The sequence below is a fragment of the Micromonospora sp. RTGN7 genome (assembly GCF_033804645.1).
Lineage (GTDB): Bacteria > Actinomycetota > Actinomycetes > Mycobacteriales > Micromonosporaceae > Micromonospora.
This window is the reverse complement of the sequence record NZ_JAPZLF010000005.1, coordinates 284,725-340,176: the sequence shown is the minus strand read 5'-3', so window position 1 is coordinate 340,176 and position 55,452 is coordinate 284,725. Positions and strand designations below refer to the sequence as shown.

Here is a 55,452-nt window from a genome sequence, read left to right as displayed (position 1 = left end):
CGATCGGCTGGTGGCTACCGTGTCGTGGACGAGCATCGCTGCCTGCCTTTCCTGTGCCGGGCGCCCCGGGAGGGTGTCCCGGGCCCCGCTCGCGTGCGTGGGCGCGAGCGAGATCACCCGTGCCCTGTGAGCCGGGCGATTACCCCGCCTCCACACCCGCCAAACCGGCAACTTCTCCGACCCCGGGGCACGCGTCGAGGGCTAGCACGTCGGCGTGCCTTCGACCTGCGTGTCCGGTTCCGCGCGCCTCAGCCGGGCAGTGCCTGCTCCACCAGGGCGGGGTGACGCCGATCGTCGACGCGGACCACCACGTCGGCAAAACTGGCCGGGGCGACTTCCTCGACGTAGCGGGCGAAGGCCGGCAGGGTCCAACGCAGCGCGGGGTCGGTGCGCCGGGCGAGGGCAGCCGCGGAGAGCTCAAGGTGCACGGTGAGGTCGGCGGGCAGTCCGCCGCCGAGCAGCAGCGCCCCGCTGAGCAGGATGATCCCCTCGGGCGGCAGCGTGACGTACCCGGCCCGGCTGGCCCGGTCGGTGCGGGCGTCCCAGAGGGAGGGCAGCACCCGCCCGGAACCGCCCGGCCCGGCCGGGTCGAGGACCTCCCGGCGCAGCCCTGGCTCGTCGACCCAGCCCTCGTAGTACGCGTCGGGGTTGGTCCGGCCGTACTCCAGCCGCACCGACGCCGGTCGGAGGAAGTCCTCGGCCCGGATGTGCAGCGCAGGCCGACCGAGGGCGCGCAACGGGTCGACCAGGGCGACGGCCAACTCGTCGGGGGCCGCCGCCGGGGCACCGTCCACGACGACGCGGAGCCGGCCGGGCACCTCGGTGGCGAGGAGCCGTTCGGTCAGCTCGGTGACGAGTCGCTCCGGGGAGATGGGTCGCACGCGCATCCGACCATCGTGCCCCGTCGGAGGGCACCCGACCGGACCGGTCGGTCAGGCGCTGCGGTCGATGGTGACCCGGGCGTCGTCGGCGAGCCGGTAGCCGACGCCGTAGACGGTGGTGACCAGCGGGACGTCCACCCCGACCTTGCCGCGCAGCCGGCGCACGTGCACGTCCACGGTGCGTACCCCGGCGTGCTCGTAGCCCCAGACTGCGTTGAGCAGTTGCAACCTGGTGAAGACCCGGCGCGGGTGGGCGACCAGGTGCAGCAGGAGGTCGAACTCCAGCCGGGTCAGGGGCAACGACTCGCCGTCGCGCAGCACCGACCGGGACGACGCCAGGATGTGCAGCACCGGGATGGTCGCGGCCAGGGGGCGGGCCGGAGTCCGAGCGCCGGACGCCTGGTCGCCCCGGCGCTCGGGGGCGGGGCCGGTGGAGATGACCGCCTCGCCCCGTTCGAGCATCTCCCGGGCGGCATCGAGCAGGCGGCGGGCAGCCGGTGTCAGCGCCTCGTCGGCGGCCAGCGGGATGTTGAGGGTCACCGTGAGCACCGCCGTGGTGGTGCTGGCGGGGCGACGCTGACCACCGGGGGGACGGCCGGGGACCACAGGCTGGGACGTATGCCATCCGGCGCGCGACGAGGCGGGGCTGACCGACATGGTCCTCCTTGGCTGGTCCGGGTATCTCCCCCACGGCCCGGGACGCCGCTGCAACGTTGCTTCCCGGCACTCGGGTGAGGGTCAAGGGGCAACTACGTTGCGGGAATGTGACAGTTGACGAACACATCGGAGCCGGTCGCTCGCTCTGCGTACGAGGTCTGATGATTACAGCAGAGTCGCCGCGAAGACGGGAGCCGGGGGTGCCCGCCGGACTCGCGTTGGCGGGCCGGATGCCGGCCGCGTCCGGAACGCGGACGCGGCGTACCCGCGAGGGGTACGCCGCGGGTGGTCACCGCAGGGCGGCGCGCGGGGTCAGCGGTGCGGGTAGACGCTGACCCGGGCCTCGTCGGCGAGCCGATAGCCGACGCCGTAGACGGTGGTGACCAGCGGGCAGGTCGCGCCGAGCTTGGCCCGCAGCCGGCGCACGTGCACGTCCACGGTCCGGGCGACGGCGTGCTCGTAGCCCCACACGTTGCTGAGCAACTGGAGGCGGGTGAAGACCCGGCGGGGGTGCTCCGCCAGGAATTGCAGCAGGTCGAACTCGATGCGGGTCAGCGGGATCACCCGCGCGCCCTGCCGGACGACCCGGGACCCGGCCAGGATGTGCACCTCGTCCGGGTCGCCCGTTGACGGCCCGACGGTGAAGGGTCGCGCCCCGGTCGGCTCCACCGCCACCCGGCGGTGCTCCGGCGGGCCCGCCAGCAGCGTGCCCTCCCCCGACTCGGCCAACTCCCGCAGTAGCTCGACGAGCCGGGCGAGCCGGGGTGTCAGCTGCCCGGGGGCGAGCTCGACGGTGACGGTCAGCGTCGGCGCGGACCGGAGGTGGTGGGCCGGCGGGACCCGGTCGACCCGGCCCGTCGGGGCGCGGTCGGGGCGGCCCTGCGGGGCGCGGTCGGGGCGGCCAGCCGGGTGGGGGCGCGGGGAGATGGCGACGACGGACATGGTGCCTCCTGGGATGGCGATGCCGTCCGTGGCGCCCGGTGGGGCGCGGCGGTCAGCGGTGCGCTCGGCCGGCGGTCACCGGCGACGCGACGGATGGGGAACGGAGCGGGGGCGTGGGACCGAGGGTGGGCAGGCCGGCGATCCGCCAGGCGGCGAAGCCACCGACCACGTCGGTGGCACGGTGCAGCCCGATCTCCTGGAGCGCGGCGGCAGCGAGGGAGGAGGTGTAGCCCTCCTGACAGAGGACCACCACGGGCAGGTCGTAGCCGGCAGCCTGGGGCAGTCGTGCCGGACAGCGGGGGTCGAGGCGCCACTCCAGCACGTTGCGCTCGATCGCGAGGGAGCCGGGCACCGCGCCGTGCGCGGCGCGCTGCGCGGCCGGCCGGATGTCGACCAGCAGCGCGCCTTGGCGGTACGCCAGATGGGCCTGCTCCGGGTCGAGCCGGCGCAGTCGGGACCGGGCCTCGGCGAGGATCTCGTCGATGCCGCGGGAGCCGGGGGGTGGCACGGGGACGAAACAGCCCTCGGCGTGGGCGGGGTTGTGCGACATTCTCGGTCCTTCCACTTCACGGCGGGCGCTCGTTCGCCCGGACGCAGCGATCAGGGTCTCACCAGGCGATGCCGGCCTCGGCGACCTCGGCCACCCGCAGCCGACCGTCGACGAGGCGGTAGCGGGTCATCCGGGTCAGCGCGGGCCGGTAGACATGCACGCTGACGGCCGGCCGTTCGTCGCGGTTGGTCACCATGTGCACGTGGTGGGTGCCGAACCGCCGGCCGGAGCCGGCCGCGAGGCACTGCGGGCGCAGCCGCCCAGCACTGACGATCTCCTCGGTGAGGACGCCGTCGACGACCAGGAACGCCCCGGCGGAGCCGCCGTGGTCGTGCAGGTCGGTGCCCTGCCCGGGCAGCCAGCTCAGCGCCCACACCTCGTGGTCGACCGCGACCGCGAGGCGGGCGTACCACCGCTCGCACGGGTCGAAGCGGAGCGGAACCGGCCAGCCGGTTGGGTCGGCGGCGTACCGGGCGGCGACGGCGAGCAGGTCAGGCTCGGGGCTGCTGGTGACCAAGGTGGACCTCACGGTGATCGGCTGGCGTACCCCGACAGCATAGAGTGCAAACCCTATGGGTTTAGTAGGCATTACCGCATGCTGGGACGCGCGGTCCAGCCTCCCCCGACACGTGGACGCCTGCGCCGGCTGGGCCGGCTGTCCGGACCCGCGCCCACCCCGCCGACTAGCCTGAACGGATGAGCGACGACCTGGACGCCGAGACCCTCGCCTTCGCCCACCGCATGTTCGACCTGGCGCGCGGCGGGGTCACCGACGAGCTGAGCGCCAACGTCGACGCCGGGCTGCCGGTCAACATGACCAACGACAAGGGCGACACACTTCTCATCCTGGCCGCGTACCACAACCACCAGGACACGGTGGCCGCCCTGCTGGCGCGCGGCGCCGACCACGGACGGATCAACGACCGGGGCCAGACCGCCCTGGCCGCCGCGGTGTTCCGGCAGAACGCCGAAACCGTCCGGGCGCTGCTGGCCGCCGGCGCCGACCCCGCGCACGGCGGCCCGTCCGCCGAGGAAACCGCCCGCTTCTTCGACCTGCCGGAGATGCTCGCCCTACTCACCGCCCGCTGACCCCGAGGGGCCACCGGCGAGGCGTGGCAGGGTTGTACGGGAGCGGGGTCGCGCGGCGGCAGCGAGGGCGTTGGTGCGCTCACTCCCTGGCCGATGGGGCAACTGGCGGCAGGTCATCTCGCGGGGAGATGCCTGGCCATGCCTGCGGGGAGATGCCTGGCCACGTCGGCGGGGCGATGCCTGGCGGGTAGGCCGGGCGACGGTAACTTGGTCGCCTCGATCAGGAACCGGCGGGCGTGGGCGACGAACGGGCCCTCGGCCTCGATCCGGGCGTTCAGGCGGGCGAGCTGCGGCCGGTACCGCTGCACGGTGAAGCCCGGCACGGTCCAGACCACCTTGCGCAGGAAGTAGACCACTGCGGCGATGTCGTGGAACACGGTGCGCAGGGTCGCCTCACGCAGGTCGATCACCGTCAGTCCGGCCGCTCGCGCGGCGGCCACAGCCTGCTCGGGAAGTTGCCGCCTCGGCGGGGGCAGCGGGCCGAGCAGGGCTTCACTCAACTCCTGTACGGTGCCGCCGCGGATCTGCTGGGACAGGAACGTCCCGCCCGGACGCAGCACCCGGGCGACCTCCTCCCAGGGGGTGTGCACCGGGTGGCGGCTGACCACCAGTTCCAGCACGGCGTCACGCACCGGCAGGCCGCCGCCCTCGGCGACGTGCAGGACGGTCGCGCCGAGCGGGGCCAGCGTGCGCCGGGCCACCTCGACGTTGGGCGGCCACGCCTCGGTGGCCAGCAGCACCCGGGGCGGTCGGGGCACCTCGGCGAGCACCTCGCCGCCGCCGGTGTCGACGTCCAGCGCCGCGTCGGCGAGCGCCATTCGGGTGGCCACCAGTCGGGCGTAACCCCACGATGGACGTTCCTCGGTGGCCCGCCCGCGCAGCCAGGAGAAGTCCCAGCCCCGCACCGGCACGGCCGCGCCCTCGGCCAGCAACTCCTCGAAGCCCCGTTGCCCGCTCATTCGACCAGCCTGCGCACCGCCGACCGGCGGAGCAACCCGATTTCCACCGCCCTGCCCCGGACGCCGACACGTTGGCGTCCCACGACGGGCGGCTACTCAGGCGCGGGAGCTGCCCAACTCCACGGTGGAGCCCGGAACGCGGCCCAGGGTGTCGAGAGTGCCGGTGTCGGCGCGGCCGGCCTCGAACTCGCGCATCAGGCGGGCGCCGAGCCACACCCCGACCGCGCCGACCCCGAGCGCGACCAGTTCGGTGGCGAGGATGGCACCGGTCGCGCCGCGCTGCGGCGAGTGCGCCCGGATCAGGCAGGTCAGCAGGAACATCGCGGCCATCACGGTGTTGACCAGGTTGAACGTGATCTTGGTGTGGCGGGTCCGGCCGCCGGTGGCGTCCCAGAGGTCGACCATGCCGGCCATGGTGGACAGCCCGGCCGCCACCAGCGCGGCGACCGACGTCCAGTATCCCACCTCACCCAGGAACGCCGGGCCACCCGCCACGTCGGCCAGGTCGAAGACCGCGGCACTGACGAAGAGCCCGAACGGGAACGTCACCAACATCGGTTGAATGGGATGCCCGTGCACCCGCAGCCGGCTCTCCATTGCGTCCTCCCCTGGTCGTCTCCACTCACCAGTGAAAGGTGCTACCCGCGAACCCCAACGGGGAAACGACGGGCCGACCAGCGACGGGTCAGTTCTCGCGGGGGCGGGAGACGGTGACCACGAGACGCTCGGCCACCTCACGCACCGGGATGTGCAGCGACAGGGCGGCGCTGCGCAACACCTGGAGCGCCTCGGGGGCGGGGCAGCCCCGCTGGGTCATGATCACCCCGATCGCCTGCCCGACCACCCCGTCGGCGAGTTGCGCCACGTCCACCTCGTAGGCCTGGGCGGCCCGCCGTTCCCGGTCCCGCACCGCCGCGAGCAGCAGCCCCGCGTGCTCGGCGAGGAGCATCGCGGTGAGCTGGTGCCGGGTGGTCAGCGTCGCCGACGCCGACGCGTACAGGTTGATCGCGCCGATCACCTGCTCGTCGACGTCGACGGGCGCGGAGATCACCCCGCGCACCCCCAGGTCCCGGGCTCGCTGGGCCCAGGCCGGCCAGCGGGACTCCCGCTCGAGGTCCTCGGCGAGGATCAACTCGCGGCGGTGGATGGCGCTCATGGCCGGTGAGTCGGGGCCGTGGGTCAGATCATCGTCGAGGCCCGCCAGCGCCGGATCGGAGGCGGCAACCCCGGCCGGCTCCCCGGCGCGCAGTGCGGTGAAGCCACACCAGGTGACCCCGGCGACGGCACCGCAGGCAATCCTGACCAACCGGGTCAGTGCCTCGTCGAAATCGGTCACGGCGATCAGACCGGCAGTCAGTTCCCGCAGCAATGCCGCGGTCTCCAGGACGCTCAGGGTCTCGGTGCCGGGCGCCCGCGTCTCCAGGTTCACCGGGTCCTCGCCCCAGCCGTGGGGACGACCGGTGACCGGCCCCGGATACCCACCTTTGCCTGTCTCATCGTCTGCTCTCTCCCGATTCATCGGACCCGCCCTACTACCCCGGTGAACCCGGGTCGAAACGGCCGAAACGGGCCCGCTTCCCTGATCAAAGCCGGGACTCAGGCCATGCTCGACGGTCGGGGCGGCCCCCCGCGTGGGCGGGCAGCCGCCCCGACCGGTCAGCGCGGGGCGGAGCTGAGCCGCCGGCCCACCGAGGCGATGAGGCGGTCCAGTTCCGAGCCGAACGGGTTGTCGTGCACCAGGTACGTCCAGGTGGCGCTGGGGCGGACCAGCGTCGAGGCGTCCGGCTCCCAGTCGTCGTCGAACTCGGTCTCGGTGAAGGTGGCGATGGTGCGGGCCTCGATCTCCGGGACCAGCGCGTTGAACGCCGGCACGGCCGCCCGGTGGAACTCGTCGAGCGGGTCGAGCCGGCCCAGGGCGCGCAGGTGCACGCCCTCGCGCACCTCCGACAGCTCGGCCAGGTGCTCGGCCCAGAGCCGGTCGAGGTGGTGCAGGGCGATCCACCGGGCCGCCCGGGCGAGTAGGTCCTCGTCCATCTCCTCGGCCTTCTCCGGCACCCGCTCCAGCAGCATCAGCGCGGCCACGTCGCTGGTCAGCAGCCGCTCCCGCCGCTCGGCGAGGGCCTTGCGCTGCTGCTCGATCACCACGCTGTACCGCCAGGTGTTGCGGTGGATCTCGTGGTTGACGCCCTCGGCTACCCGCTGGGCGTGCTCCACCGCGTAGTCCACCTGCGGGTCGGTGACCAGGCCGTCGGCGTTCATCCGGGGCGAGGGCGGCACGGCGTCCACGGCGTGCCGGATGACCAGGTCGTCCTCCAGGCTGACGAAGAAGACCGAGCCGCCCGGGTCGCCCTGCCGGCCGGCCCGGCCGCGCAGCTGGTCGTCGACGCGGCGGCTGTCGTGCCGGCCGCTGCCGAGGACGTAGAGCCCGCCCAGCTCTGCGACCCGATCCTGGTCGGTCTGGTCGCTGCCGCCGAGTCGGATGTCGACGCCCCGCCCGGCCATCTGGGTGGAGACGGTGACCGCGCCGTACGCGCCGGCCTCGGCGATGATCGCCGCTTCCTCGTCGTCGTTCTTGGCGTTGAGCACCACGCAGGCCACCCCGGCGGCGTTCAGCCCCGCGGCGAGCTGCTCGGACTCCTTGACGTCGAGGGTGCCCACCAGCACCGGGCGGCCGGCGTCGTGGCAGCGCTTGATCTCGTCGACCAGCGCCTCCTCCTTCTCGGCCCGGGTGGCGTAGATCCGGTCCGGCTCGTCCTCGCGGACGCAGGGGGTGTTCGGCGGGATCACCGCCACCTCCAGGCCGAAGAACTCGCGCAGTTGGTCGCCGACCAGCACCGCGGTCGCGGTCATCCCGCAGACCTTCGGGTAGAGCGCGATGTACGCCTGCACGGCGATGGTGCCCAGCACCTCGCCCTCGGCGGTGGCGTCCAGGCCCTCCTTGGCCTCGACCGCCGCCTGGAGGCCGTCTGGCCAGCGGCGGCGCTGGGCCACCCGGCCGCGCATCTCGTCGATCAGCTCCACCGAGCCGTCCCGCACGATGTAGTCCACGTCGCGGTGCAGCAGGGCGTGCGCGTGCAGCGCCACGTTGACCGCGGAGAGCTGCCCGACGTGCTCGGTGTCGTACAGGTCGATGTCGCCGAGTTTGGCCTCGATGGCGGCCAGGCCGGCGGAGGTGAAGGCGACGCTGCGGCCGTCCTCGGCCACCGTGTAGTGCTTACCCTTGTGCAGGCCGCGCACCAACGTCGCGGCGGCGTGCACCGGGTCCTGCTCGCCGCCGATCGCGCCCGCGAGGACCATCGGCACCCGGGCCTCGTCGATGAGGATGGAGTCGGCCTCGTCGACGACCGCCGTGGCCAGCGGCGGCTGGACCCGGTCGTCGAGGTCGGTGACGAGCTGGTCGCGCAGGTAGTCGAAGCCGGCCTCGCTGACCGAGACGTAGGTCACATCGCAGGCGTACGCCTCGCGCCGCTCCTGCGGGGTCGACGCCTCGTTGACCGAGCCGACGGTCAGGCCGAGCAGGGTGTAGACCGGCTCCATCCACCGGGCGTCGCGGCGGGCCAGATAGTCGTTGACGGTGAGCACGTGCACCGGGCCGTTACCGAGCCGGACGTGGCCGTACGCGGCGATCGTGGCCGTGAGGGTCTTGCCCTCACCGGTGGCCATCTCGGCGACCTTGCCGGAGAGCAGCGCCATCGAGCCGAGCAACTGCACATCGTACGGCCGCTGGTCGAGCCCGCGCCGGGCCGCCTCGCGACCGATCGCGCAGATCTCCTTGTACTCGGTGGCGGAGCCGGCGGCCTCGGTGAGCTCGGCGTCGGTCAATGCCGACAGCTCCTCCTCGCGGGCCTCGATGGCCGGCAGCAGCTTCTCCAGCGGACCCAGGTCGACCGTGGTGCCGGGTCGCTGAAGAAACCGCTGAAACCTGCTCTTGAACCGTTGCGACACACCCATGAGCCGCAACGGTACGCGACCCGGGTCGGCTTTCGCGGCCCGACCGGGCCGTGGTGCGGGGGTAACCGCGCCACGGCCCGGACCTATCAACCGGCGAGTACGACCTGAAGCTCCTGGCGGCGGCGCTCGGCCAGGTCGGTGAGCAGCGCCGGGGCCTGATCGAACGGCACCACCGCCGACACCAGATGCTTACGGATCGCCTCCCCGTGCACCCGCAGCAAGTCGATCGTCTCGGCCGACAGCCGCTCCCGGTCCCAGGTCGGGGCGAGCCCGCGCGGCACTCGCCCGATCTGCGCGCAGCGCAGCGACAGCCCGTTGTGGTGGAACTCCTCGCCGAACCGGACCTGGTCCGCGCCGGCCTGGTAGAAGGCCAGGTCGATCACGGTGCCCTGGGGGCGCAGCAGGCGCAGCGCGAGCTGCAACGCCCACGCCTGCCCCCGGCACTGGAAGACCACGTCGGCGCCCCGGTCGCCCGCGGCATGGTTCCACCGGGTCTTGAGCACCACCGCCGGGTCGTCGGCGTCCGGGTCGAGGGTCTCCAGCCCGAGCGCCTCGGCGACCGCCCGGCGCTGCGGGGTGGGATCGAGCACCACCACCGACGCCGCGCCGTGCCGCTGGGCGAACAGGGCGGTGAGCAGGGCCACCACCCCACTGCCGACCACCGCCACCCGGCGACCGCGCACCCCGTCGCCGAGCGACCGTACGTCGGTGCCGCAGAGGTCGGCGGCGGCGTGCAGCACGCCGTTGGCGCAGATCGGGCCCATGTGCGCGACGTAGACGCCGAGCAGCGGGTCCAGGTCGTCCGGCAGCGCAACGAACCGCTCGGTGACCGGGTCGGCGACGTATCCGGTGCGGTGCCCGTACGTCATCGCGCCCACGGCGCCCACCTCGATCGCCGGGGTGCGGCTGGCCACCACCCGCCCCACCTGCATGTAGCCCAGCCGGTCGACCGGGTACGGGGTGCTCGCCTCCCCCGGCTGGAACAGCCCGAGCCCGGCGTTCCAGGCGACGTTCAGGTACGGGTTGGTGCCCTTGACGAAGCTCAGCTCGGTGCCGGCGGAGACCCCGCTGTAGAGCGTCTCCACCCGGAACATGCCGTCGCGCAGCTCGCCGGCGTCCTGCTCGACCAGCTCCACCTGCCCCGGACCGTTGACCACCACCACCCGGTCACGCATCGACGGCCACCCCCGCCGGAGTCGGCTGGGCGGGGGTCACGCGGGGCGTCACGGCCGGGCCGGTGGGCAGCGCCACCGACCGGCCGGTGGCCGCCGACTCGGCGATGGCGAGGGCCAGCCGCTGGGTGCCGAGCGCCTCGGCGTACGGGACCCGGACGTCGTCGCCGACGCCCCGCACCGCATCGATGAAGGCCCGGTCGACGGCGATCCGGGCGCCGTCGGGGTCGGCGGGCACGTGCCGCTCGCCGTCGGCGTCGCGGATCGTCAGCCCGTCCTCGGCCAGCGACAGGGCGAGGCCGTCGGCCAGGATCTCCAGCCCGGCCCGGTGCTTCCAGCCGAGCACGCAGGCGGCGGCGAGGGTGCCCACCGCCCCGTCGGCGAAGCGCAGAGCGGCGGTGGTCACCGAGTCGATGTCGGCCCCGTCGACCGGCGGTGGGGTGCCGTCGCCGTACGCGCTCACCTCGGTCACCTCGCCGACCAGCGCGCGCATCAGGTCCAGCACGTGCGCGGCCTGCTCGACCACCGGGCCGCCGGAGCGGTCCCGCCGGGCCCACCACGCCACCGGGGGCACCTTGTCCAGCCAGGCCCCGCTGACCATCCGCACCGGACGGTCGGCCAGCAACTCCCGGGCCTGCTCCACCACGTGCAGGTACCGCCAGTGGTGACCGACCCCGGTGAGCAGCCCTCGCCGGGCCACCAGGTCGGCGATCCGCTCGGCGGTGTCCAGGTCCACCGCGACCGGCTTCTCCACGAACATCGGCACCCCGGCGGCGATCACCGCCTCCTCCACCGGGCCGTGGGCGAACGGCGGCACGCAGACGTACACCACGTCCGGGCCGGCCGCGAGCAGCTCGTCCACGTCGGCGAACGTCCGGGCCCGGTACGCGCCGGCCAACTCCTCCGCCGCGCCCCGCGCGACGTCGGCCACGCCGAGAATCTCCACGTCCTCGAAGCCGTCCAACACCCGGGCGTGGCGCTGCGCCACCCCGCCGGCCCCGACAAGTCCCACCCGGCACACGCGCATCGACAAACCCTCTCGCCACGGTTTCACTTTTTGCCCTACTCCACTCCCCCACCGGCCGCGCAACCAAACGTTCACAAGTCGGAGACGGCCAGGTGCCCGGCCCGTGATCAAGCTGTTAGGGATGATTCGGTTAGCGAACGGACGACGTTGGGAAATCAGACTCTGCGTTTCCATCACGATCACGGGGGTGTCTCTGTGCCGGATACTGAATCGAGCGTCTCGCCGGTGGTGGAGGCGTGGGCGACTTATCGCACCACCTCGGCGGCCGAGTGGACGCCCCGGCGGCTCCTGCGCGCCAAGGGCGACAGCCGGGTCAGCGTGGTGCTGCCCGCACGCAACGAGGAGGCCACGGTCGGCGCGATCGTGGCAACCATCCGGGAACACCTGATGGACCGGGTGGCCCTGGTCGACGAATTGATCGTCGTCGACTCCCGGTCGACCGACCGGACCGCGCAGGTGGCCCGGGCCGCCGGTGCGGAGGTGGTCGGTCAGGACGAGATGACCCGGGGCCTGCCCCAACTGTCCGGCAAGGGCGACGCGCTCTGGGCCGGGTTGGCCGCCGCCGAGGGGGACGTGGTCGCGTTCATCGACGCCGACCTGCACGAGTTTCGGCCGCACTTCGTCACGGGCCTACTCGGCCCGCTGCTCACCGACCCGACGGTGGACTTCGTCAAGGGTTTCTACCACCGGCCGCTGGTCGGCACGGCCAGCGTGGAGGCCGACGGCGGCGGCCGGGTCACCGAGCTGATGGCCCGGCCGCTGCTGAACCTGTTCTGGCCGGAACTGGCCGGCTTCGTCCAGCCCCTCGCCGGCGAGTACGCCGGCCGGCGCGACGTGCTGGAACGGGTGCCGTTCGTCTCCGGGTACGGGGTCGAGACGGCGATGCTGATCGACCTGCTGGACATGGTCGGGCTGGACGCGCTGGCCCAGGTGGACCTGGGCCAGCGCAAGCACCGCCACCAGGACACGGCGGCGCTGGGCCGGATGTCGGCACAGATCATGCTGACCGCCTGGTCGCGGTTGCAGCAGCGCGGCTGGGCCAGCCCCGGCACCATGCCGGTGCCCCTGCTCACCCAGTTCCGGCGCGGTGGCTCCGACACGCTGCCGAACCTGGACCGGGAGATCGTGGTCAGCGACGTCTCGATCGAGGAGCGGCCCCCACTGGCGGAGTTGCGCCACCGGGTGCCGCGCCGACGGGTGGCGGCGTGAGGATGCGCCCATCGCCGGTCGACGAGGGCCCCGCCGAGAGAAGGAACCCCGCATGAGCCTCACCGTCCTGATGAACGCCGGCCCGTGGCTGTCGGTGCCGCCGCCGGGCTACGGCGGCATCGAGAACGTGATCGCCACCCTGGTGCCGGAGCTGCGCAGGCTCGGCGTGCGGGTGGTGCTCGCCTCCGTCGACAGCAGCACCCTGCCGGTGGACGAGCAGATCTCCGTCTTCCCCGACGGGCAGTTTCAGGCCCTGCAACGCCCGTACAACCAGGTCTGCGGCATTGCGCCGGCGCACCTGGCCGGGGTGGTGCGGCTGCTGCACCGCCGCGACGACATCGACCTGGTCCACGACCACGTGGAGGCGGTCGGCCTGGCCACCCTCGCCGCCATGGGCCCCGACGCCCCGCCGGTGCTGCACACCCTGCACTGGGACCTGGCCAAGCACCCCGCGCTCTACGGCAACCTCGACGGCGGCGACCGGGTTCGGGTCAACGGGGTCTCCGCCTCGCAGCTCGCCCGCGCCCCGCAGGCGCTGCGCGAGCACTCGGTCGGCCACGTGTACCTGTCCACCCCGCTCGCGGTTGACGCGGACCGGCGCCCCCGGCCGGACAAGGGCGACTACCTGATCATCCTGGGCCGGATCAACCCCGGCAAGGGCCAGGACGTCGGTGCCCGGCTCGCCCAGCGCGTCGGTGTGCCGCTGGTGCTCGCCGGGCCGGTCGGGCCGTACCACCGGCCGGAGGACCTGGCCGCAGCCGGCGACGAGGCCCGGCAGAACCCGGACGTGCGGTTCTTCTACGACGAGGTCGCCCCGCACGTCGACGGCGACCTGGTCCGCTGGGTCGGCACGGTCGCCGGACAGGAGCGCGACGATCTGCTGGCCGGGGCCCGCGCCTCGCTGTTCCCGCTGCGCTGGGAGGAGCCCGGCGGCACGGCCGTGGTCGAGTCGCTGGCCCTGGGCACCCCGGTGGTGGCGACCGCCCGCGGTTGCCTGCCGGAGCTGATCGAGCACGGCCGCACCGGCCTGCTCACCGGCGACGAGGAGGAGCTGGCCGAGCTGATCCTGGCCGCCGACGCGATCGACGCCGACGAGTGCCGGCGGGAGGCCGCGACGCGGTTCACCCCGGCGGTGATGGCGCAGCGGTACGTCGAGCTGTACGAGAAGGTGCGCGGGGGCACCACAGCCCGCCACCTGCAACCCGCCTGACGACGACGCGACGGTCCCCCTGCCGAACATCTCGGTAGGGGGACCGTCGCGCATCCCGTGCCCCTCGGCCTGGGACCCGATCCGTTTCGCCCCACACCGGGCCGGGTATCTCCGGGTCACCCCCAGAAGACGAAACGAGGACACGCATGTCGAGCCGGATCACCTGCGAGGTCTGCGACGAGTCGCCGGTGCTCGTCGTACGACTTCGCGGCGCCCTCGACCTGGGCACGATGCGGCCCGTGCACCACGTCCTGGACCGGTGTCTCACCGACCAGCCGGACGCGCTGGTGGTCGACCTCGGCTCTGTTACGGTCCGTGACCGGTTGGCGTTGGCGGTCTTCGCCGCCGCCGCCCGACGGGCGGCCGACTGGCCGGCCGTGCCGTTCATGCTCTGCGCTCCTCCGCCCGAGGTGGCGAGCTGGCTGGCGGAGTCCACGGCGGGTCGGGTGGTGCCGGTGCGGCGCGACTGCGCCGAGGCCACCCGGACGGCGGGGGCCGCCGCCGCGCCCCGGCTGCGCGCCCGGTTGGAGCCGGTCGCCGGAGCCTGTCGGCGAGCCCGGGAGCTGGTCACCGACGCCTGCGGGCGGTGGAACCTGCCCGAGCTGGTCGGCCCCGCCTCGGTGGTGCTCAGCGAGCTGGTCGGCAACGTCGTCCGACACGCCGGCACTCCGATGCAGGTGACGCTGACGTTGCGCCGGCCGTACCTTCAGGTCGCCGTGGCCGACGGCAGCCGGGGGGCGATCCGCCCGGCCACGGGCAACGACCCGTGCGCCGAGGGCGGTCGAGGGCTGCTGCTGGTCCGGGAACTGGCCCAGCGGTGGGGCAGCTCGCCGGTCGGGGACGGCAAGGTCGTCTGGGCGATGCTGCCCGCCACCTGAGCCACTCACCCCCAATTGACCGAAATTACCGCTCTCGCCTGGTTACATGGTGGGAGGGTCGGGCATGCACGCCCGTCCTTTCTGTCGTGACGACGGGGTGAGCAGACATGCCCAAGCGGGTAACCACGGAACCGGGACGAGACCGAGGCCCCGCGATTCTCGCGCCGGCCCGATTCGGCGGCTATCCCGGCCCGGTGCGCCCGGCGCTGCCGGGGGCCAAGCTGGTGAAGATGCTCGGCAGCACGGACGCCAAGTTGATCGGCCTGCTCTACCTTGCCACCTCGTTCGTGTACTTCATCATCGGCGGCGTGCTGGCGATGCTGATCCGGGCCGAACTGGCCCGGCCCAACATGCAGCTACTCTCCCCCGAGCAGTACAACCAGATGTTCACCATGCACGGCACGATCATGCTGCTGCTCTTCGCGACGCCGATGGTGTTCGGCTTCGGCAACTACCTCGTGCCGTTGCAGATCGGCGCGCCCGACGTGGCGTTCCCGCGCCTCAACGCCTTCGCCTACTGGCTCTACTTCTTCGGCGCGGCGTTGACGGTCGCCGGCTTCCTCACCCCGTCCGGCGCGGCCGACTTCGGGTGGACCGCGTACACCCCGCTGAGCCTGTCCGAGAACAGCCCGGGCGTCGGTGCGAACATGTGGGTGATCGGGCTGGCCGTCTCGGGGTTGGGCACCATTCTCGGCGCGGTCAACATGATCACCACGATCCTGACCCTGCGGGCTCCCGGCATGACCATGTTCCGGATGCCGATCTTCACCTGGAACCTGCTGCTCACCTCGGTCCTGGTGCTCCTGGTCTTCCCGTTGCTGGCCGCCGCGCTGCTGGCCCTGGCCGCAGACCGGTTGCTGCACTCCCACGTGTTCGACCCGGCCACCGGCGGCCCGATGCTGTGGCAGCACCTGTTCTGGTTCTTCGGCCACCCCGAGGTCTACATCATCGCGCTGCCGTTCTTCGGCATCATCTCCGAGATCATCCCGGTCTTCTCCCGTAAGCCGATCTTCGGGTACACCGGGCTGGTGCTCGCCACCATCGCGATCACCGTGCTGTCGATGACCGTCTGGGCGCACCACATGTTCGCCACCGGCCAGGTGCTGCTGCCGTTCTTCAGCATCCTGAGCTACTTCATCGCCGTACCAACCGGGGTGAAGTTCTTCAACTGGATCGGCACCCTGTGGAAGGGGCAGCTCACCTTCGAGACCCCGATGCTGTTCGCCATCGGCTTCCTGGTCACGTTCCTGCTCGGCGGCCTGACCGGTGTGCTGCTGGCCAGCCCGCCGGCGGACTTCCAGGTGACCGACACCTACTTCGTGGTGGCGCACTTCCACTACGTGATGTTCGGCACGATCGTCTTCGCCGCATTCGGCGGGATCTACTTCTGGTTCCCGAAGATGACCGGCCGGCTGCTCGACGAGCGGCTCGGAAAAATCCACTTCTGGACGATGTTCATCGGCTTCCACGGCACCTTCCTGGTGCAGCACTGGCTGGGGGCCGAGGGCATGCCCCGCCGGTACGCCGACTACCTGCCCAGCGACGGCTTCACCACGCTCAACATGGTCTCCACCATCGGATCGTTCATCCTCGGCGCGTCCACGCTGTTCTTCATCTACAACGTCTGGAAGTCCTGGCGGTTCGGGACGATGGTGACGGTGGACGACCCGTGGGGCTTCGGCAACTCCCTGGAGTGGGCCACCCCCTGCCCGCCCCCGCTGCGCAACTTCGACCGGATGCCGCGGATCCGCTCCGAGCGGCCCGCGTTCGACCTCAAGTACGGCCACCTCGTCGCCGACCTCGGCCGGGACCTGCCGCAGCGCACCACGAAGCCGCCGCAGAGCTTCACCGAGGAACTGCACCACGAACGGCACAAACCCGAGTCGCCCTCGGCCGAGGGCGCGCACGGCGCCCGGGAGGCCGTCGAGTACCAGCCCGCTCCGCAGTCGGGGGCGCGGCCGGTCGACGTGCCGAAGCCGGAGGACATCCGCCGCCCCAGCTTCGAGGAGACCGACGAGCCGGAGGCCGGCAACCTGGCCGCGGAGCGGGAACCGCCGGAGAACGAGCGGTGGCGCCACCCGCACAGCGGGGGCGACAACACCGAGCGCTGACAACCGACGGGGGTACGCGCGCAGCGGGGGCGGGCCGGTCAGCCGGCCCGCCCCCGCGTTTCCCCGTCCACCCGCAGGGCACCTTCCTTCGTCGCCCGAGGCCCGCGCCCGGCGGCTCAGTCGCAGGCCCGCGCCCGGCGGCTCAGTCGCGGGCTGGGGGGAGGCCGGCTGCGGTCAGCGACCGGCGGACCGCCGGCTGGACCCGGGTCAGCCGCAGCGGCACCCCGGTACGGTCCGCGGCGTCCCGACCGGCCATCAGTGCGGCGATCCCCCCGGCATCGAAGCCGCCCGCGCCGACCAGGTCGACCACCACCTCGCGGGGTTGCCCGGTCACCGCCTCCAGCATCGCCCTGCGCAGCTGGTCCGCGCCGTCCCGGTCGACCTCGCCGCCGACCTCCACGACGACCCGGTCGCCGTTGTGCCGCACCGAGATCTTCGCCGTCCGGCCCGCGTCGGACTCGACCGCGCCCTGCCACGGCGGTGGGGCGTCGGCGAGCATTGCCTGCCGCAGCCAGGTCAGCGCCCGGGACAGCAGGCGAGACACGTGCATCTGGGAGATGCCGAACCGGGCGGCGATCTCGGCCTGAGTCTGGTTGCCGTAGAAACGCATGGCCAGGATGCGCCGCTCCCGCCAGGGCAACCGGTGCAGCAGCCCGCTGACGGTGACCCGGTCGTCGACCGACTCCAACGCGTTGTCGCTCTCGCCGACCAGGTCGCCGAACTCCGCCGAACTTTCCCCGCCCACCGGCGCGTTCAGCGAGGCCGGGCTGTACCCGGCGGCGGACTCCAGTGCCGCGAGGATCTCCTCCTGCGGGGTCTCCAGCCGCTGCGCCAGCTCCGCCACGGTCGGGGCCCGGGACAGCTCGCTGGTCAGCGACGAGGTGGCCTGGCCGACCTCCAGGATCAGGTCGCGCAGCCGGCGGGGCACGTGCACGCCCCAGGTGCGGTCCCGGAAGTGCCGCTTGATCTCACCGACGATGGTGATTGCCGCGTACGCGGTGAACGAGCCGCGTTCCGGGTCGTACCGGTCAACGGCGTTGACCAGCCCGAGGCGGGCCACCTGCTCCAGATCCTCCAGCGGCTCACCCCGCCCCCGGTACCGGCGGGCCAGCCGGCCGGCGAACGGCAACGCGAAGCGGACCAGGTCGTCGCGCGCCTCCTGCCGCCGTTCGGGGGGCAGTCCCTCGATCCGCGCCGCGTACGCGAGCGCCGCCGCGTCAAGGTCCTCCAGACCCCGTTCGGTGGGTGGTGGTGTGGTCGTGGTGGTCTGTCCGAACATCCGCGCCTCCCTCAGGAAGGTCCCCGCCTGATCGGGAAAGCCGGTCGTGCGCGTGGCCGAGCCACGCACCGGGCCGGAAGTGGGTCACCTGACGTGATCGTCGAGGAGCGCCGACCGCAGGCTGCGCGGCGTGCTCTGGCCGTCGCAGCCAGCGGTCTTCCCGCTCCGTAGGTACTCAATCACGGCGACCCGGGTTCGCGAGGATGTTTCGGCCGGCCGGTGCCACCGGCCTCGGTGCGGCGCGGCGGGCAGCGCGGCGGGCGGGCCCGGCGGCGCGCCACGGACCGGATCAGCAGACCACCAGTCCCTGCTCCCCGGCGCCGTCGCGCAGCGCCTCGACGGCGGTGGCGGCGGACAGCGGCGGTGGCACCGGCAGGTCGTACGGCTGGGCCCGGAGCACCTCCGTGGCCCGGCGGGTGGGCATCGTCGCCACTGGGTAGCCCCGCGCGGCGGTGCGGTCCAGCGCCCGACGGCGGCGGCCGAACGCGGCCACGGCCAGCCACTGCGGCAGCCCGGCCAGGGCCGGCGAGCGCATCCCCGGCGACTCCGGCAGCACGTCCACCGAGCTGAACGCCTCGCTGCCGGCGAGCCACCATTCCACGGCGTCGACGCTGCGCCGGGTGGCGTTCTCGCACCAGTACGGCACCATTCCCGCCCGCACCACCTGCCACGGGTCGAGCAGCCGCCCGCACTCGACAACCAGCCGGTCACCGGTCTTGCCGGCCAGCCGCAACCACGCCCGGTACAGGTCGGCCACCGCAGCGCTGAGCAACTCCGGCCGGGGAAACAGCACCCGGTGCAGTTGGTGTCCGCACCGGCCGGCCCACTGCCGCACGGCGAGCTCGAAGCCGGGCTCCACGCCGTGCTCGGCGTAGCCCTGCGGCGCGGAGACCTCCGGCGGCTCCCAACGGGTCCCGTCGCCGCCGGCGGAACGGAGCACCTGGCGCAACGCGTGCGAGTCCGGGTGGAAGTCCACCGGTTCCAGCCCGCTGGCCGGGGAGCCGGCCTGGAAGCTGTGCCCCCGCCCGGCATCGTGCACCGGCCAGGTCCGGGCGTCGCGTAGCAGCAGCACCGGAGCACCGGCCTCGACCCGATCGGCCAGGAACCGGGCGTACGCCGTCGGCAGGGACTGCCAGCGCACGGTGAGCGAGACGGTCACGGCGGTCTGCGTGCCCCGGCTGGCCGGGCAGTGCACCTGCCGTACGTGCACGTCCGGGTTGCCGGCGAGCAGCCGGGCGGCGAGCACCGCGCCGTGGTCGAGGGCGGCTGCGGGCCGGTCCACCGCGCCCCGGCTCCAGTGCACCGTCGTCTCGAACGCGGCGGGCAGCCAGGGCACGCCGAGGGCCACTGCCAGGTGCGCCGCCGCTCCGTGCGGGGAGCCGAGCACCACGCCCGGGTAGCGGCGACGCTGATACTGGTCGACGATCCACCGGGCCACCCGGGCGGCGTCCACCTCGGCGATCTGGTCCGGGGTCAGCGCGATCCGTCCGGCGGCCCGGGCGGCGGCGGCCCGGCGCACCGGCTCGGGCGCACCGGTGAACCGGGACAGCGCGGTCGGCAGGCCCAGGTCGGCGCAGTCCTCCCCGCGCAGGGCCCGGGCCGAAGCGGCGACCAGGACCCGTCCGGTACTGCCCACCGCCACCACCCGGTCGCCGGCCAGTCCTGCCCCGTCGGCCGTGAGTCCCTTGCGCACCGTGTGCGCCGGTTCCAACCCGCCTCGTTCGATCGCCACGCGGCCGGCTTCCCGTCCCGATGGGGTCTAAACGGGGCGTCCGCCACCCGCCGGGGGCATTCCCCGGTGGACGGGCGCTTGCCCCGTCCGGTCCCGGGCGTGCCGGCTGGGCGAGGCGTCCGACCCCGCCCCGGATGGGGCCACACGTACGACACATCGGCGCGAACCTGGCGATCAGGCCTGGCAGGAACCCGGGTTTCGGCAGCACGCCGACCGGTGGGTTTCGGCGGGGCGCTCCCGGGGACTTGTCCGGCCATGACTCGCGACGAGGCCGCGCCGACGGCCACCATCACCCCCTACCCGGACGGCCCGCTGCTGGTCCGCGGCGACTTCGCCCTGGTCACCCCCGAGGGCCGGCCCATCGACGCCCGCCGGGGTGTGGTCGCGCTGTGCCGGTGCGGCAGGTCGGCGATCAGGCCGTTCTGCGACGGCTCACACAAGGCGGTGAATTTCCAGGCCGGCACCGACCGGGAGGGCTGACCCACCGACACGCTCAGCCGACGGCCGACGGCCGACGGCCGACGGCCGGCGTCAGCGACGGCCGTGACGGTAAGCGGCGTCAGACGTCAGCGACGGCCGCGACGGTAAGCGGCGTCAGGCGACGGCGGGGTCCGTGACGGTGAGCGGCGTCAGGCGACCGCGACGACAGTGGCGGGGGCCGCGGCGGACGCCGCAGCGGTGAGCGGCACCGGCTGCGCGGCCCGCAGCGATGCCTCCCCCCGGTCCCAGGCGTCGAGCAGGTGGCCGGCGAAGAGGCCGTCCACCGCCAGCGCCGCCGCCGCGCCGAAGAGCAGGTCGGACGCGAGCGCCGGCTCCGCGCGGGCCAGCCCGCCGCACAGGTCGTACGCGGCGATCTGCTCGTGCACGGCGTCCGCCTCGACGTGCTCGTCGTAGAACCGGGCGACCTCCTCGTCCAGGCCGAGCCGGCGCAGGCCGTTGCCGTAGCGGCGGTTCGGCAGCGAAGAGGTCATCTCGAACGCCGCCAGGTGGCCCAGCAGCGCGCCCCGCAGCCGGCGGTGCAGCCCGAAGAGGGAAATCAGGTTGTTGGTGGCCAGGGTGACCGCCGGCACCCGGTCCAGGTAAGCCGCGTAGTCGGTGTCCAGGCCGAGGCCGCCCATGGTCCGACGGAACAACTCGGCGTGCATCCGGTCCAGCCGGCCGTTGCCGTACTCGTCCATCTGGATCTCGACCAGGGCGGCCTTTGCCGGCCCACCGAGCCGGGGCAGACCCCAGCTGTGCGCGTCCGCCTCCCGCAGGTGGTAGATCGAGCGATGCACGACGAACTCGCGGAACTGCTCCAGGGTGGCCCGGCGCTGCACCGCGGCGGCCAGCGGCGGCCCGTCTGCGGCAGCCACCAGGGCCGCCAGCGCCTGCGGCACGCCACCGGGCAGGACGGCCTGCGGCGGACCGACCAGGCGGCGCAGCGCCGCCTCGAAGACCCGCTCGGCGCGGGCCCGCAGGGCCAGCAGGACGGGCTGCCACTCCCAGTCGTCGGCAACCCCCGCCCAGCCCCGGTAGTGCAGCTCGTAGCAGAGGAAGAGGGTCAGCTGGAGGTCCTCGTCGGTGAGCGGGTCGGGCTCGCCACCGTCCGGGTCGAACTCCGCGCCGAGGCCGACCGGCAGGTCGTGCGGCGGCTGCCGCAGCGCCTCCACCAGCGCGGCGGAGACCGGCCCCCGGGGACACGGGAGGGTCGCGGGACCGTAGCGACGGTCTACGGGCTCGGGCATCTGCTCTCCTCGCGGTCGGACACAGGGGCAGATGCCCTGGCCAGGCCGAGCTAAACGAGATCATCGGCCGCGACGGACACCCCGCTGTCGAGCATCCTCTCCCGGACCATCCGGGCCGCGCCGCCGTCGGCGAAGAGGCTCCGCAGATCCGCGAGGGCCGGCTCCGGCGGGCGCAGCGGCACGGTCGGGTCGACCACGGCCTCCAGCACGCTCGGCCGATCCGCAGCGAGGGCCTCATCCCACGCCGCCCCGACCAGTTCCGGCCGGTCCACCCGCACGCCGTGCAGGCCGAGCAGCCGGGCCCACCCGGCGTACGGCACCTCGGGGCGGCGAGCGGTCGTTCCGGGGGGCAGCCGACCGTGGCCCACCCCCGAGTGGTCGCGGTTGTTGAGCACCAGCACCACCAGCCGAGGGTCGGGCCACTCCCGCCAGTGGTAGGCCACGGTGATCAGCTCGGCCAGCCCGTTGAGCTGCATCGCGGAGTCGCCGACCAGCGCGATCACCGGCCGATCCGGGCGGGCCAGCTTCGCCGCCACCGCGTACGGCAGGGCGCAGCCCGTCGAGCCGAGGGTCCCACAGAGCTGGGCGGAGACCCCGGGCGGCAGCTGCAGGTGCCGGGCATACCAGTAGAGGATTGAGCCGACGTCGACGGCGACCGCGGCGACGCGGGGCATCCGGACGGAGAGCTGGTGCAGCACCAGCTGTGGGTTGACGGGCACGGCGGGCTCGGCCGCCCGGGCCGCCGCCTCCTCCCGCCACCGGTCCACACTGCGCTCCACCGTCGCCCGCCACTCCCGCCGGGGTCGGTCGGGCACCCGGTCGAGCAGCGCACGCAGCGTCTCGGCGGCGTCGCCGACCAGCGGTACGTCCACCGGGTGGCGGGCGCTGATCCGGCGACCGTCGATGTCGATCTGGATGGTGCGGGTCTGCCCGGCAACGGGGTAGTAGCCGGTCCACGGGTCGTTGGTGCCAACCATCAGCAGGGTGTCGCAGCCCCCCATGAGCTCGGCTGCGGCGACGCTGCCCACCTCTCCGAGCACGCCGGTGTGGAAGGGCAACCGCTCGTCGAGGACCGGCTTGCCGAGCAGGCTGGTCGCCACCCCGGCCCCGAGCCGGTCGGCCAGCGCCACGATCTCGTCGGCCGCACCCTGCGCGCCCTGACCGGCCAGGATCGCCAGTCGGCCGCCGGCCCCGAGCAGGGCCGCCGCGGCGGCCAGATCGGCCTCGTGCGGGAGCACCTTGGCCAGTGGCTCCCCCGGAGTCGCCGACGTCACCCCGGCCGCCTGCGGCAGCAGGTCGGGCACTGCGGCCGTCTGCGCCTCGCGGGGCAGCACCACGCAGGTGGGGCTGCGGGTGGCGGCGGCGGTCCGAAACGCCTGATCCAGCGTGGCGGGCACCTGCTCGGGCGTGCGTGCGTAGCGGAAGAACTGGTTGCAGACGTCGCCGAGGAGTCGACTCAGCCCGATCTCCTCATGGGCACCACCGAGCGGGCCGGTGACGTCCTCGCCGATGATCGCCACCATCGGCTTGCTGTCCAGCTTGGCGTCGTACAGGCCGTTGAGCAGGTGAACGGCGCTGGGCCCCTGGGTGGCCAGGCAGACGCCGATCCCGCCGGTGAACTTGGCGTGCCCGCTGGCCATGAAGGCGGCGGTCTCCTCGTGCCGGGCGGGGACGAACTCCGGGTCCCCGCCCGAACGGTCCAGGGCGGCGACGACCGGGGCGATTGCCGCACCCGGGCAGCCGAAGACGCGTGGCACCCGCCAGGCGCGCAGCCGCTCCACCACCAGATCGGCGCCCGTACGCTCAGCCATCGCCACGACCGGGCGTGGCGGCGTCGACGTAGCGCAGCACCGCGCCCACCCCGTCGGTCAGCTCCGGAGCCTCGTCCGGCGCCAGCACGGCCAGCTCCGCGTCGGTGCCGACCAGCGCCCGGACCAGGGCCGCGTCGGCGCGTACCCGGTGCGGGTCGGGCACCGACAGGGCCGTGAGCTGCCCCGGGCCGGTGGCGATGTCGGTCGGTGCCGGGCCGATCCACAGCTCCTCGGTGGAGGACGGGTCGTCCACGAGCAGCATGGTGTCGACCTGATTGCGTTGCAGGGCAGACACGACCGCGTCGAGACCCGCCCCGACGTCCTCCTGCATGCCGAAGCGGTCCAGCGCGGCGGTGATCCGCTGGTCGGCCACCTCGGCGATGGTCTGCACGGTCAGGTCGTCCATCAGCGTCGGATCCGCCCCGGCGTGCCGCGACCCGGCGTCGGTGCGTACCACCAGGTCCTGCCAGCGCTCCGGCAGCTGGGCGGCGATCATGCCGGTGGCCCGCACGTCGCCGGCGACCACCAGCACGTCGGCGCCGACCTGCTCGGCCAGCTGCGCGGTGGCCGCCGCCGCGTCTCCGGCGTTGTGGTGCCACGCCTCCATGGCGGCGCGTTGGTACCGCGACTGCGACCAGCCGCCGGGTTTGACCCGGCGCAGGGGGAAGCTCTCCCGGCCGGTGACGCGGGCGCGGCGGGGCACTCCGCCCGCGCTGACCGCCACGGCGTCGGCGCCGGTCCGGTCGGCCAGCACCCGTACCCAGGCGACCTGTTCGCCCCGCTGGGCGAGCAGCGGCATGGTGTGCGGCAGCTCCGAGACCGTCGCCAGATCCCGCAGCGGCGGCGCGGACAGGTACTCGGTGAGCACCGCCCGGCCCCCGGTCGCGAACACGGCGATGCCGTAGTCGCCGGGCATCGGGTCGTGGCCTCGGACCACCCGTTCGACGGCGTCGACGGTGGGCGCGTCGGCGCCCTGTTCCAACAGTTCGCCCTTGAGTGCCCGCCAGCGCAGGTCGAGCGCCGGGCGGGCGTCCTCGGTGTCCCGGGAGGCATCCAGATAGACCGAGCACCACGGTCCGGGACGGTTGTAGAGCGGGCGCAGGAAGGACAGCTGCATGCTTGACCCCTTTCCAGCTCGGCCCCCCGCTTACCCGCGCCGGTGGCCTTGTCACCTGAGCGCGCCACGAACGTGACTCGCGTTCATTCACGTCGTTCACCCACGTCGGCGGATACGATCGGTGTAGGAAATCGGACTCTCAGTGGCGAACAGCTCACGGTGGTGAAACATGGACAGCGACCTCGAATACCGGCCGATCGCTCGCCCGACGCAGCGGATCGTCACCGGCCGGGTCGTAAAACTGCTCGACGGCTACCCCCGCCAGCTACGGATCGGCCAGCCGGTGCTGGTCGCCGTGGTGACGGCGGCGAGCCTGATGGGCCTGCTGCTGTTGGCCTTCCGCTCGCTGCTGTCCAGCGGCGGCGGCAGTGGGGCCCGGCGCAGCTGGAAGGAACTGCGCAAGGGGCCGGAGTTCCTGGTCACCCCGCTGCGGCTACGCGACGCCGACAACCGGCTCTGCGAGGTGGAGCTGCACGGGCATCTGGCGCAGAGCGCCCTGCACCCCTCCGATTGGGTGCAGATCACCCTCAAGCCACAGGACCCGGACCTGCCTCCCCGGGTGGAGCGGATCGTCAACCTCACCACCGGCCAGTTGCTCCGGCCGCGCCACGCCACCCTGTGGAGCCACCTCGGCCCGCCACTGCTGCTCCAGGCCGTGCTGGGGGCGCTGCTGATCGCCGCCATCGCCGCCATCGCCGTGCTCACCTGAGAAACCGCACGCCGTCACCGCCGTCACCCCGCCGCGCCACGACCCACCGTGCGCCGCGCCGCGTCCCGCCTCGCGCCTGCTAATTCAGGGAATCCGTGGCCTTTACGCGGGCGCGAGGCCACGGATTCCGTGAATTAGCGTGGTCTTGGGCGAGGGGCGCAGGGGCGAGGGGCACAGGGATATCCCGGTTTCCGGTGGGGCGGGGGTGGGCATCGGGGGTGCCATGTTTGGTGGGTTTGCGCTGGAGGAGATCGACGTCGGCGAGGTGCGGCTACGGGTGCGTCACGGCGGGTCGGGACCGCCGGTGGTGCTGCTGCACGGCCACCCGCGTACCCACGCGACCTGGCACCGGGTCGCGCCGCTGCTGGCCCGGGAGCACACCGTGATCTGCCCGGACCTGCGGGGTTACGGTGGCTCGTCGAAGCCGCCGAGCGACCCCGACCACACCACGTACGCCAAGCGAGCGATGGCCCGCGACGTGGTCGGCCTGCTCGACGCGCTGGGCCACGACCGGGCGGCGGTGATCGGACACGACCGGGGCTGCTATGTGGCGATGCGCACGGCGCTGGACCACCCCAGCCGGGTGAGCCGGCTCGGGGTGCTCGACGGGGTGCCGATCGGCGAGGCACTGGCCCGCGCGGACGCCCGGTTCGCGGCCCGCTGGTGGCACTGGTTCTTCCTCGGCCAGTCGGACAAGCCTGCGGAGCGGGTGATCATCGCCGACCCGGACGCCTGGTACGGCGGCTCGCCAGCCACCATGGGCGAGGAGGCGTACGCCGACTACCGCCGGGCGATCCACGACCCGGCGACGGTGCACGCGATGTGTGAGGACTACCGGGCCGGGCTCGGCCCGGACCGGGCGGCCGACGACGCCGACCGGGCCGCCGGGCGGCGAATCGCCTGCCCGGTGCTGTTCTGCTGGTCGGAGCGGGACGACATGGTCGACCTGTACGGCGACCCGGCGGCGATCTGGCGGGACTGGGCCGACGACGTGCGGGTCGCCTCGATCGACTCGGGGCACCACATGGCCGAGGAGGCCCCGGAGGAGCTCGCCGCCACGTTGGCCACGTTCCTCGCCGGCTGACGGACGGACACCGCCGGTGGCCGGGTGAGCGCCGCAGAGGTGCCGGTGAGCCGCCCGGACACCGCCGGTGACCCGAGGCCACGATCATCCTGGCTCGATCCCACCTGCCGGGCACCACACAGGGGCCGAGCGCGCCCCGGGTGGCCCGGCGGTGGTGGTGGCGGTCAGCCCACCGGGGTCAGCGGGCGGTCCGGCTCGGGCACGGTGCGCAGCATGCCCCGCCGGGCGGCCCACCGCTCGAAGAACAGGGTCGCGAACGGCGGAACAGCGCAGGCCAACGCCACGAGGGTGGGCCACAGCGGCCATCGGTGCAGCCGCGCCACGGCCAGGACCAACAGGCCGTAGGCGACGAAGAGCGCGCCGTGCACCGGCCCGAAGATGGTCACCCCGATCTCGTTGTCCGGCGGCCCGTACTTGACGGCCATGCCGACCAGCAGGGCCAGCCAGGAGCAGGCCTCGGCGATCGCCGCCGCCACGAACAGTTTGGTGATCTTCTCGCGCATCGTCGCTCCCCCACCGGTTGCTGGCCATGCTAGCCAGCCCGGCCGGTGCGGGCACACAACGGGTGGACCCGATGGGGCATCACGCGGGCCCCGACTGGGTACGTGTAGGGACCTTCGGGTCTTCCCCCGGCCGGCTGCCGCGGGCAGAGTTGGGGGCACCAACGGTGACAGGGCGGTGACATGGGCGAGGACGTCGGCGTAAGGACATTCACCCGGGAGGACCGGGCCCGATACCGCGAGAAGGTGCGGCGGTGCCTGGACGTCTTCGCCGAGATGCTTCGGGAGTCCCGGTTCGACGTCGAACGGCCGATGACCGGGCTGGAGATCGAGCTCAACCTGGTCGACGACGACTCGATGCCGACGATGCGCAACGCCGACGTGCTGGCCGCCGTCGCCGACCCGAGCTTCCAGACGGAGCTGGGGCAGTTCAACGTCGAGATCAACGTGGCGCCTCGCCGGCTGGCCGGCACCGGCACCACCGCGTTCGAGGAGAACATCCGGGCCAGCCTCAACGCCGCCGAGGCGAAGGCCCGGGGCGTCGGCGCGCACATGATGATGATCGGCATCCTGCCGACGCTGGGTCCGGAGCATCTGACCGCCGCGACCCTGTCGGCCAACCCGCGCTACGAGTTGCTCAACGAGCAGATCTTCGCTGCCCGGGGCGAGGACCTGAGGATCTCGATCAGCGGGGTCGAGCGGCTCGCGGTCACCGCCGACACCATCACGCCGGAGGCCGCCTGCACCAGCACCCAGTTCCACCTTCAGGTCAGCCCGGCGCAGTTCGCCGACTACTGGAATGCCGCCCAGGCGATCGCCGGCATCCAGGTGGCCCTCGGCGCGAACTCGCCGCTGTTCTTCGGCCGTGAGCTGTGGCGCGAAACCCGCATCCCACTGTTCCAGCAGGCCACCGACACCCGGGCGGAGGAGATCAAGGCCCAGGGGGTACGCCCCAGAGTGTGGTTCGGCGAACGCTGGATCACCACGGTGTTCGACCTGTTCGAGGAGAACGTCCGGTACTTCCCCGCGCTGCTGCCGGTCTGCGATCCGGAGGACCCGGCCGAGGCCCTCGCCCGCGGCGACGTGCCGAAGCTCGCCGAGTTGCGGCTGCACAACGGCACCATCTACCGCTGGAACCGCCCGGTGTACGACGTGTTCAAGGGCCGCCCACACCTGCGGGTGGAGAACCGGGTCCTGCCCGCCGGCCCGACCGTGCTGGACACCGTCGCCAACGGGGCGTTCTACTTCGGGCTGGTGCGCGCCCTCGCCGAGTCCGACCGGCCACTGTGGTCGCAGATGTCGTTCAGCGCCGCCGAGGAGAACTTCAACACCTGTGCCCGGCTCGGCATCGACGCCCAGGTGTTCTGGCCCGGCCTGGGGTACCTGCCCGTCACCGAGCTGGTGCTGCGCCGGCTACTGCCGCTGGCCCACCAGGGCCTGGACCGCTGGGGCCTGGATCCGGCCGAGCGCGACCGGCTGCTCGGCATCATCGAGCAGCGCTGCCTCACCGGCCGCAACGGGGCCACCTGGCAGGTGGAGACCCTGCACCGGCTGGAGTCCGCCGACCACCTGGACCGGCCGGCGGCGCTGCGCGAGGTGGTCCGGCACTACGTGACCCTGATGCACAGCAACCGACCAGTCCACGAGTGGCCGATCCCCTGACCGCCGCGGGCGGGGTCGGCTCCGGGGCGACGCCGGCCGGGGCGGAGGTCAGGCTCTGGCTGCCCTGAGCATGGCGATGACCTGCTCGTAGTCAGCCAGCCGGCTGCGGTCGCCGCGGTGTTCGACGGCGAGGTGCTCCACCCGGCGGCCTCCCATGCCGTTACCGGCCCACTGAGCTCGCCTGCTCGGGCCGCTCCGGCAGGTCCCGCCGATGCTTCATGGGCCCGATCAGCAGGATCAGCCCGGTCAGGGTGAGCCCGCTGGTCATGATCCACATGGTTGGCCGCACACCGAGGGCGGAGCCGAGGGTGCCGGCGATGAGCGCGCCGACCGGAATCGCCCCGAGGCTGAGGAACTGCATGCTGACCAGCACCCGGCCGAGCAACTGGGGCGGGGTGTACTGCTGCCGGAACGCACCCTTGAGCACGTTGCCGGCCACCACGCCGACGCCGATGACCAGCCCTCCGGCGACCAGGAGCACCAGCCGCAGTCCGGGGCCGGCCAGCGGGATGAGCAGGGCGAACGGCAAGGCTCCCGCCTCGCAGAGCAGCATTCCCCGGGCGGTGCCGAACCGGCGGCTGATCGGGGTGGCGATCACCGCGCCGAGGACCCCGCCGCAACTGATCGCGGCGAACAGGAGACCGACCACCCCGGCGCTGACGCCGATGTCGCGGACCAGGAACACGACCAGGATCGACTGGTAGCCGATCAGCCCCAGGTTGCTGACGGCGCCGAACGCGGTGAGCACCCGCAGGTAGGGATCGCGGGCCACGAAACGGATTCCCTCGGCGATCTCCCGGAACAGGTTGGCCGCCGCCGGTCGCGGCTCGCGCGGCTCGCGGAAGCGGATGGCCCACAGGCAGAGCGCCGAGGCGGCGAAGCTCAACGCATCGAGCAGCACGGCGGTCACCGCGCCGGCGAGCTGCGCGAGCAGACCCGCCACCCCCGGCCCCGCCACCTGCATCGCGGACTCGGTGCCCTGCAGCTTCGCGTTGCCCTCCGGCAGCACCCGCTTGTCCAGCAGGGACGGCAGGTACGCCTGGTACGCGGTCTGGAAGAAGACCGCGGCGGTGCCGGCGGCGAAAGCGACGGCGAGCAGGTGCCCGATCGTCAGCACGTCGAGCCAGGCGGCCACCGGAACGCTGAGAAACAGCAGCATCGAGGCCGTGTCGCCGAGGATCATCACGGGCCTCCGCCGCAGCCGATCCACCCAGGCGCCGGCCGGCAGCCCGATGATCAGCCAGGGCAGCCAGGGGGCCGCGTACAGGATCGCCGTCTCGAACGTGGTCGCGTTCAGCGTGGCGACCGCGACCAGCGGCATGGCCACGCTCGTCACGCTGCTACCGAGCTTGCTGCTCGCCTGGGCGACCCAGAGCAGGCGGAAGTCCCGGTGTCGGAGCAGCCCGCCCCGCCGCCGGTCACCGCCGGCCGGCGCCGGGACGGTGGCCACGCCGGTCACGGTCGCGCCGGTACGGCGCGGGCGAAGAAGAAGACGGGATCGCGGCGCTGGCCGTCGTCGGGCATCTTGTGGCGGCTCCAGCGCGCGAGCACGTCCTGGAGTTCCTTCCCGAGCTCGGCCAGCTCGGCCGGCGTCAGGCGAAGCCAGTGGTCGGTCGAGAACGGCGCCTCCCCCCACGCCTCCTGCTCCGACTCGCAAGTGGCGTACCAGGCCCGAACGAGGCTCACCTGCCGGTCGAGGTTGAGCGAGTTCGCGGCGCTCGCCACCGCCTGGCTCGCGGGGTCGCCGTCGAAGTCGCTGTTGGACCAGCGCACACCGGGCGAGACCAAGCGCCACCAACGCTCGCGTCGGTCGCGGGCCAGCTCCGGCGCTTCCACCACCAGGTCGCATCCGGCAAGCACCTTCAGGTGATGGCTGATGTTGGCCACCGCCTGTTCGGTCCGCTCGGCGAGCGCGCTCGCCGTCAGCGGGCCGTCGACCTTGAGCACGTCCATCAGCCGGCGCCGCAACGGATGAGCCAGCGCGGCCAGCACGGCGGAGTCGGTGATCCTGCGCGGTTGGGGTTCATCCATGCCAGCAGGATGACATGCACAAGAATTCTTGCGCAATAGTCGCCGTTTAATCTCTCGCCACGCCGCACCCCGGGCTCCGGGCCGAACCGGCAGCTCGGCGCCACCGGCCGGCCGGCCCGCACCCACTCGGATGAACCTATTGACAATCGATAGATTACGGGTGACAGTCGATGCATGTTGACCGAGCGTCGAGCGGTGGGTCCGCTCAGAGTCTTTCTCGTGCTGCTCTTCGGGATCCTGGTCATGCTGCAGACCCTCTCGCTGCCCGGGCAGTTCGCGTACATGGCCGAGGAGTCCCCGGAGCAGGCCTACCTCAGGTGGCCGATGACCATCGTGACGGTGTTCTGGGTGCTCTGCATCCAGGTGGTGATCGTCTCCACCTGGAAGCTGCTCACCCTGGTCGAGCGCGACCGCATCTTCAGCGACGCTGCCCTGCGGTGGGTGGACGCGATCGTGTGGGCGATCGTCGCCGCCTGGGTGGTGCTGCTGGGCGTGTTCCTCTACATCGGCTTCAGCGCCTCCGACCCCGGGCTGCCGCTCCTGCTGTTCCTGATGCTGGTGGGCGTCGCCGCGCTGGGATTGTTGATGGTGGTGATGCGGGCGCTGCTGCGGCAGGCCACGACGCTGCGCACCGACATGGAAGCGGTGATCTGATGCCGATCGTCGTCCGCCTCGACGTCGAGCTGGCCAGGCGCAAGATGAGCGTCGGTGAGTTCGCCGAGCGCGTCGGGCTCACGCCGGCGAACGTGGCGGTGCTGAAGAACGGCCGCGCCAAGGCCATTCGCTTCAGCACCCTTGAGGCCATCTGCCGGGTGCTCGACTGCCAGCCCGGCGACCTGCTCGAATGGGTCGAGGAATGAGGGAGAGAACCCTCAAGCACCTCGTCGCCCTCCTCGCCGTCGCGCTCGCCGTCGCGCTCGGCGTCGCCGGCATCGTGCACGGGGAGGCCGACGACTCACCGGGCCTCCAACTCCTGGGCGTCCTGCTCATCGTCGGCGCGGTCGTGTTCGGCGTGCGGATCACCCGGCGCGGCAGATAGCGGTCGTCGGATTCGGATTCGCAGCAGCGAAGGGACACTAGGGGTATGTGCATGAATCAATGGCTTGTAGCGTAGGCACCCTCGTCACATTCCCCTGGAAAGGAGTTGGACATGCCCAGAATCACCCGTGCCCTCGGCGCTCTCGGCGCGAGCGTGCTCGGCGCAACTCTCGGCGTCCTAGCGGTCGCTGTGCCTGCTCAGGCGGCCTCCCGCGACGGAGTCTGCAACGCCGGCGAGTTCTGCTACTACTACAACAGCAACTACGCGGGGTCGGTTTCGGATCACGCCGGGTCACTCGCCGACTACGGCTCGACGCAGCCGGGCTGTTACGAGTTCAAGGGCGCCGGCGGCGGTCAGGGCCTGTGCGTCAAGAACAACGCCGCTTCCGTGTGGAACCGCACCGGCAACACCGTGCGCGTCTATTACAACAGCAGCTACGGCGGTTCCTACCAGAACTTCGCGGCCGGCGCGAAGGCGAATCTGAACGCCACGTTGAAGAACAACAACGCCTCCCACCAGCTGATCTCCGCTGCCGGGACCAGCTATCCGGCCAAGGACGACTACCCGTACAAGGGCGCGACCTCGGGCATCGACCCGTGGAACTTCTACAAGGGGCAGTGCACCAGTTTCGCGGCCTGGGCGCTGCGCAGCCGGGTCGGCGTGCCCTTCACCAACCAGTACAAGGGCGAGACCCGGTGGGGTAACGCCAAGGAGTGGGTCGCGGCTGCCGGGCGTGCCGGGGTGCCGGTCTACAACAACCCGAAGGCCGGTGACGTCGCGGTCCGTCTGGGCGGCACCTACGGTCACGTCGCCTTTGTCACGAAGGTGAACACCAACGGCACCTTCGAGATCGACGAATACAACTACCTCTACGCAGACAAGTACAGCCACCGGACGGTATCGGTGGGAACCGCCAACAACCAGTTCTCCAAGTTCATCCGCTTCAAGTGACCTTCGCCTCGACTGAGGATGCGGGCACGCCCACCCCGGCGTGCCCGCATCGCAGATGACGGACCACGCACCCAGGGGAGGCATCGGTCACCGGGTGAGGCCGACGAGCGTCGCCAGCCGCGCCACGCCGGCCGGCACCGGGTGCGCCCGCGCGACCTCGGCCGGACCCCCGGTTTCGTGATGGCAGCCCTACGTGCAACCGACTGTCTCACCGATCTCCGCCGCAGCGCTCGGGCGGCACCTCTGCCTGCTCGAACAGGCAGATTGCAAAGTCCGGTGCCACATCTGAGATCGTGACGGCCGTCCGCCGAACGCCCAGTTGTGGACCTCGATCTCGGCGTACCGGTGCGGGGTGCTCTTCGACGACGGTGCCACCTGGCTGGGTACGGCAGCGTTGGTCCGGGCGGAGGACCCGGAGGAGGCGCGTGCCGTGCTCACTACCGCAGAATCTTGGCGGCTGTGCGCAACGCCGACGCGGGTGGGTGCCACTTCCCGCGCGCATTCGCCCCCGTTGTCGCACGTCGGCCATAGGCTCCCGCCCATGACAGCAACGCAGACGCTCACCCTCCCCACGCCCGACGTCGATCTGGTCTACGACGTGCGCGAACCGCTCCCCGCGTCCGCCGGGCACAGCCCGCTGCTCATGGTCGGCCAGCCGATGACCGCGGAGGGCTTCGGCTCGCTCACCGAACACTTCACCGACCGCACGGTCGTCACCTATGACCCGCGCGGTCTGGGCCGCAGCGTGCGCAAGGACGGCCGGTCCGACCACACGCCGCAACACCAGGCGGCCGACCTGCACCTGCTGATCGAGGCGCTCGGCACCGGTCCGGTCGACGTGTTCGCCAGCAGCGGCGGCGCGGTGACCGCGCTCGAACTGGTCGCGTCCCACCCCGGCGACGTCGGCACGCTGGTGGCCCACGAGCCGCCGATCAACACGGTGCTTCCCGACGCCGCCGCCGCCGACCGCGCCCGGTCGGCCTTCCACGAGGCGTACCAGGCGAGGGGCACCGGCGCCGGGATGGCCGCGTTCATGGCCATGACGTCCTGGCAGGGCGAGTTCACCGACGCCTACTTCGCCCAGCCCGCGCCCGACCCGGCGGCGTTCGGCATGCCGGCCGACGACGACGGCTCCCGCGACGATCCGCTGCTGTCGAAGGCTTCCTGGCCGATCACCGACTACCGCCCCGACGCGAAGGCGCTCACCGCAGCACCGACCCGCATCGTGATCGCGGTCGGCGAGGAGTCGGCGGGGACGTACACCGCCCGCACGGCCGTCGCCACCGCGGCGCTGCTCGACCAGGAGGCCACCGTCTTCCCCAGCCATCACGGCGGCTTCCTCGGCGGCGACTTCGGCTACGCGGGCAAGCCCGCCGAGTTCGCGGCGCGACTGCGCGAGGTGCTGGACGCCGGCTGACCATCGTGGGCTTCAGTGTGGTCACCGGGTGAGGCCGACAATCGTCGCCAGCCGCGCCACGCCGGCCGGCACCGGGTGCGCCCGCGCGACCTCGGCGATCACCGTACGCGCCACCGGGCGGCACCTGACCTCTGCCGGCGCGACACCGTCCGCGTCGACGAGCACCCGCCCGGCCCCACCGAGGTCACCGATCCGCAGGTACGCCCGCGCGGCGTCCAGCAGGTACGCCGCTCGGTGCTCGGCCGGCAGCAGCAGCCACGCCTCCCGCCGTACCGCCTGCTCGTGCCGGCCCACCGCCTTCCCGGCGTCGCCCGACTCGACCGCCAACACCACGCGGGCCAGCTCGACCGCGCCCGGTCCGAAGCTGGTCCGATGCGGGTCGCCACCGCCGCACCGAGCGGCGAGCCCGGCGGCCCGGTCGGCCAGCTCCTCGGCCCGGCCGACGTCGCCGCAGCCGGCGGCGGCGAGGGCGGCCTGAAGCAGCAGCGTCCCGTGCACCGACGCGGGCGCGAGCCGACGCGCAGCGGCCGTCGTCGCCACCAGCGCCAACCGGTCGCGGCCCAGCGCCCGCAGCGCCTGCCCGACCGACACGGCCGCCGCGCCCGCCAGCGCCGGATCGCCGCCGGCCGCACCCATCGCCCGGTCGGCGGCGAGCCACCCCAGGTCGGTCTCGCCGAGCTTCACCAGCACCGACGACGTGATCCGGTACGCCTGCACCAGCAGCCCCGGCGCGTCCGCGCGCAGGCCCCGGGCGGCATCGAGCAGCCCCGGCAGCAGCCGCACCACCTGGGCGTAGTGCGCGTGCTGGTAGGCCAGCCAGGCGTGCTCCACGTGCCGGGCGGTGTCCGCCTCCGATGCCGTCGTCCGGCGGATGTCGTAGCGGGCGAGGGCGGCGCGGATGTCGTCCAACCCGTCCAGCGGGCCGGCCTCCGTCGGCACCGGACGACCCTCGCCGAGCAGCACCAACGAGTCGACCCGCAGCACCTCGGCGACCTCCTGGATGATCGGGTACCGGTCCAACGCGCGGACGCCCCGCTCGACCTTGTCCACCCAGCTCTTGGAGCGGCCGAGCCGGTCCGCGAGCATCTGCTGGGTCATCTGCCGCCGCATCCGCCAGCGCGCCACCCGCCGGCCGATCGGCAGGTCATCCCTGGTCACGATGCCACCGCCGATCAGGCACCGCCCGCGTGGTCTCCTCCACCGGTACGCGCTCGGCCTCGGCCTGCGCGAGAATCCGCTGCCTGGCGGCCTCCCGCTCGGCGGCCTGAGCCTGCTCAGCCCGGCCCTGCGCCGACTCCTCGTTCATGATCCACCTTTGGTTACGGCGCTTTAGTACCTGGTGAGGCGACAAGGACTGATTTTGCTGCGGTGGTTCAGTCTCACTGGGCTGCTTCGTGGGGGATGGCTCACCGGCCACGTGATCAACAGGCTCCCCGGGGCGTTGGTACCACTTCCATCTGGACATGCCGCTCCCTGATGCGCGGGTTTGCAGGTGTCCGACCAGGGTAACCCGACTTGTTCAACCTGTACAGCCCGTCCTGTACGTACTGCCCGTATCTAAACCTCCTAGTCAGGTTAGCTGTCCATAAGGTCCGGCTCATGGTTGACGAGATGTCCCCGGTGGCGTTCTACGTTCAGCTCGCAGAACTCCTCGCCAAGGAGATTGAGGCGGGGAAGTTGAAGCCGCGCCAGCCACTTCCGAGCGAGAGTCACCTTCAACAGGAGTACGGCGTCAGTCGGGGAACCGTCCGAGCCGCAATCCGGCTGCTTCGCGACCGCGGCTTGGTGGTGACCTTCACAGGACGTGGCACGTATGTCGTCGATCGCTCCTGAGCCGCCGGCACTGCGGTTAGTAAAGGCAACTCGCTCACAAGCCCTGCTTGACTCGATCGGAGACCCTCGCCGGGTTCCTTCCGAACCCGTTGCCGTCGACAGCGGCTCGGGTGCCGTAGCCGATCTAGCCTCGGCCCTTCGTTAAGGGCTGTCCAAGGAGTGGACCGAGAACGAAGAAGTGCCTCCTGATCAGGGAAAATAGGGCTTGTCGAGAGTCCTGTTAACCCGTCACGGAAGGCACTTGCTGGCGCCGTCGCCAGTCAAGAACTGTTGGACGATCGCTGAGCACGCTGACGGCGAGATCAGCCGGACCTGCCGGCGGAGCCAACCGCCGCGCGACGCTCAGAGCGCCACGACCGCCGCCGTCTCCGCCGGCAGGTCGATCCGGTCCCGGGTCACCGTGACCCCCTCCCCCGTGGCCAGCAGCACCCGACGCGCCACCCCCGGCAACGTGACCCGCTGCGGCTTGCCCGCCAGGTTCGCCACCACGAGCGTCTCGCCCCGGCGCATCACCAGGAACTGGTCCCCGTGCCGGACGTCCACGGCGTGCAGCCTCGGATCGGACAGGTCGGCCCGGCTCTTGCGCAACGCGATGAGCCGTCGGTGGAACTCGTACATCTGGCGGTGTTCGGGTTTGTCCAGCTCGGCCCAGTCCAGCCGGGAGCGCACGAACGTCTGCGGGTCCTGCGGGTCCGGCACGTCACCGGGCGGCCAGCCGTGCGCGGCGAACTCCCGCCGGCGCCCGGTGGCCACGGCGGTGGCCAGCTCCGGCTCCGGGTGGCTGGTGAAGAACTGCCAGGGGGTGCTGGCCGCCCACTCCTCCCCCATGAACAGCATCGGGGTGAACGGCGCGGTGAACAGCAGCGTCGCCCCCACCCGGAGCAGCGCAGGAGAGAGCGACGCCGAGATCCGGTCGCCGGTGGCGCGGTTGCCGATCTGGTCGTGGTTCTGCAGGTACGCCACAAACCGGTGCCCCGGCACCCGCTGCCGATCCAACGGCCGGCCGTGGCTGCGGCTGCGGAAGCTGGACCAGGTGCCGGCGTGGAAGAACGCCCCGGTCAGCACCTCCGACAGGCACTCCAGGGAGCCGAAGTCGCCGTAGTAGCCCTGCCGCTCCCCGGTGAGCAGGGTGTGCAGGGCGTGGTGGGCGTCGTCGTTCCACTGGGCGTGCAGGCCGTACCCGCCGGCCTCCCGGGGCGTGACGAGCGTCGGGTCGTTGAGGTCGGACTCGGCGATCAGCGACAGCGGCCGGCCCAGGTGGGTGGAGAGGGTCTCCACCTCCGCCGCGGTCTGCTCCAACAGGTGGGTGGCCCGGGAGTCGGGCATGGCGTGCACGGCGTCGAGCCGCAGCCCGTCGACGTGGTAGTCGCGCAGCCACATCAGCACGCTGTCGAGGATGTAGCGGCGCACGCCGTCGGAGTGCGGGCCGTCGAGGTTGACGGTCCGGCCCCAGGTGTTGTCCTGCTCGGTGAGGTACGGCGCGAACATCGGCGCGTAGGCCCCGGAGGGCCCGAAATGGTTGTAGACGACGTCGAGGATCACCCCCAACCCCTTGGCGTGGGCGGCGTCGACGAAGCGTTTCAGCCCGTCCGGGCCGCCGTACGGCTCGTGCGGGGCGTACCAGCAGACCCCGTCGTACCCCCAGTTGTGCTCGCCGTTGAAGGCGTTGACCGGCAGCAGCTCGATCAGGTCGACGCCGAGGTCGACCAGGTGGTCGAGGCGGCCGATGGCGGCGTCGAAGGTGCCCTGCGGGGTGAAGGTGCCGACGTGCAGCTCGTACAGGACGCTGCCGGGCAGCTGCCGGCCCGTCCAGCCGGTGTCGGTCCACTCGAAGGCCGCGTGGTCGTAGCGCCGGCTCGGGCCGTGCACCCCCGCCGGCTGCCAGGCCGAGCGGGGGTCGGGCAGGGCCCGGTCGTCGTCGTCGATCAGGTAGGTGTAGTCGGTGCCGGGGCCGGCGGCTGGCACCTCGACCCGCCACCAGCCGTCGGGGCCGGCGCGCATCTCGTGGTCGGCGTCGCCGGGCAGGCGCAGTCGGAGGCGGGCGGCCTCCGGCGCCCACACGGTGAACTCGGTCATGACGCAGCCTCCACGAACTCGGTGGTGGGAGCCAGCAGCGCGACGGGGTAGGTGGCCAGCAGGTCGGCCAGCGGGGTCTCCCCGCCACCGTAGACCCGGCCGGTGAACAGGTCGGTCAGCTCGTGAACGGGAAGTGACAGGGTGGTGTCGCCCCAGCCGCCGGCGCGGGCCAGCCCGAGCGGCAGCCGGGTGGCGACGGCGACCGCACCGCCCCGGTCGAAGGCGACGGCGTGCGCGGCGGCGGGGCCCCGGGCGGGCAGCGGGCGGTAGCCGGTGAACAGCTCCGGGCGGTCGCGGCGCAGCCGCAGGGTCCGCGAGACCACGAGCAGCTTCGCCGCCCCGTCGGCGTCCACCGCCGGGAGCCGGCCGGCGTCGAGCCGGGCCAACAGCTTCCGGCGTACGGCGAAGTCGACCGGACGGCGGTTGTCCGGGTCGACCAGGGAGTTCTCCCAGAGCTCGGTGCCCTGGTAGGTGTCGGGAACCCCGGGCATGGCGAGCTGGACGAGCTTCTGCCCGAGCGAGTTGGACCAGCCCGCCGGGGTGATCTCGTCCGCGAACGCGGTCAGCTCGGCGGGCAGCTCCGGGTCGTCGTACATCCGGTCGACCACGGCGTGCATGGCGTCCTCGAAGGCGGGGTCGGGGTCGGCCCAGTTGGTCGCGACGGACGCCTCCCGGGCGGCCTTCTCGACGTACGCGTGCAGCCGTTCCCGCTCGATCGGCCACGCCCCCACGGCGGTCTGCCAGAGCAGGTGGGCGAACGCCGGGTCGGGCAGCGGCGCGGCGGCGTTCCATCGGGTGACCCGCTCGGCCCAGCGCTCGGGCAGCTCGGCCAGGACGGCGAGCCGGGCCCGGACGTCCTCGCCGCGCTTGGTGTCGTGGGTGGAGAGGGTGGTCATCGTTGCCGGCCGGTGGGCCTGCCGGTCGGCGGCGCTGCGGTGGAACTCCGCCGGCGGGGTGCCGAAGTGGGCGGGGCTGCCGCCGACCTCGTTGAGGGCGACGAAGCGGCTCCACCGGTAGTAGGCGGTGTCCTCGACGCCCTTGGCCATCACCGCGCCGGTCAGCTGCGGGAAGCGCTGCCCCAGCTCGTCGTCGGGGTCGCGCAGCCGGCGGGTGACCGCGTCGAGGGCGGCGGTCAGGTCCGGGCGACGCCGGCCGGCCTCGACGCGGGCGTCGGCCAGGTGTCGGGCACCGTGCGGCGGGTACCCCCGGTAGACCGGGAAGCACGCGGCCAGCTCGGCCAGGGCCGCCCGGGCCTCGTCGGGTGCCAGCTCGGGGGCGAGGGCGGCGAGCCGGGTCAGTTCGGCGGCGAGCAGCCGGGTGGCCGCCTCCAGCTTGGTGTCGTGGATCAGGTCCGGCCAGGAGGTGTGGTGCCCGGTCAGCCGGGTGTCCAGGGCGGTGAAGTCGCCCTCAGCGTCCGCGTTGACGAAGAGCCCGCAGACGGGCGCGAGGGCGTCGTAGCCGGTGGTGCCGTCCACCGGCCAGTCGGGCAGTTCCTCGCCGTACTCGAGGATCTTTTCCACCAGCAGCCAGGCGTCGGGCGCGGCGGCGCGCAGCCGGGCCAGGTAGCCGGCGGGGTCGCGTAGGCCGTCGGGGTGGTCGACCCGGATGCCGTCGACGTCGCCGGCCGCCGCCCAGCGCAGGATCTCCGCGTGGGTGGCGTCGAAGACCTCCGGGTCCTCCACCCGCAGCCCGGCCAGGTCGGCCACGGCGAAGAACCGGCGGTACGTCAGCTCGCGGTCGCCGCGCCGCCAGGAGACCAGCTCGTAGTGCTGCCGATCGTGCACCTCGCGCGCGGCGCCCTCGCCGGTGCCGTCGGCGGTGGGGAAGCGGTGCTCGTGGTAACGCAACTCCCCGTCGACGATCTTGAGGTCGTCGAGTGCGTCCGGGGCGTCGGCGAGCACCGGCAGCAGCAGCCGGCCCCGGTCCCAGTCGATGTCGAACCAGCTCGCGTACGCCGAGGCGCGGCCCCGGCGCAGCACGTCCCACCAGGCGGGGTTGGCGGCCGGCCGGGCCACCCCGGCGTGGTTGGGGACGATGTCGACGACCAGGCCGAGCCCGGCGGCGCGCAGCGCCCGGACCAACCGCACCCGGCCGGCCTCGCCGCCCAGCTCGGGGTTGACCGCCCGGTGGTCGACCACGTCGTAGCCGTGCGCGGAGCCGGGGGTGGCGGTGAGCAGCGGCGCGCTGTACAGGTGGGTGACGCCGAGGTCGGCCAGGTAGTCGGTGAGGCCAGCGGTGGCGTCGAGGTCGAACCCGGGGCGGACCTGCACCCGGTAGGTCGCGCCGATCCGGGCGCGGGGCGGCTGGTCGCCGGTTCTCGGTCGGTCACCGGTCTTTGATCGGTCGCCGGCACGACGGGTGTCGGGCATCGCTCAGACCATCCTCTCCAGGACCACCAGGGAGCGGTCCGGTACGCAGATCGCGCCGCCCGCCTCGACGAGGGTCGGCTTCTCCGGTTCCGGTTCCGCGGTGCTGATCACCAGCTCCCACCGCTGGCCGAACTCCTCCCCGGGAAGGGTGAAGTCCAGTGGCGCGTCGTGGGCGTTGAAGCAGAGCAGGAACGAGTTGTCCCGGTGGCGCTGGCCGTACTGACCGCGCTCGGGAATGCCGTCGCCGTTGACGAAGAGCGCCACCGAGCGGCCGAAGTCGTTGCCCCAGTCCTCCCCGGTCATCTCCCGGCCGTCGGGGGTGTACCAGGCCAGGTCGGGCAGGGCCGAGCCGGCGGCCCGGCTGCCCACCGGCAGCCCGGTGAAGAAGCGGCGGCGGCGGAACACCTGGTGCTTGCGGCGGAAGTCGACCAGCCGGCGGACGAAGTCCAGCAGGTCGGTGTCGACCCTGTCCCAGTCGACCCAGGCCAGCTCGCTGTCCTGGCAGTAGACGTTGTTGTTGCCGCGCTGGGTGCGGCCCAGCTCGTCGCCGTGGCCGATCATCGGCACGCCCTGGGAGAGGATCAGGGTGGCCAGGAAGTTGCGCCGCTGCTTCGCCCGCAGGGCCAGCACGCCCGGGTCGTCGGTGTCCCCCTCGACGCCGCAGTTCCAGGACCGGTTGTGGCCCTCGCCGTCGCGGTTGGACTCTCCGTTGGCCTCGTTGTGCTTGTCGTTGTAGGACACCAGGTCGTTGAGGGTGAACCCGTCGTGGCAGGTGACGAAGTTGATGCTGTGGAAGGGGCGGCGGCCGTCGTCCTGGTAGAGGTCGGCGGAGCCGGAGATCCGGGAGGCGAACTCGGCGAGGGTGGCCGGCTCGCCGCGCCAGAAGTCCCGCACCGTGTCGCGGTACTTGCCGTTCCACTCGGTCCACACCGGAGGGAAGTTGCCCACCTGGTAGCCGCCGGGGCCGACGTCCCACGGCTCGGCGATCAGCTTGACCTGGCTGACCACCGGGTCCTGCTGGACCACCTCGAAGAAGGTGGAGAGGCGGTCGACCTCGTAGAACTCGCGGGCCAGGGTGGCGGCGAGGTCGAAACGAAACCCGTCGACGTGCATCTCGGTCACCCAGTAGCGCAGCGAATCCATGATCAGCTGGAGGGAGTGCGGGCTGCGTACGTTGAGGCTGTTGCCGGTGCCGGTGTAGTCGACGAAGTACCGCCGTTCGTCTTCCGAGAGCCGGTAGTAGCTGGGGTTGTCGACGCCCTTGAAGCTCAGCGACGGGCCGAGGTGGTTGCCCTCGGCGGTGTGGTTGTAGACCACGTCGAGGATGACCTCGATGCCGGCGGCGTGCAGCGCCTTGACCATGCCCCGGAACTCCTGCACCTGCTGGCCGAGGTGGCCCAGCGCGGAGTAGCCGTGGTGCGGGGCGAAGAAGCCGATGGTGTTGTAGCCCCAGTAGTTGCGCAGGCCCAGGTCGGTCAGCCGGTGGTCGTGCACGAACTGGTGCACCGGCATCAGCTCGACGGCGGTGATGCCGAGCTGCTTGAAGTACTCGATCATGACCGGGGAGGCGATCGCCGCGTACGTGCCGCGCAGTTCGTCGGGGATGTCGGGGTGGCGCATGGTCAGCCCGCGCACGTGCGCCTCGTAGATCACCGAGTGGTGGTACGGGGTGCGCGGCGGCCGGTCGTTGCCCCAGTCGAAGTACGGGTTCACCACGACCGACTTGGGCATGTACGGCGCCGAGTCGGTCTCCGACATCCGGTCCGGGTCGCCGCCCACCTCGTAGTCGTAGACGACCGGGCTCCACTGCACGTCCCCGTCGACAGCCTTGGCGTACGGGTCGAGTAGCAGCTTGTGCGGGTTGCAGCGCAGCCCGTCTGCCGGGTCCCAGGGGCCGTGCACCCGGTAGCCGTACCGCTGCCCCGGCTCGATGCCGGGGATGTAGCAGTGCCAGACGTAGGCGTCGACCTCGCGCAGCTCGACGCGGCGCTCGGCGCCGGTGTCCCACTCGTCGAACAGGCACAGTTCGATCCGCTCAGCCACCTCCGAGAAGATCGCGAAGTTGGTGCCCATCCCGTCGTAGGTGGCCCCGAGGGGGTATCGCTCGCCCGGCCAGACCTGCATGTCGCTCCTTCGGCCCATGATGATGAGCGCCCCTGCCGGGCGGGCCGGCCGAGCGCACGCCGCTAATGCCCCGACGGGTGTCCGCCCAATCCACCCGTTGGTGTCGTAGCCGAATCCTCCCACCTGATACCGACTAGGCCCTTCGGGTGGTCTTCGTCACCTTCACCCCGCTGAAGATGCGCTTCGGCCCCCGATGCCCTTTCCTTGGTACGGGCAGGTGCGTCCACGCGCGTCCCCACTCGGCCCTCGGCCACCCCCACCACATCCGATTCTCGCCGCATCGTTGTCGGCGCGTTTCACCATGCACGGACGGAGTTTGATGTGACGACCCTGCGGGCCGGCGAGCAGACCGCCACCGCCACGGACCGGGCCTGGCGGCCCGTCCTCACCTCCCGGCCTTCGATCCCCCAGGCCGGCGGGTCCGGGGTGCCCCCGCAGACCCGCCGCATCCTGATGCTGTCCTGGGAGTACCCGCCGGTGCTCGTCGGCGGCCTCGGCCGCCACGTCCACGCCCTCTCCGTCGCCCTCGCCACCGCCGGCCACGACGTCACCGTCATCACCCGCCACACCGACGGCGCACCCCTCGAGGAATACGCCGACGGGGTCCGCATCCTCCGCGCCACCGAAGACCCCGTCACCTTCCCCCTCGCCACCACCAGCCTCCTCGCCTGGACCATGGCCTTCAACCACACCCTCACCCGCGCCGCCCTCCGCGCCACCGAATCCGGCACCTACGACGTCATTCACGCCCACGACTGGCTCGTCGCCCACACCGCCATCACCCTCCGGGACCACCTCGACCTCCCACTGACCACCACCATCCACGCCACCGAAGCCGGCCGACACCAAGGCTGGCTACCCGACGACATGAACCGCACCATCCACGGCATCGAACACTGGCTCAGCAGCGAATCCAACCGGGTGATCGCCTGCTCCGGATACATGCGCGACGAGGTGAACACGCTGTTCGGGGTGCCGAACGGCCGGATCGACGTGGTGGCCAACGGTGTGGAGCCGCACCGCTGGCGGGTGCCGGCGTCCGCGGTGACCGCTGCCCGGGCCCGGTTCGCCGGGGACGGCCCGCTGATCACCTTCGCCGGCCGGCTGGTCTACGAGAAGGGTGTGCAGCACCTGATCGCGGGGCTGCCCCGGCTGCGCGAGCGGCACCCCGGGCTGCGCGCGGTGATCGCCGGCGACGGCCCGTACCGCGCCGAACTGGAGGCCGAGGTGCACCGCCGCGGCCTGGGCGGCATGGTCACCATGCCGGGCTTCCTGGGCGGCACCGACCTGCCCGCACTGATGGCCGCCTCCGACTGCTTCGTGGTGCCGAGCATCTACGAGCCGTTCGGGATGGTGGCCCTGGAGGGCGCCGCAGCCGGCGCCCCGCTGGCGGTGGCCACCACCGGCGGCCTCGCGGAGATCGTCGAGCCGGGGGTGACCGGGATGACCTTCGCACCGCACGACCCGGATGGGCTGACCGAGGCCGTGCACGCCCTGCTGTCCGACCGGGACCGAGCCCGCGCCCTGGCCCGCCGCGCCCGCCGGATGGTCCATGACCAGTACGGCTGGTCGGCCATCGCCCAGCGCACCGCCGCCAGCTACGCCGCCGCCATCGCGACCGACGCCACGTTCACCGCCCAGCGGGCCGAGCAGCGGATGACCCAGGGCCGCACCCTGCCGGCCCTCCCCCACGGCAACCTGCTCGCCGCCGCCGGCCTGCGCTGACCGGTGCGCTGAGCCGCAGCGAGCCCGGGCGGGACATTTCCGCCTTCTGACGGCGTGGTGCGTCGTGGAGCCGGTCCTCAGCGCTCGGCGAGGGGGGCGTAGGCCCGCTCGGCAGAGCCGGTGTAGAGCTGCCGGGGACGGCCGATCTTGGTCTCCGGGTCGTTGATCATCTCGCGCCACTGGGCGATCCAGCCGGGGAGCCGGCCGAGGGCGAAGAGGACGGTGAACATCTTCGTCGGGAAGCCCATGGCCTTGTAGATCAGGCCGGTGTAGAAGTCCACGTTCGGGTAGAGCCGGCGGGAGACGAAGAAGTCGTCGGCGAGGGCGATCTCCTCCAACTGCATCGCGATGTCCAGCAGCGGATCCGGCTTGGCCATCCGGCCGAGCACGTCCTGGGCGGCCTTCTTCACGATGGCGGCACGCGGGTCGTAGTTCTTGTAGACCCGGTGGCCGAAGCCCATCAGCTTCACGCCGTCCTGCTTGTCCTTTACCTTGCGGACGAAGGACGCGACGTCGCCGCCATCGGTCTGGATCTTCTGCAGCATCTCCAGCACGGCCTGGTTGGCGCCGCCGTGCAGCGGTCCGAAGAGGGCGTTCACGCCCGCCGAGACCGAGGCGAAGAGGTTGGCGTTGCTGGAGCCGACCAGCCGCACGGTCGACGTGGAGCAGTTCTGCTCGTGGTCGGCGTGCAGGACGAACAGCATGTCCAGCACCTTGGCCATCACCGGGTCGACCTCGTACTGCTCCGCCGGCACGCCGAACGTCCCCCGCAGGAAGTTCTCCACGTAGCCCAGCGAGTTGTCCGGGTACAGCAGCGGCTGACCGATGGACTTCTTGTAGGCGTACGAGGCGATGGTGGGGACCTTGGCCATCAGCCGGACCGTGGACATCTCGACGTGGTCGGGGTCGAACGGGTCCAGGCTGTCCTGGTAGAAGGTCGAGATGGCGCTGACCGCAGACGAGAGCACGGCCATCGGGTGCGCGTCACGGGGGAAGCCGTCGAAGAACCGGCGCATCTCCTCGTGCAGCAACGAGTGCCGCCGGACCCGCTCGCTGAACTCGGTCAGCTCCTGCTGGCCGGGGAGCTCGCCGTAGATCAGCAGGTAGGAGACCTCCAGGAAGGAGGACTTCTCGGCCAGCTGCTCGATCGGGTAACCCCGGTACCGCAGGATGCCCGCGTCGCCGTCGATGTAGGTGATTGCGGAGGAGCAGGCCGCGGTGTTGACGAACCCGGGATCGTACGTTGTCATCCCGGTTTCCTTGAGGAGCTTGCTCACGCCGATGCCGGCGGGGCCTTCGACCGCCGACTGCACCGGCATCGACAGCTGCCCACCGGGGTGATCGAGCTTGACTTCCGTCATGTGTTCCTCGCTTCGCCGGCAGATCTACGATGAATTGCCTTCGCTTTTACCGTAAACACGGTTGCGGGGACACCGCCCGCCGTGGTTCGGCGGTGAGGTATGCGTCACCCGATTCCCGGCCGGAGGGCGGGGAAACCCGCGTGACGCGAGAGGCACCATAAATCGGGGCGAATCAGGGCGAAGGCGTCGGATCGCCGGGTAGGCGTCGACCGGAAGCGGCGCGGGAAACTCTCAGGAAACCCGCAGGCTGCGCAGCTCGTCGCCCGGGCCGACCCGATAGACGTCCAGCCGGTTCGCGCCGGCGCGGAACAGCCGGTCGTCGGGGAGGAACGCGGCGAAGCGACGGCCTCCGGCGTCCGGGGGCAGGACCGGGACGACCGCCCCGATCCGGCCGTTCACGGCGACGGCGAGCAGCGTGCCGTCGCGTACGGAGGCCGGCACGGTGCCCCAGACCAGGGCCGGCAGTTCGCCGGTGTCCGGGTCGACGGCGCGGAACGCGGCGAGGTCCGCCACCCGGACGGCGCCGGCGGTGGGCGGCTGCCCCACGGTGGTCCCGACCAGGCGGTGGGGTGCCGGCAGCGGCGGCGGGGAGGGCACCCCGCCGGGAAGGGTGACCGGTTCGCCCGGCTGGTCGTAGAAGCGCTTGTCGGCGCGCTCGCGCGGGGCCTGCCGGGCGGAGCGCCCGTCGACGTGCCACGGGATCCGCACGTGCGCGAGGTCGGCGACGGTGGGCAGCAGATCGACGTGCTCCCAGTTGCGCTCGTCGACCCGCCCGGCGCGCTGGCCGGGTTCCTTCACGAACATCGGCACCCAGGCCACCTGCCCCGCCGCCGCCCGGATCGCGGCCATCCCGCGCCCCTGGAAGCCGTTGTCGAAGCTGACCCCGTGGTCGGCGGTGACCGCCACCAGCGCCCGGTCGTACAGGCCGGTAGCGCGCAGGGTGCGCAGCGTCTCGCCGATCAGCCGGTCGGTGTACGCGAGCTGGGCGAGATGGCGCTGCCGGGCCAGCTCGACCCAGCCCGTGCCGTCGGTGGGCAGGTCATCCGGTGCGGCGTAGCGGGCCCCCGAGGGCAGGAACTGCCACGGCGCGTGCGGCATCAGCAGGTGCAGGAAGTGCAGGGTGGGACGGTCGCTCGGGCGCAGGCCGGCCAGGAACGTGGTGAACCGGGCCGGCTGGTTGTCGTCCAGGCTGTCCCAGCGGAACTTCGGGTCGTCCGGGATCGGCTCGGCGGCGTCCAGGCCGGCCTCGGCGGCGGTCGGCTCGCGGTAGGACGCCTCGGGGTCGACCGCGCTGTCCACCGGGGCGGTGACCTGGCGCAGCAGCTCACCGCTCGCGCGGACCAGGGTGCCGAGGCCGGGCCGGGGGCCGGCCGGTGGGTCGCAGCGGCTGGGCGGGCAGAGCCGGGTGATGCTCTCCTGCGCCCTGATGTCGTACCGGCCGCCGAGGGCGGTGAACAGGTTCTCCGGGTACTGCGAGTAGTGCGGCGCGACCGGCCGCTCCGGGTACCGGCCGGTGAGCATCGCCGGCAGCGCGTACGGGGTCCAGCCGCTGACCCCGGTGGCGTTGCGGTACCAGGTGGAGCCGGCGGCCAGCTCGGCGAAGTGCGGGTACCGGGCGGCGTCGACGCGGCCGTCGGGGCCGAGCAACGAGACCAACGGCAGCTCGTCGAGGACCAGCAGGACCACCGGCGGGTGCTCCCCCGCCCCGGCCACCCCGGCCGCCCCGGTGTGACCGCGCGGCAGCACCACCGCCGACGCCGGGGAGGCGAAGACGAAGAGCGCGACGAAGACCAGCGGGCCGGCGGCAGCCACCCGCAGCACCCGGCCCGGTGCGCGCCACCGCCGGTGGGCCGCCGCCCCGGCGGCGCCGAGCACCGCCGCGACCAGCAGCAGCGGTACCCCCCGCAGCGGCGTGCCGTGCCGGCCCACCTGCACGGCGAGCGCGGCGAGCAGCAGGGCGACGACCCCGGTGTGCACGGCGGCCCGGACCGCCCGCCCGGCGAACCCGCTCGCCGCACCGAGCAGGGCGACCGGCAGCGTGGGGACCAGCGCGATCAGGGCCACCAGGGTCAGGATCTCGCCCCGGGTGGCCCGGTGGAACAGGAAAAAGTCGGGGCTACGGCCCAGCACGTCCAGCATCGGCTGGGTGACGACCAGCCCGACCAGCGCCACCACCTCCAGCAGCCGGCCCACCTCGGCCCGCCACCGGGCCGCCCGGGTGGGGCCGTCCGGGGCCGGGTCGGCGGTCGGGGTCGGCGCCGCCGGGGGTACGCGGGTCGCTTCAGCCACCCACCACCGCCTGGTACAGCGTTCGGGTGCCCGAGGGCAACTCGACGCGCCGCTCGATCCGGCACCGGGCGGCGAGCAGCCGGGTGAACTCGTCGGACCGGTAGTCGGCGAAGAGGCCGGGCGGCTTGTTGGCCAGCAGCCGTCGGGCCATCGGGTCGTCGGGGTGGACGAACTCGACCACCAGCCGCCCACCGGGGACGCAGGCGTCGGCGAGCTGGTCGACGACCTGGGCCAGCGGCACGTTACGCCCGATCGCCAGGTGGTGCACGACGGCGAGGGCCAGCACCAGATCGGCCCGGGCCCGGGTGGCGAAGGCGGCCCGCTCGACGCCGCGCCAGCCGCCGCCGGGAGACGGGTCGGCGAGGTCCATCACCAGCGGCAGGATGCGCCGCTGGTCCTCGGCGCGCAGCGCGGCGTACAGCTCGTCGACCACGGCCGGATCCTGCTCGACGGCGACGACGTAGTCGGCGTGCCGGGCGGCGATGCGGGCGTACCGGCCGTCGTTGGCACCCAGGTCGAGCACCAGGCTCGGTGGCGGCCCGGCGGTCAGCGCGGCGGAGACGAAGCTTTCCTTGGTGGCCCGGTCCCCCGCCGAGTACGTGCAGGTGCTCCGGTAGTCGGCCCAGTGGCTGGGGGCGTGACGCGGGGCCAGCCGGCGGACCAGCTTCTCGATCCGGCGCACGGTGGCCAGCGCCAGCTCCCGGGAGTACCCGGCGGTGCGCAGCTGCGCCCGCACGTCGCTGGTGGTCGCGGTGGCGTGCCGCTGCCGCAGTGCGGAGTGCAGGTGCACATGGGTGGGGACGCCGGGCAGCAGCCGGCGGACGCCGGTGAAGAACCGGCCCATCTGCTCCGGCTCGATGCCGTCGACCTGGGCGCGCAGCCAGGGCTGGAAGTCCACGCCGAGGTGGGCGGTGAGCAGCAGCGGGTAGAGCAGGGTTTGGCAGAACTGTCGGTAGCCGGCCCAGGGCTCGCCGTCGCGGGCCGGCTCGAACGAGCCCACGTCGATGAAGACGGGCTGCGTGCCGCGCCACTGGAGGTTGTAGGCCGAGCCGTCCTTGAGGGTGAAGCCGGCGCTCAGCGCGGTGCGCAGGACCTCCAGGTGCAGCAGCGCGGCGTCACGCAGCATGCCGAACGACCACTCGTACGGGTGGGAGACGAACGGGATGCGCTCGTGGCGTAGCACCGCCGCCCACGGCCGACCGTCGGGGGCGGGGAACCGGGCCGGCTCGACCGGCTCGGTTCCGCAGACCTTGCCGGCGGCGAGCAGGGGCGGGAAGAAGTCGCTGGCGGCCAGGGCCCGCCAGTCCTCGGCCGACCGTGCGTCGAGCCCGCGCAGCACCTCGCCGCCGGCGTAGAAGACCCGGTTGGCGGGATCGCGGAACGATCCCGGCTCGACCCGGAAGTCGGTGTCGGGGACGGTCATCGTCGGCGCGCCCGGGTCAGGAACGGTCGGTGGGCCGGCGGCGGAACCGGGTGGTGAGCCGACGCCAGTACAGTTTCGCGGCCACCGCCGCTCCGGCCACCCCTCCGACCACCGCCTGCACGATCAGGCTGCCGGATCCCGCGTCCAGGTAGGCCAGGTGCATCACGGCCGCTCCTTCCCCTCGCCGTCTCGGAGCCGGCTCCCGAACACGCCGTTATGGGGTGTATCTACGGATAAGCCGGACTTGTCTCATTGCCACCGTACGCGAAGAGTAGCCGCGTCGAGGCCACACCGGTGACTCCGACGGCGTCCGTTCCGTTCTATGAGTGATCGAGTTCCCCACCGTACGGTCGACGACATGACACCTCGCTTCGATCTCGTTGGAATGACGGTCACCGACATGGCCCGGACCCTCGACTTCTACCGACGCCTGGGGCTGGCCATCCCACCCGGCGCGGAATCCGAACCCCATGTGGAGTTCACGTTGGACAACAGCTTCCGGCTCGCCTGGGACACGGTCGAGACCATCCGGAGCTTCGACCCGAACTGGGTGCCACCCACCGGCAGCCGAGTCAACCTCGCGTTCCGCTGCGCCGACCCGACCGAGGTCGACCGCTGCTGGACCGCACTCACCGAGGCCGGCTTCCATGGCCACCTGAAGCCGTGGGACGCGATCTGGGGCCAGCGGTACGCGATCCTGCACGACCCCGACGGCAACCCCGTCGACCTGTACGCCCCGCTGCCCTCCGACTGACTTCGGGGCCGTCCGGGCGACCGAGCCGGCGGAACCCTGGCGGGGGGTTCAGGCTCGCAGCAGGACGCCCGGGGGCACCCCGGCCAGGTCGCGTACGTCGCGGGTCAGGTGGGCCTGGTCGGCGTACCCGGCGGCCGCGGACACCTCGGCCAGCGGCGTACCGGCGCGGGCCAGGGCGAGCGCCCGGCGCATCCGCAGGATGCGGGCCAGGGTCTTCGGGCCGTACCCGAAGAGGCGCAGGCAGCGGCGGTGCAGCGCCCGGGCGCCGAGGCCCACCTCGGCGGCGACCGCGCCGACCGGCCCCCCGGCGGCCAGCCGGCCCGCCAGGTACGCGCCGAGCGGATCGGGGCCGCCTGCGGCGACCAGCCGGCCCCGGGCGACCTCCTCCAGCACTGCGGCGACGTCCCGCCCGTCGGCCACCCGGTCGGCGACCGCGACGGCGGTCGGCCCCCACAGGTCCGCCAGGGGCACCCGCCGGTCCCGCAGCTCGTCGGCGGGCACGCCGAACACGGCCGGGCCAACGCCGGGCGGCAGCCGCAGCCCAACCCAGCGCTCCCCCGGCGCGCTCACCGACAGGTGCGCCGTGCGATCCGGCCCGGCGACCAGCAGCCCCCGCCCCGACGACCAGAGCAGGTCCAGGCACCCGTCCGGCAACACCCGAACGGGCTCATCGCCGGCGCTGACGCTCTCCCAGCGCACCGCCCCGGCCAGCCTGATGGCGCGTTCCCGGTACACGCCCCCGAGTCTGCCACCCGGGCGGCTGACCGGGCGAAACGCCCGCCCCCGCGACAGGTCGGACATCCCGAGCCGGTTGACGCAAGCTTTTGCCGGTCCACGTTCTCCCAGCTCTTGTGCAGAGCAAACGTTTGTGCAACCGTCTTCGCCAAGTGAGCAATCGTTTGCTCAGGGATTTACGCGAGAGGGTGGCGCGGGTGCGGATCGCAGTACTGGCAACCGGCGGGACGATCGCGTCGCGGCGGGATCCCGACGGAAGCCTGGCGGTGAGCGACTCCGTCGCCGACCTGCTGGCGGACATCCCGGTCCCGGCCGGGGTCGAGGTCTGCGGCTTTGATCTGTCCCGACGCCCGAGCTTCACGCTCACCCTCGACGACATGCTGGCCACCGTCCAGCAGATACGGACAAAGCTCGCCGACGGATTCGACGGAGTGGTCGTCACGCACGGCACCGACACCCTCGAGGAGGCGGCGTACCTGACCGGCCAGCTGACCGATCGCGACGCCCGCGTCGTACTCACCGGCGCGCAGCGCGGGGCCGACGAGCCCGACTCGGACGCCCGGCGCAACGTCGTCGACGCGATCCGGGTGGTCACCGCGCCGCACCCGGTCGGCACGGCGGTCGTGCTCGGCGGGGTGGCCTGCGCCGCGGTGGAGAGCCGCAAGGTGCACACCTCGGCGGTCTCGGCGTTCTCCGGAGGCACGGCCGGGGCTTTGGCGCTGGTGGACCCCGACGGGGTCCTGCGGTTGTCCTCGGCGGCCCGGGGCGGTCACTACGCCGCCCACCCCGTGCCCGACCGGCTGCCCCGGGTCGATCTGATCAAGCTCGTCGCCGGAGCGGACGGCATCCACCTGCGGGCCTCGCTGGACGCGGGCGTCGCCGGAATGGTCGTGGAGGCGTTCGGCGCGGGCAACGCGCCACCGGCCGTGACCGAGACCATCCGCGAGGCCCACAGGCGCGGAGTCCCGGTCGTCATCACCAGCCGGACCGGCGCGGGCCGGGTCCGGCCCATCTACTCCGGCGGCGGGGCAGACCTCGCCCGGGCCGGGGCGATTTTCGCCGGTGACCTCACCGGCACCCAGGCGCGGGTGGCCCTGGCCCTCGCCCTGGCCATCGAGGAACCCGGCGCCGTGCCGGAGGCCCTGCACGACATGGTGGAAGGACGTCGGCCGTGAAGACCGAAGCCGTGGTGTTCAACCAGTACGGCGGCCCGGAGGTGCTGACCCTCACCGAGGTCGAGCTGCCCCCGCCCGGGCCCGACGAGGTGATGCTGCGGGTGCTGGCCACCGCCGTCAACCACCTGGACGCCGACCTGCGCAGCGGGGTCTCCCGGATGCCGCTGCGCCTGCCGCACGTGCTCGGCCGGGAGGTCGTCGGGGTGGTGGAACAGCTCGGCGCCGGGGTAACCGACCGCAGTCCGGGCGACCGCGTCCTGGCGCTGCCGAACACGCCCTGCGGGACCTGTGACCGGTGCCTGTCCGGCCGGGCCAACCTCTGCCCCCGGGCGGACATGCCGGGCATCACCCGGTGGGGCGGCTACGCCCGGCACGCCGTGGTGTCGGCCCGGGGCCTGCTGAACATCGGCGACCTGGACCCGGTGGTGGCCGCTGCGACGCCCATCTCCTTCGGCACGGCGTGGCGGACGCTGTACTCCATCGGGCGGCTGGCCCCGGGCGACTGGGTCCTCGCGCCGGGCGCCGCCGGTGGACTGGGGCACGCGGTGGTTCAGCTCGCCAAGCTCGGCGGCGCCCGGGTCGTCGGCCTGGTCGGTGACCCGGCCAAGGCCGACTTCGTCTCCTCCCTCGGTGCCGACGCGGTGCTGAGCACCAGGGAGCCCGACTGGCCGGCCCGGGCCCGCGAGATCACCGGGGGCGCGGGGTTCGACGTGATCGTCGAGCACATCGGCGGCGAGGTCTTCGAGGCCGCACTGGGCACCCTCGCCCCGACCGGCCGGCTGATCGTCGGCGGGGGGCACGCCGGCGAGCACCCCCGGCTCGACCTCATCCAGACGTTCCGCAACGAGTACGAGCTGCGTGGATCGCGCAGCCAGCGCCCCGACGAGATCGCCCAGGTGCTGGGGCTGGTGGCCGCCGGACGGCTCGCCCCGCGCGTCGACGCGGTGCTGCCGCTGGCCGACGCCGCCCGGGCGCACGAGACGTTGGCCGAGCGGCGGGTACTCGGCAAGCAGGTGATCGCACCGTGAACCGCGCAGAGCACCGTCCCGGCGGAGCGCCGCCAGCCGGTCATCCGAACGGCGACGTGCTGGCCGAGCTGGTCATGGCCGGCATCGAGGCGGCCGACGCGCTGCTCGGCACCGACGTGGGACAGGCCCAGGTGCGGCGTGTCGCCGCACGGTTGACCGCCAACGCGGTGGCGGCCACGGGTCACCTCCCCGCCGGCCTGGACGCCGCCGGATTCCCGGACGGGCGCTGCACCCTGCTGGCCACATCCGGCGGGACCGACCAGCCGGCCCGGGCGGCGGCGACGACGGCGGCGGCGATCACCACCAGCCAGTGCGACGAGGGGCTCCGGGAGTCCCGGGGGCATCCGGGTCTGCACGCGTACGCCGCCGGCCTGGCCGCCGCCGAGGACGCCGACGCCACCCTGCAGGTCTTCCTCCGGGCGCTGGCCGTCGGCTGGGAGGTGGGCGCGCGGCTGGGCCTCCTGCTGGGCCCACCCCGGGCCGGGGTGCACCCGCACGGCGGCTGGGGTGCCGCCGCCGCGGCCGCCGCGGCCGGGGTCGCCGCCGGGCTGGACACCGCCGGGCTGACCACTGCGGTGAACCTGGCGCTGACCGTCGCACTGGCCGGCCCGGAGCCATCGACCCGCCGAGGGCTGCCGGCACACCACCTGCTGCCCGCCCTCGGCACCGCCAGCGGGCTCTCCGTGGCGTACCTGGTGCGCGACGGCTTCCCGGCGACCGACCCGGCGGTGGCCCACTTCGGCCGGACCGCCCACCAGGGCCCGCCGGCCCCGGCGGGGATGGCCGCCGCCCTGACCGCCCGCCCCCTACTGCCCGATGCCTACTTCAAGCCGGTGGGGGTGTGCGCGCATGCGCTGACCAGTTGGGCGGTGGCCCGCACGGTGGCCCGGGACGTCCCGGGCACGGACATCGCGGCGGTCACCGTGCGCACGTACGCGGGCGCGGCCCTGCTCGCCGAGCGGTTTCCCGCCAACCGGCTGGCCCGGCAGTTCAGCATCCCGTGGGCGGTGGCCTGCGGACTACTCGGCGTGGATCCCGGTGCCCCGGCCGGCGACATCCCCGACGAGCGGCAGGCGCTGGTCGCCCGGCTCGCCGAGCGGGTCACCGTGCGCCATGACCCGGGCCTGGACGACGGCTACCCGGCCGGGCGACCGGCCGTGGTCGACGTGGCGACCCACGCCGGCCGCCGGCTGAGCGTGCGGGCCCGATTCCACCCCGGGGACCGGGAGGAGCCGATGACGGCGGACGAGCTGGCCGCCGTCGACGCGGGGCTGATCCGGGCACCCGGGGTGCCGGCCGGGGCCGGCGAGTTGCTCCGGCAACTGGCCCGGGCGCCCGGCTCCACTCCCCTGCGACACCTCACCTCGCCGGCACGTGGCGGGGCACCCGATCCCACCGGCGGTCCGCCACCGGCCCCCGCCGGCCCGGGCACCCCCGGCAGAAAGGACTAGACCTCATGGTGATCAGAGTCGAACCCGGCACCGAACGGGACTTCGTCGGCTACGGCGCGGACCTGCCCCGGGTGGAGTGGCCCGGCGGGGCACGGGTCGCGGTCAGCCTCTGCCTCAACTACGAGGAGGGCGCGGAGCACAGCCTCCTCGACGGCGACAGCGTCAACGAGTGGGTGGGCGAGATCTCGTACACCCCGACGAGCGCGGAGCACCGCGACCTCTCCCAGGAGTCCGTCTACGAGTACGGCAGCCGGGCCGGGGCGTGGCGGCTGATGCGGCTGTTCGAGCGGATGGGCACCCCGGTCACCGTCTACGCCTGCGCCGAGGCGCTGGCCCGCAACCGGCCGCTGGCCAAGGCGTTCGTCGACGCTGGTCACGAGATCTGCTCGCACGGGCTGCGCTGGCGCGAGCCGTCGGGAATGACCGAGGCGGAGGAACGCGAGGAGATCCGGCGGGCGGTGGAACTGATCGGCGAGGTGTGCGGCGAGCGGCCCGTCGGCTGGTACTCCCGGTACGCGCCCTCGGACCGGACCCGGCGGCTGCTCGTCGAGGAGGGCGGCTTCCGGTACGACTCGAACGCCTACAACGACGACCTGCCGTACTGGATGCGGGTGGGGGACGCGCGCCACCTGGTCGTGCCCTACACCCACACGTACAACGACGGCCGGTTCGCCTTCAGCCCCGGCTACGGCAACCCGACCGACTTCTTCGAGAACTGTCGACGCGGCATCGAGTACCTGTGGGAGGAGGGCGAGACCTCCCCCAAGATGATCTCGATCGGGCTACATGCCCGGCTGATCGGCCAGGCCGGTCGCGCCTCCGCGCTGCGGGATCTCATCGCCTGGGCGCAGGAGCTTCCCGGGGTCTGGTTCGCCCGGCGCCGGGACATCGCCGACTGGTGGTACGACCACCACTCCGACCTGCCGGCCCACGGAGGGCAGTGACCATGCGCATCGAGATCGACAACGTGGCCAAGGGTTACCCCCGGGCCGACGGCACCCGCCTGTCGGTGGTGGAGAACCTCAGCATCGCCATCGAACCGCAGGAGTTCGTCTGCGTCATCGGTCCCAGCGGGTGCGGCAAGTCGACCCTGCTGGGTCTGCTGGGCGGGCTGCGCCGGCCGGACAGCGGGGAGATCCGCTTCGTCGGCGACCGCACCGCCGGCGGCCCGCTCACCTCGATCGTCTGGCAGGACTACGCGCTGATCCCGTGGCGGTCCATCGTCGACAACGTGGCGTTCGGCCTGGAACTGCGTCGGGTGTCGGCCGGGCGGCGACGGGAGATCGCCAGGGAGTACCTGACCATGATGGGGATCGAGGCGTTCGCCGACGCCAAGCCGCACGAGCTTTCCGGCGGCATGCGCCAGCGGGCCGGCATCGCCCGGGCGCTGGCCAGCGATCCCGAGGTGCTGCTG

At 72.8% G+C, this 55,452-nt stretch carries 52 protein-coding genes (2 of these 52 cut by a window edge); 22 read left to right on the top strand and 30 right to left on the bottom strand.

Going from position 1 to position 55,452, the window contains the following annotated elements; genetic code table 11:
- The 6 genes from SNR22_RS10290 to SNR22_RS10265 all read right to left on the bottom strand — a co-directional run.
- Window positions 1-36 carry the 5' portion of a TraR/DksA family transcriptional regulator gene (locus SNR22_RS10290; RefSeq protein ID WP_320066283.1) on the bottom strand. Its footprint begins 363 nt before the window's first position, so only the first 36 of its 399 coding nucleotides appear in the window; its start codon is at window positions 34-36; its stop codon lies off the left edge, out of view.
- 212 nt (window positions 37-248) lie between these two features.
- On the bottom strand, window positions 249-887 hold the full coding sequence (locus SNR22_RS10285) for a uridine kinase (protein WP_320066282.1): 639 nt from the start codon (window positions 885-887) through the stop codon (window positions 249-251).
- A 45-nt stretch (window positions 888-932) separates the two neighbouring features.
- The gene (locus SNR22_RS10280) at window positions 933-1,538 is read right to left on the bottom strand and encodes a winged helix-turn-helix domain-containing protein (protein ID WP_320066281.1); all 606 of its coding nucleotides are present in this window, start codon (window positions 1,536-1,538) and stop codon (window positions 933-935) included.
- 312 nt (window positions 1,539-1,850) lie between these two features.
- Window positions 1,851-2,480 (bottom strand): winged helix-turn-helix domain-containing protein, encoded by a 630-nt coding sequence (locus SNR22_RS10275; RefSeq protein ID WP_320066280.1) that lies wholly within the window; start codon window positions 2,478-2,480, stop codon window positions 1,851-1,853.
- A gap of 52 nt (window positions 2,481-2,532) precedes the next feature.
- Window positions 2,533-3,030 (bottom strand): rhodanese-like domain-containing protein, encoded by a 498-nt coding sequence (locus tag SNR22_RS10270; RefSeq protein ID WP_320066279.1) that lies wholly within the window; start codon window positions 3,028-3,030, stop codon window positions 2,533-2,535.
- A gap of 58 nt (window positions 3,031-3,088) precedes the next feature.
- Complete coding sequence (locus SNR22_RS10265; protein ID WP_320066278.1) at window positions 3,089-3,559, bottom strand: cysteine dioxygenase family protein; 471 nt, start codon at window positions 3,557-3,559, stop codon at window positions 3,089-3,091.
- A 167-nt stretch (window positions 3,560-3,726) separates the two neighbouring features.
- On the opposite strand from SNR22_RS10265, the gene SNR22_RS10260 reads away from it, so the two are divergent.
- Window positions 3,727-4,119 (top strand): ankyrin repeat domain-containing protein, encoded by a 393-nt coding sequence (locus SNR22_RS10260; RefSeq protein ID WP_320066277.1) that lies wholly within the window; start codon window positions 3,727-3,729, stop codon window positions 4,117-4,119.
- A gap of 113 nt (window positions 4,120-4,232) precedes the next feature.
- Here the strand turns inward: SNR22_RS10260 and SNR22_RS10255 are convergent, their stop codons facing one another.
- The 6 genes from SNR22_RS10255 to SNR22_RS10230 form a co-directional block, all read right to left on the bottom strand.
- Window positions 4,233-5,078 carry a methyltransferase domain-containing protein gene (locus tag SNR22_RS10255; RefSeq protein ID WP_320066276.1) on the bottom strand — a complete coding sequence of 282 codons (846 nt, stop codon included), beginning with the start codon at window positions 5,076-5,078 and terminating at the stop codon, window positions 4,233-4,235.
- Between the two features lie 96 nt (window positions 5,079-5,174).
- Complete coding sequence (locus tag SNR22_RS10250) at window positions 5,175-5,633, bottom strand: DUF2231 domain-containing protein (protein WP_413775615.1); 459 nt, start codon at window positions 5,631-5,633, stop codon at window positions 5,175-5,177.
- A 130-nt stretch (window positions 5,634-5,763) separates the two neighbouring features.
- Entirely contained in the window at window positions 5,764-6,507 is a 744-nt protein-coding gene (locus tag SNR22_RS10245) for a GAF and ANTAR domain-containing protein (RefSeq protein ID WP_320066274.1), read from the bottom strand.
- Between the two features lie 227 nt (window positions 6,508-6,734).
- Entirely contained in the window at window positions 6,735-9,029 is a 2,295-nt protein-coding gene (secA2, locus tag SNR22_RS10240; protein ID WP_320066273.1) for an accessory Sec system translocase SecA2, read from the bottom strand.
- An 86-nt stretch (window positions 9,030-9,115) separates the two neighbouring features.
- Window positions 9,116-10,204 carry a zinc-binding dehydrogenase gene (locus SNR22_RS10235; protein WP_320066272.1) on the bottom strand — a complete coding sequence of 363 codons (1,089 nt, stop codon included), beginning with the start codon at window positions 10,202-10,204 and terminating at the stop codon, window positions 9,116-9,118.
- Window positions 10,197-11,228 (bottom strand): Gfo/Idh/MocA family oxidoreductase, encoded by a 1,032-nt coding sequence (locus tag SNR22_RS10230; RefSeq protein WP_320066271.1) that lies wholly within the window; start codon window positions 11,226-11,228, stop codon window positions 10,197-10,199. The genes SNR22_RS10235 and SNR22_RS10230 overlap by 8 nt, the downstream gene beginning before the upstream one ends.
- Window positions 11,229-11,456: 228 nt before the next feature.
- Here SNR22_RS10230 and SNR22_RS10225 point away from each other — a divergent pair, with 228 nt between their 5' ends.
- From SNR22_RS10225 to ctaD, 4 genes are all read left to right on the top strand, one after another.
- Window positions 11,457-12,437 carry a glucosyl-3-phosphoglycerate synthase gene (locus SNR22_RS10225; protein WP_320066310.1) on the top strand — a complete coding sequence of 327 codons (981 nt, stop codon included), beginning with the start codon at window positions 11,457-11,459 and terminating at the stop codon, window positions 12,435-12,437.
- A gap of 52 nt (window positions 12,438-12,489) precedes the next feature.
- Complete coding sequence (locus SNR22_RS10220) at window positions 12,490-13,647, top strand: glycosyltransferase (protein WP_320066270.1); 1,158 nt, start codon at window positions 12,490-12,492, stop codon at window positions 13,645-13,647.
- Between the two features lie 146 nt (window positions 13,648-13,793).
- Window positions 13,794-14,525, top strand: a complete 732-nt coding sequence (locus SNR22_RS10215; protein ID WP_320066269.1) for an ATP-binding protein — start codon at window positions 13,794-13,796, stop codon at window positions 14,523-14,525.
- A gap of 107 nt (window positions 14,526-14,632) precedes the next feature.
- Window positions 14,633-16,636 (top strand): cytochrome c oxidase subunit I, encoded by a 2,004-nt coding sequence (ctaD, locus tag SNR22_RS10210; protein WP_320066268.1) that lies wholly within the window; start codon window positions 14,633-14,635, stop codon window positions 16,634-16,636.
- A gap of 142 nt (window positions 16,637-16,778) precedes the next feature.
- On the opposite strand, the gene SNR22_RS10205 is transcribed toward ctaD, so the two are convergent.
- Window positions 16,779-17,915 carry a SigB/SigF/SigG family RNA polymerase sigma factor gene (locus SNR22_RS10205; protein ID WP_320066267.1) on the bottom strand — a complete coding sequence of 379 codons (1,137 nt, stop codon included), beginning with the start codon at window positions 17,913-17,915 and terminating at the stop codon, window positions 16,779-16,781.
- A gap of 289 nt (window positions 17,916-18,204) precedes the next feature.
- On the bottom strand, window positions 18,205-19,608 hold the full coding sequence (locus SNR22_RS10200) for a hypothetical protein (RefSeq protein WP_320066309.1): 1,404 nt from the start codon (window positions 19,606-19,608) through the stop codon (window positions 18,205-18,207).
- 294 nt (window positions 19,609-19,902) lie between these two features.
- On the opposite strand from SNR22_RS10200, the gene SNR22_RS10195 reads away from it, so the two are divergent.
- Window positions 19,903-20,127 carry a CDGSH iron-sulfur domain-containing protein gene (locus SNR22_RS10195; protein WP_320066266.1) on the top strand — a complete coding sequence of 75 codons (225 nt, stop codon included), beginning with the start codon at window positions 19,903-19,905 and terminating at the stop codon, window positions 20,125-20,127.
- A 149-nt stretch (window positions 20,128-20,276) separates the two neighbouring features.
- On the opposite strand, the gene SNR22_RS10190 is transcribed toward SNR22_RS10195, so the two are convergent.
- From SNR22_RS10190 to SNR22_RS10180, 3 genes are read right to left on the bottom strand one after another with little or no spacing between them, the layout of a single operon-like run.
- Window positions 20,277-21,374: an iron-containing redox enzyme family protein gene (locus SNR22_RS10190; protein ID WP_320066265.1), complete on the bottom strand. Its 1,098-nt coding sequence runs from the start codon at window positions 21,372-21,374 to the stop codon at window positions 20,277-20,279.
- A 50-nt stretch (window positions 21,375-21,424) separates the two neighbouring features.
- Window positions 21,425-23,185, bottom strand: coding sequence for a thiamine pyrophosphate-binding protein (locus tag SNR22_RS10185; RefSeq protein WP_320066264.1), 1,761 nt, complete (start codon window positions 23,183-23,185; stop codon window positions 21,425-21,427).
- The gene (locus tag SNR22_RS10180; RefSeq protein WP_320066263.1) at window positions 23,178-24,302 is read right to left on the bottom strand and encodes a Vms1/Ankzf1 family peptidyl-tRNA hydrolase; all 1,125 of its coding nucleotides are present in this window, start codon (window positions 24,300-24,302) and stop codon (window positions 23,178-23,180) included. The genes SNR22_RS10185 and SNR22_RS10180 overlap by 8 nt, the downstream gene beginning before the upstream one ends.
- Window positions 24,303-24,471: 169 nt before the next feature.
- Between SNR22_RS10180 and SNR22_RS10175 the strand changes: the two genes are divergently transcribed.
- Together SNR22_RS10175 and SNR22_RS10170 are read left to right on the top strand one after the other, a co-directional pair.
- The gene (locus SNR22_RS10175; RefSeq protein WP_320066262.1) at window positions 24,472-25,011 is read left to right on the top strand and encodes a hypothetical protein; all 540 of its coding nucleotides are present in this window, start codon (window positions 24,472-24,474) and stop codon (window positions 25,009-25,011) included.
- A gap of 223 nt (window positions 25,012-25,234) precedes the next feature.
- Window positions 25,235-26,095, top strand: a complete 861-nt coding sequence (locus SNR22_RS10170; protein WP_320066261.1) for an alpha/beta hydrolase — start codon at window positions 25,235-25,237, stop codon at window positions 26,093-26,095.
- 164 nt (window positions 26,096-26,259) lie between these two features.
- Here the strand turns inward: SNR22_RS10170 and SNR22_RS10165 are convergent, their stop codons facing one another.
- The gene (locus tag SNR22_RS10165) at window positions 26,260-26,598 is read right to left on the bottom strand and encodes a DUF3817 domain-containing protein (RefSeq protein ID WP_320066260.1); all 339 of its coding nucleotides are present in this window, start codon (window positions 26,596-26,598) and stop codon (window positions 26,260-26,262) included.
- A 180-nt stretch (window positions 26,599-26,778) separates the two neighbouring features.
- Here SNR22_RS10165 and SNR22_RS10160 point away from each other — a divergent pair, with 180 nt between their 5' ends.
- Window positions 26,779-28,257 (top strand): glutamate--cysteine ligase, encoded by a 1,479-nt coding sequence (locus tag SNR22_RS10160; RefSeq protein ID WP_320066259.1) that lies wholly within the window; start codon window positions 26,779-26,781, stop codon window positions 28,255-28,257.
- A gap of 160 nt (window positions 28,258-28,417) precedes the next feature.
- Here SNR22_RS10160 and SNR22_RS10155 read toward each other — a convergent pair whose 3' ends face one another.
- Complete coding sequence (locus SNR22_RS10155) at window positions 28,418-29,707, bottom strand: MFS transporter (protein ID WP_320066258.1); 1,290 nt, start codon at window positions 29,705-29,707, stop codon at window positions 28,418-28,420.
- A 5-nt stretch (window positions 29,708-29,712) separates the two neighbouring features.
- The gene (locus SNR22_RS10150) at window positions 29,713-30,288 is read right to left on the bottom strand and encodes a metalloregulator ArsR/SmtB family transcription factor (RefSeq protein ID WP_320066257.1); all 576 of its coding nucleotides are present in this window, start codon (window positions 30,286-30,288) and stop codon (window positions 29,713-29,715) included.
- A 195-nt stretch (window positions 30,289-30,483) separates the two neighbouring features.
- Here SNR22_RS10150 and SNR22_RS10145 point away from each other — a divergent pair, with 195 nt between their 5' ends.
- The 5 genes from SNR22_RS10145 to SNR22_RS10125 all read left to right on the top strand — a co-directional run bounded on the left by SNR22_RS10145 (window position 30,484) and on the right by SNR22_RS10125 (window position 33,695).
- Window positions 30,484-30,942, top strand: a complete 459-nt coding sequence (locus SNR22_RS10145) for a DUF2975 domain-containing protein (protein ID WP_320066256.1) — start codon at window positions 30,484-30,486, stop codon at window positions 30,940-30,942.
- Window positions 30,942-31,148: a helix-turn-helix transcriptional regulator gene (locus tag SNR22_RS10140; protein ID WP_320066255.1), complete on the top strand. Its 207-nt coding sequence runs from the start codon at window positions 30,942-30,944 to the stop codon at window positions 31,146-31,148. Before SNR22_RS10145 ends, SNR22_RS10140 begins: the two co-directional genes overlap by 1 nt.
- A complete protein-coding gene (locus SNR22_RS10135) occupies window positions 31,145-31,327 on the top strand; it encodes a hypothetical protein (protein ID WP_320066254.1) in 183 nt (60 codons plus the stop codon). The genes SNR22_RS10140 and SNR22_RS10135 overlap by 4 nt, the downstream gene beginning before the upstream one ends.
- 111 nt (window positions 31,328-31,438) lie before the next feature.
- Window positions 31,439-32,278: a CHAP domain-containing protein gene (locus tag SNR22_RS10130; protein WP_320066253.1), complete on the top strand. Its 840-nt coding sequence runs from the start codon at window positions 31,439-31,441 to the stop codon at window positions 32,276-32,278.
- A gap of 541 nt (window positions 32,279-32,819) precedes the next feature.
- Window positions 32,820-33,695 carry an alpha/beta hydrolase gene (locus tag SNR22_RS10125; protein WP_320066252.1) on the top strand — a complete coding sequence of 292 codons (876 nt, stop codon included), beginning with the start codon at window positions 32,820-32,822 and terminating at the stop codon, window positions 33,693-33,695.
- A 21-nt stretch (window positions 33,696-33,716) separates the two neighbouring features.
- On the opposite strand, the gene SNR22_RS10120 is transcribed toward SNR22_RS10125, so the two are convergent.
- Complete coding sequence (locus SNR22_RS10120) at window positions 33,717-34,853, bottom strand: helix-turn-helix transcriptional regulator (protein WP_320066251.1); 1,137 nt, start codon at window positions 34,851-34,853, stop codon at window positions 33,717-33,719.
- Window positions 34,840-35,001, bottom strand: a complete 162-nt coding sequence (locus tag SNR22_RS10115; RefSeq protein WP_320066250.1) for a hypothetical protein — start codon at window positions 34,999-35,001, stop codon at window positions 34,840-34,842. The genes SNR22_RS10120 and SNR22_RS10115 overlap by 14 nt, the downstream gene beginning before the upstream one ends.
- 293 nt (window positions 35,002-35,294) lie before the next feature.
- On the opposite strand from SNR22_RS10115, the gene SNR22_RS10110 reads away from it, so the two are divergent.
- Window positions 35,295-35,528: a GntR family transcriptional regulator gene (locus tag SNR22_RS10110; RefSeq protein WP_320066249.1), complete on the top strand. Its 234-nt coding sequence runs from the start codon at window positions 35,295-35,297 to the stop codon at window positions 35,526-35,528.
- Between the two features lie 342 nt (window positions 35,529-35,870).
- On the opposite strand, the gene treZ is transcribed toward SNR22_RS10110, so the two are convergent.
- The 3 genes from treZ to glgX are packed head-to-tail and all read right to left on the bottom strand — an operon-like array spanning window position 35,871 to window position 42,097.
- Window positions 35,871-37,604, bottom strand: coding sequence for a malto-oligosyltrehalose trehalohydrolase (gene treZ / locus SNR22_RS10105; RefSeq protein ID WP_320066248.1), 1,734 nt, complete (start codon window positions 37,602-37,604; stop codon window positions 35,871-35,873).
- Window positions 37,601-39,973: a malto-oligosyltrehalose synthase gene (gene treY / locus SNR22_RS10100; RefSeq protein ID WP_320066247.1), complete on the bottom strand. Its 2,373-nt coding sequence runs from the start codon at window positions 39,971-39,973 to the stop codon at window positions 37,601-37,603. The genes treZ and treY overlap by 4 nt, the downstream gene beginning before the upstream one ends.
- A gap of 3 nt (window positions 39,974-39,976) precedes the next feature.
- Window positions 39,977-42,097: a glycogen debranching protein GlgX gene (gene glgX, locus SNR22_RS10095; protein ID WP_320066246.1), complete on the bottom strand. Its 2,121-nt coding sequence runs from the start codon at window positions 42,095-42,097 to the stop codon at window positions 39,977-39,979.
- Between the two features lie 321 nt (window positions 42,098-42,418).
- Between glgX and SNR22_RS10090 the strand changes: the two genes are divergently transcribed.
- Complete coding sequence (locus SNR22_RS10090) at window positions 42,419-43,822, top strand: glycosyltransferase family 4 protein (RefSeq protein WP_320066245.1); 1,404 nt, start codon at window positions 42,419-42,421, stop codon at window positions 43,820-43,822.
- A 77-nt stretch (window positions 43,823-43,899) separates the two neighbouring features.
- Here the strand turns inward: SNR22_RS10090 and SNR22_RS10085 are convergent, their stop codons facing one another.
- The 4 genes from SNR22_RS10085 to SNR22_RS10070 all read right to left on the bottom strand — a co-directional run bounded on the left by SNR22_RS10085 (window position 43,900) and on the right by SNR22_RS10070 (window position 49,061).
- Entirely contained in the window at window positions 43,900-45,183 is a 1,284-nt protein-coding gene (locus SNR22_RS10085) for a citrate synthase (RefSeq protein WP_320066244.1), read from the bottom strand.
- 231 nt (window positions 45,184-45,414) lie between these two features.
- On the bottom strand, window positions 45,415-47,472 hold the full coding sequence (locus SNR22_RS10080) for a sulfatase-like hydrolase/transferase (protein ID WP_320066243.1): 2,058 nt from the start codon (window positions 47,470-47,472) through the stop codon (window positions 45,415-45,417).
- Complete coding sequence (locus SNR22_RS10075) at window positions 47,465-48,895, bottom strand: class I SAM-dependent methyltransferase (protein ID WP_320066242.1); 1,431 nt, start codon at window positions 48,893-48,895, stop codon at window positions 47,465-47,467. The genes SNR22_RS10080 and SNR22_RS10075 overlap by 8 nt, the downstream gene beginning before the upstream one ends.
- Before the next feature lie 16 nt (window positions 48,896-48,911).
- A complete protein-coding gene (locus tag SNR22_RS10070) occupies window positions 48,912-49,061 on the bottom strand; it encodes a hypothetical protein (RefSeq protein ID WP_201753935.1) in 150 nt (49 codons plus the stop codon).
- Window positions 49,062-49,253: 192 nt separating this feature from the next.
- Here SNR22_RS10070 and SNR22_RS10065 point away from each other — a divergent pair, with 192 nt between their 5' ends.
- Complete coding sequence (locus SNR22_RS10065) at window positions 49,254-49,649, top strand: VOC family protein (protein ID WP_320066241.1); 396 nt, start codon at window positions 49,254-49,256, stop codon at window positions 49,647-49,649.
- Window positions 49,650-49,697: 48 nt separating this feature from the next.
- Here the strand turns inward: SNR22_RS10065 and SNR22_RS10060 are convergent, their stop codons facing one another.
- Window positions 49,698-50,384, bottom strand: coding sequence for a helix-turn-helix transcriptional regulator (locus SNR22_RS10060; RefSeq protein WP_320066240.1), 687 nt, complete (start codon window positions 50,382-50,384; stop codon window positions 49,698-49,700).
- A 197-nt stretch (window positions 50,385-50,581) separates the two neighbouring features.
- Between SNR22_RS10060 and SNR22_RS10055 the strand changes: the two genes are divergently transcribed.
- The 5 genes in view from SNR22_RS10055 to SNR22_RS10035 are tightly spaced (at most 5 nt apart) and all read left to right on the top strand, a layout consistent with a single transcriptional unit that may run on beyond the window.
- Window positions 50,582-51,559 carry an asparaginase gene (locus SNR22_RS10055; RefSeq protein ID WP_320066239.1) on the top strand — a complete coding sequence of 326 codons (978 nt, stop codon included), beginning with the start codon at window positions 50,582-50,584 and terminating at the stop codon, window positions 51,557-51,559.
- Window positions 51,556-52,587: a zinc-binding dehydrogenase gene (locus SNR22_RS10050; RefSeq protein ID WP_320066238.1), complete on the top strand. Its 1,032-nt coding sequence runs from the start codon at window positions 51,556-51,558 to the stop codon at window positions 52,585-52,587. Before SNR22_RS10055 ends, SNR22_RS10050 begins: the two co-directional genes overlap by 4 nt.
- Window positions 52,584-54,038, top strand: coding sequence for an MmgE/PrpD family protein (locus SNR22_RS10045; protein WP_320066237.1), 1,455 nt, complete (start codon window positions 52,584-52,586; stop codon window positions 54,036-54,038). The genes SNR22_RS10050 and SNR22_RS10045 overlap by 4 nt, the downstream gene beginning before the upstream one ends.
- Window positions 54,039-54,043: 5 nt before the next feature.
- Window positions 54,044-54,982: a polysaccharide deacetylase family protein gene (locus SNR22_RS10040; RefSeq protein ID WP_320066236.1), complete on the top strand. Its 939-nt coding sequence runs from the start codon at window positions 54,044-54,046 to the stop codon at window positions 54,980-54,982.
- Between the two features lie 2 nt (window positions 54,983-54,984).
- Window positions 54,985-55,452 carry the 5' portion of an ABC transporter ATP-binding protein gene (locus SNR22_RS10035; protein WP_320066235.1) on the top strand. It continues 324 nt past the right edge of the window, so 468 of the gene's 792 nt are visible here — the first part of the coding sequence; it begins with the start codon at window positions 54,985-54,987; the stop codon falls past the right edge of the window.

Excerpts from the sequence above, each read along its gene's own strand:
- SNR22_RS10285 (WP_320066282.1), bottom strand. The coding sequence starts at position 887 with ATGCGCGTGCGACCCATCTCCCCGGAGCGACTCGTCACCGAGCTGACC.
- SNR22_RS10280 (WP_320066281.1), bottom strand. The coding sequence starts at position 1,538 with ATGTCGGTCAGCCCCGCCTCGTCGCGCGCCGGATGGCATACGTCCCAG.
- SNR22_RS10275 (WP_320066280.1), bottom strand. The coding sequence starts at position 2,480 with ATGTCCGTCGTCGCCATCTCCCCGCGCCCCCACCCGGCTGGCCGCCCC.
- SNR22_RS10270 (WP_320066279.1), bottom strand. The coding sequence starts at position 3,030 with ATGTCGCACAACCCCGCCCACGCCGAGGGCTGTTTCGTCCCCGTGCCA.
- SNR22_RS10260 (WP_320066277.1), top strand. The coding sequence starts at position 3,727 with ATGAGCGACGACCTGGACGCCGAGACCCTCGCCTTCGCCCACCGCATG.
- SNR22_RS10255 (WP_320066276.1), bottom strand. The coding sequence starts at position 5,078 with ATGAGCGGGCAACGGGGCTTCGAGGAGTTGCTGGCCGAGGGCGCGGCC.
- SNR22_RS10250 (WP_413775615.1), bottom strand. The coding sequence starts at position 5,633 with ATGTTGGTGACGTTCCCGTTCGGGCTCTTCGTCAGTGCCGCGGTCTTC.
- secA2 (WP_320066273.1), bottom strand. The coding sequence starts at position 9,029 with ATGGGTGTGTCGCAACGGTTCAAGAGCAGGTTTCAGCGGTTTCTTCAG.
- SNR22_RS10235 (WP_320066272.1), bottom strand. The coding sequence starts at position 10,204 with ATGCGTGACCGGGTGGTGGTGGTCAACGGTCCGGGGCAGGTGGAGCTG.
- SNR22_RS10230 (WP_320066271.1), bottom strand. The coding sequence starts at position 11,228 with ATGCGCGTGTGCCGGGTGGGACTTGTCGGGGCCGGCGGGGTGGCGCAG.
- SNR22_RS10220 (WP_320066270.1), top strand. The coding sequence starts at position 12,490 with ATGAGCCTCACCGTCCTGATGAACGCCGGCCCGTGGCTGTCGGTGCCG.
- SNR22_RS10215 (WP_320066269.1), top strand. The coding sequence starts at position 13,794 with ATGTCGAGCCGGATCACCTGCGAGGTCTGCGACGAGTCGCCGGTGCTC.
- ctaD (WP_320066268.1), top strand. The coding sequence starts at position 14,633 with ATGCCCAAGCGGGTAACCACGGAACCGGGACGAGACCGAGGCCCCGCG.
- SNR22_RS10205 (WP_320066267.1), bottom strand. The coding sequence starts at position 17,915 with ATGTTCGGACAGACCACCACGACCACACCACCACCCACCGAACGGGGT.
- SNR22_RS10195 (WP_320066266.1), top strand. The coding sequence starts at position 19,903 with ATGACTCGCGACGAGGCCGCGCCGACGGCCACCATCACCCCCTACCCG.
- SNR22_RS10190 (WP_320066265.1), bottom strand. The coding sequence starts at position 21,374 with ATGCCCGAGCCCGTAGACCGTCGCTACGGTCCCGCGACCCTCCCGTGT.
- SNR22_RS10185 (WP_320066264.1), bottom strand. The coding sequence starts at position 23,185 with ATGGCTGAGCGTACGGGCGCCGATCTGGTGGTGGAGCGGCTGCGCGCC.
- SNR22_RS10180 (WP_320066263.1), bottom strand. The coding sequence starts at position 24,302 with ATGCAGCTGTCCTTCCTGCGCCCGCTCTACAACCGTCCCGGACCGTGG.
- SNR22_RS10175 (WP_320066262.1), top strand. The coding sequence starts at position 24,472 with ATGGACAGCGACCTCGAATACCGGCCGATCGCTCGCCCGACGCAGCGG.
- SNR22_RS10170 (WP_320066261.1), top strand. The coding sequence starts at position 25,235 with ATGTTTGGTGGGTTTGCGCTGGAGGAGATCGACGTCGGCGAGGTGCGG.
- SNR22_RS10165 (WP_320066260.1), bottom strand. The coding sequence starts at position 26,598 with ATGCGCGAGAAGATCACCAAACTGTTCGTGGCGGCGGCGATCGCCGAG.
- SNR22_RS10160 (WP_320066259.1), top strand. The coding sequence starts at position 26,779 with ATGGGCGAGGACGTCGGCGTAAGGACATTCACCCGGGAGGACCGGGCC.
- SNR22_RS10150 (WP_320066257.1), bottom strand. The coding sequence starts at position 30,288 with ATGGATGAACCCCAACCGCGCAGGATCACCGACTCCGCCGTGCTGGCC.
- SNR22_RS10140 (WP_320066255.1), top strand. The coding sequence starts at position 30,942 with ATGCCGATCGTCGTCCGCCTCGACGTCGAGCTGGCCAGGCGCAAGATG.
- SNR22_RS10135 (WP_320066254.1), top strand. The coding sequence starts at position 31,145 with ATGAGGGAGAGAACCCTCAAGCACCTCGTCGCCCTCCTCGCCGTCGCG.
- SNR22_RS10130 (WP_320066253.1), top strand. The coding sequence starts at position 31,439 with ATGCCCAGAATCACCCGTGCCCTCGGCGCTCTCGGCGCGAGCGTGCTC.
- SNR22_RS10125 (WP_320066252.1), top strand. The coding sequence starts at position 32,820 with ATGACAGCAACGCAGACGCTCACCCTCCCCACGCCCGACGTCGATCTG.
- SNR22_RS10115 (WP_320066250.1), bottom strand. The coding sequence starts at position 35,001 with ATGAACGAGGAGTCGGCGCAGGGCCGGGCTGAGCAGGCTCAGGCCGCC.
- SNR22_RS10110 (WP_320066249.1), top strand. The coding sequence starts at position 35,295 with ATGGTTGACGAGATGTCCCCGGTGGCGTTCTACGTTCAGCTCGCAGAA.
- treZ (WP_320066248.1), bottom strand. The coding sequence starts at position 37,604 with ATGACCGAGTTCACCGTGTGGGCGCCGGAGGCCGCCCGCCTCCGACTG.
- treY (WP_320066247.1), bottom strand. The coding sequence starts at position 39,973 with ATGCCCGACACCCGTCGTGCCGGCGACCGATCAAAGACCGGTGACCGA.
- glgX (WP_320066246.1), bottom strand. The coding sequence starts at position 42,097 with ATGCAGGTCTGGCCGGGCGAGCGATACCCCCTCGGGGCCACCTACGAC.
- SNR22_RS10085 (WP_320066244.1), bottom strand. The coding sequence starts at position 45,183 with ATGACGGAAGTCAAGCTCGATCACCCCGGTGGGCAGCTGTCGATGCCG.
- SNR22_RS10075 (WP_320066242.1), bottom strand. The coding sequence starts at position 48,895 with ATGACCGTCCCCGACACCGACTTCCGGGTCGAGCCGGGATCGTTCCGC.
- SNR22_RS10065 (WP_320066241.1), top strand. The coding sequence starts at position 49,254 with ATGACACCTCGCTTCGATCTCGTTGGAATGACGGTCACCGACATGGCC.
- SNR22_RS10040 (WP_320066236.1), top strand. The coding sequence starts at position 54,044 with ATGGTGATCAGAGTCGAACCCGGCACCGAACGGGACTTCGTCGGCTAC.